Here is a 57,326-nt window from a genome sequence, read left to right on the forward strand (position 1 = left end):
TGATCTTGCCGTTGCCGCGCACCGGGCCGTCCAGACGCTGCAGGTTGCAGTTGATGACGAAGATCAGGTTGTCGAGCTTCTCGCGCGCGGCCAGGCCGATGGCGCCCAGCGATTCGACCTCGTCCATTTCACCGTCGCCGCAGAACACCCAGACCTTGCGGTTCTCGGTGTTGGCGATGCCGCGGGCATGCAGGTACTTGAGGAAGCGCGCCTGGTAGATCGCCATCAGCGGGCCCAGGCCCATCGAGACGGTGGGGAACTGCCAGAACTCGGGCATCAGCTTCGGGTGCGGATAGCTCGACAGGCCCTTGCCGTCGACTTCCTGGCGGAAGTTGAGCAGTTGCTCCTCGGTCAGGCGGCCTTCGAGGTAGGCGCGTGCATAGATGCCGGGCGAAACGTGTCCCTGGATGTAGAGGCAGTCGCCGCCGTGGTTTTCGCTCTCGGCGTGCCAGAAGTGGTTGAAGCCGGCGCCGAACATGTTGGCCAGCGAGGCGAAGGAGCCGATGTGCCCCCCCAGATCGCCGCCTTCGGCGGGATGGTGGCGGTTGGCCTTCACGACCATCGCCATCGCGTTCCAGCGCATGTAGGCGCGCAGCCGCTCTTCGATCTCAAGATTGCCGGGGCAGCGTTCTTCCTGGTCGGTCTCGATCGTATTCACGTAGGCGGTGTTGGCCGAGAACGGTTTGTCGATGCTGTTCTGGCGTGCATGTTCGAGCAGTTGCTCGAGAAGGAAGTGCGCACGCTCGGGGCCTTCGCTTTCGATGACGGCCGACAGGGCGTCCATCCATTCGCGGGTTTCCTGTGCGTCCGGGTCGTTCGCGGCCGAGCCGTACAGGTTCTCGGGATTTGCCGACATGCTTGTCTCCTTTTGAGGGGGGTTGTGGCTGTAATTTAGTGCCGTATCCGGCAGCGCGCGGGAGTTTCGCACAGAAATATCCAAATTTCAAATAGTGCGTGATGATTTCTTATTATGAAATACATGGATGCTGTCAGAGGTGAAGGTGGCCTCGTTCGAAGTCATGTCACTGCACACAACCACGGTCCGCAGCGGGCCCTTCCCCTAAACTCGCGCGATGCCCTTTTCCTCTCCGATCGCGGTCGCGCGCAGCGCTGTCAACGCGTCGCCGCTGTCCTGGTGGCGGCGCTGGTGGCGCCGGCAGACGCCGGTGCTGCAGGATGCGGTCGCGATGCTGGCGCCGCTGGCGGCGGTGCTGCTTTTTCTTGCAGCCATCGTCGCGGCCTTCTGGTATCTGCGCGCAGAAGAGGTGGAGCGCGAGCAGGAGTCGGTCAAGCGCGATGTGGAGTACGCGCAGCAACGCGTGCGCCTGCGGCTTCTGGAGCGGCAGGAGCAGCTGATGCGCCTGGCGCGCGATGCCTCCAACCGCGAGATCGACGCCACCGAATTCGCGAGCCGCTCGGAGTCGCTCGTGAGCCAGTTTCCCGAGCTTCAGGCGATCAGCTGGATCGACGACCGCCGCCGCTTCAAGGCGGGCTACGCCGCGCCCAGCGTCCATCCGGCACAACAGCATGCCGTGGGCGACGTGCTGCGGCCGGGCGACATCGAGAGCAATTACGCGCTGGCGCGCGAGCTGCGCCAGCCTGTGTTCTCGCAACCGGTGGCCGGCGGCGACCCGCCGTCGATGCTTCAGCTGCACATCCCCTTCTTCGACCAGGGCCTGTTCGCGGGCATGGTGCTGGGCGAGTTTTCGATCGATGGCCTGCTGCGCTACGGCATGCCCTCCGAGGTGTCGGCGCGCTACGCGGTGTCGCTGCTGGATGCCAAGGGCGGTCTGATCGCCGGCAACACGGTTGCCAGCCCGCGCGAGGCCGAGACCCGCCTCCTGCCTTGGTCCGAACAGACCAACGAATACGAAGTCCCGGTCTCGCCGGTGGGCAACGCACTGGTGCTGCGCGCGCAGGCCTACCGCACCTCGCAGGGCGTGGTCGGCAACGGCCTCTTCTGGCTGGTGGGCGCGCTCAGCGTGCTCACGAGCTGGATGCTGATCGGCACCTGGCGCCACACGCGGCGCCGGCTTCAGGCCCAGCAGGCGCTGGTGGCGGAAACCAACTTCCGGCGCGCGATGGAGAACTCCATGCTCACCGGCATGCGCGTGCTCGATCTCGAGGGCCGCATCACCTACGTCAACGCGGCCTTCTGCCAGATGACAGGCTGGGACGAGAGCGAGCTCGTGGGCCAGACGCCGCCCTTCCCCTACTGGCTGGAATCCGATCGCGAGATCATGAACGAGCGGCTCGAGGAAGAGTTGCATGGCCGTGCGCTCCCGGGCGGCTTCCAGGTGCGCGTCAAGCGCAAAAACGGCAGCGTGTTCAACGCCCGCCTCTACGTGTCGCCGCTGATCGATGCGCGCGGCCATCAGACCGGCTGGATGACCTCGATGACCGACATCACCGAGCCCACCCGCATCCGCGAGCAGCTCTCGGCCTCCTACGAGCGCTTCACCACGGTGCTCGAGGCGCTGGACGCCTCGGTGTCGGTGGCGCCGCTCGGCAGCGAGGAACTGCTGTTCGCCAACAAGTTGTACCGGCTCTGGTTCGGCTCCGACACCGTGGGGCACCTGGGCATGGTGGCGCAGGCCGGCGTACCGGCCTCGCACGCGCACGACGACGCACTCGACGACGTCGATCCTTTCGCCGGCCTGCCGATCGACCAGCTGACCGCCGCGCAGCCTGCCAACAACGAGATCTTCGTGCCCGAGCTCGGCAAGTGGCTCGAGGTGCGTTCGCGCTACCTGACCTGGGTCGACGGCCGGCTCGCGCAACTGGTGATCGCCACCGACATCACGCCGCGGCGCGATGCCGAAGACCTGTCGGCCGCGCAGGCCGACCGCGCGCAGGCCGCCAGCCGGCTGATCACCATGGGCGAGATGGCGTCCAGCGTCGCGCACGAGCTCAACCAGCCGCTGACCGCGATCACCAACTACTGCAACGGGATGATGTCGCGCATCCGCGGACAGCAGATCGATTCCGAGGCCCTGCTCGCGGCGCTCGACAAGACCTCCAAGCAGGCGCAGCGCGCGGGCCAGATCATCCAGCGCATCCGCTCCTTCGTGAAACGCAGCGAGCCGAACCGCACGCCGGCCGAGGTCTCGACCATGGTGAGCGAAGCGGTCGAGCTCGCCGGCATCGAGCTCCGCCGCCGCAACGTGCGCCTCAACCACTATGTGGCCGCGCGCCTTCCGGTGGTGCGGGTCGATCCGATCCTGATCGAGCAGGTGATGGTCAACCTGCTGAAGAACGCGGCCGAGTCGATCGACCTGGCCGACCGGCCGCTCGCGCGTCGCAGCGTCGAGCTGCGCGTGCTGCCCAAGGTCATCGACGGCCAGAACGCGGTCGAGTTCTCGGTGCAGGACACCGGCATGGGCCTCGCGCCGGAAGTGATGGATCGGCTCTACGAAGCCTTCTTCTCGACCAAGCCCGAAGGCATGGGCATCGGGCTCAACCTCTGCCGCACCATCGTCGAGTCGCACCGCGGCCGGATGAAGGCGGAGAACATCTACAATGGCCCGGATGTCGTCGGATGCCGTTTCTCCTTCTGGATTCCGGTGTTGGACGCTATTGATTCCGTAGCAAGCAACGAGGCGAAGGTACCTGCATGAGTTTGATTCCCAAGAAGGGCACGGTCTATGTCGTCGATGACGACGAGGCAGTCCGCGATTCGTTGCAATGGCTGCTCGAAGGCAAGGACTACCGGGTTCGCTGCTTCGATTCGGCCGAATCCTTCTTGTCCCGCTACGACCCGCGCGAGGTCGCCTGCCTGATCGTCGACATCCGCATGGGCGGCATGTCGGGCATCGAACTTCAAGACCGCCTGATCGAGCGCCGCTCGCCGCTGCCGATCGTCGTCATCACCGGCCACGGCGACGTGCCGATGGCAGTCGACAGCATGAAGAAAGGCGCCATGGATTTCATCCAGAAGCCCTTCAACGACGATGCGCTCGTAGCGCTGGTCGAACGCATGCTCGAACACGCGCGCGGCGCCTTCGCGCAGCACCAGCAATCGGCCAGCCGCGACGCACTGCTTTCCAAGCTCACCGGCCGCGAGGCGCAGGTGCTCGAGCGCATCGTAGCCGGCCGGCTCAACAAGCAGATCGCCGACGACCTCGGCATCAGCATCAAGACGGTGGAAGCGCACCGCGCCAACATCATGGAAAAGCTCAACGCCAACACGGTGGCCGACCTGCTCAAGATCGCCTTGGGACAGGCGGCGCCCGGCAAGGCAGCCTAGCGGCTATCGTCCCGATAGCGATACCGATCTTCGACGCCTGCGCAAGCGGGCGTTTTTACTTGGAAAATCCAAAACCGATGACAGCTCAACTGATCGACGGCAACGCCCTCTCCCGAACGCTGCGCGCCGAAGTGGCGACGCGGGCCGCGGCGCTCAAGGCCCGCGGCGTCGCGCCCGGGCTGGCCGTGGTCCTGGTCGGGGAGAACCCCGCCAGCCAGGTCTACGTGCGCAACAAGGTCAAGGCCTGTGAAGACAACGGATTGCATTCGGTGCTCGAGAAGTACCCGGCCGAGCTGAGCGAGGCCGAGCTGCTGGCGAGGGTCGAGGCGCTCAACAAGGATCCGGCGATCCACGGCATCCTGGTGCAGCTGCCGCTGCCGGCGCACATCGACGCGCAGAAGGTCATCGAGGCCATCGCCCCCGCCAAGGACGTCGACGGCTTCCACGTCGCAAGCGCCGGTGCGCTCATGACGGGCATGCCCGGCTTCTGGCCTTGCACGCCCTACGGCTGCATGAAGATGTTCGAGTCCATCGGCTATGAACTGCGCGGCAAGCACGCCGTCGTCATCGGCCGCAGCAACATCGTCGGCAAGCCCATGGCGCTGATGCTGCTCGCGAAGAACGCGACCGTCACCATCTGCCACAGCGCCACGCAGGACCTCGGCGCCATCACGCGCCAAGCCGACGTGGTGGTCGCGGCCGTCGGCAAGCGCAATGTGCTCACGGCCGACATGGTCAAGCCCGGCGCCGTGGTGATCGATGTCGGGATGAACCGCAACGACGAAGGCAAGCTCTGCGGCGACGTGGATTTCGCCGGCGTGCGCGAGGTGGCCGGCTGGATCACGCCGGTGCCCGGCGGCGTCGGCCCGATGACCATCACGATGCTGCTCGTCAACACGATCGAGGCGGCCGAACGCGCCGCCGAGGCCACTTGAACTCGAGCCCCCTGCCCGCCATCTGAACAAGACCATGACCAATCCGCTCCTCGACTTCAACGACCTCCCGCTGTTCGACCGGATCAGGCCCGAGCATGTCGCGCCCGCCGTCGATGTGCTGCTCGCCGACGCCGAGGCCGCATTGCAGGCAGCGACCACGCCCGAATTCCCGGCCGACTGGACCGCGATCGCCAAGGTGCTCGACGTCGCCTCGGAGCGTTTCAGCCGCGCCTGGGGCGCCGCGGGCCATCTCAACGCGGTCGCCGACACGCCGGAGCTGCGCGCCGCCTACAACGAAGCGATGCCCCGCGTCACCGCCTTCTGGACCCGCCTCGGCTCCGACGAGCGGCTCTATGCCAAATACAAGGCGATCGATCCGGCGACCCTGAATCCCGAGCAGCGCCAGGCGCACCTCTACGCCGTGCGCAACTTCGTGCTCGGCGGCGCCGAATTGCAGGGCGAGGCGAAGAAGCGCTTTGCGGAAATCCAGGAACGCCAGGCCGAGCTGAGCCAGAAGTTCAGCGAGAACGCGCTCGACGCGACCGATGCGTTCGCGTACTACACCCAACTCGGCGAACTCGAGGGCCTGCCGGAAGACGTGGTCAGCGCGGCGCGCGCGGCGGCCGAAGCCGAGGGCAAGGAAGGCTACAAGCTCACGCTGAAGATGCCCTCCTACCTGCCGGTCATGCAGTTCGCCAGGAGCAGCGCCCTGCGCGAGAAGCTCTATCGCGCCTACGTCACGCGCGCCAGCGAATTCGGTGACCCCGCCTTCGACAACACCGAACTGATCCGCGAGATCCTCGCGCTGCGCCAGGAGGAAGCGAAGCTCCTGGGCTATCCCAACTTCGGCGAGCTTTCCATCGTGCCCAAGATGGCGGAATCGGCCGGACAGGTCATCAAGTTCCTGCGCGATCTCGCGGCCAAGGCCAAACCCTACGGCGAGCGCGACCTGGCCGACCTGCGCGTGTTCGCGGCGCAGCAACTCGGCATCGTCGACCCGCAACCCTGGGACTGGAGCTACATCGGCGAGAAGCTCAAGGAAGCGCGCTACGCCTTCAGCGAGCAGGAGGTCAAGCAGTACTTCACCGCGCCGAAGGTCATGGCCGGCCTGTTCAAGATCGTCGAGACGCTGTTCGAGGTGTCGATCCATCGCGACAGTGCGCCCGTGTGGCATCCGAGCGTCCAGGTCTACCGCATCGAACGCGCGGGGCAGAAGGTCGGCCAGTTCTATCTCGATCCGGCGGCCCGTGCCGCCAAGCGCGGCGGCGCCTGGATGGATGATGTGCGCGCCCGCTGGCTCAGGCCCGACACCGGCGCGCTGCAGACGCCGGTCGCGCAACTGGTCTGCAACTTCGCCGAGGGCGTCGACGGCAAGCCGCCGCTGCTTACGCACGACGACGTGACGACGCTGTTCCACGAGTTCGGCCACGGGCTGCACCACATGCTCACGCAGGTCAACGAGCGCGACGTCTCGGGCATCAGCGGGGTCGAGTGGGACGCCGTCGAGCTGCCGAGCCAGTTCATGGAGAACTTCTGCTGGGAGTGGGATGTTCTGGCGCACATGACCTCGCACGTCGACACCGGCGAACCGCTGCCGCGCGCGCTGTTCGACAAGATGACCGCGGCCAAGAACTTCCAGAGCGGCCTGCAGACGCTGCGCCAGATCGAGTTCTCGCTGTTCGACATGCTGCTGCACACTGAATACGACGCCGCCGGCGCCCAGCCGGGCGACGTGATGGCGCTGCTCGGCAAGGTGCGCGACGAGGTCGCGGTGATGCCTTCGCCACCCTTCAGCCGCACGCCCAACACCTTCAGCCACATCTTCTCGGGCGGCTACGCGGCCGGCTACTACAGCTACAAGTGGGCCGAGGTGCTGAGCGCCGACGCCTACGCGGCCTTCGAGGAAACCGCCGGCGCCAATGGAGAGCCGAGCATCGAGACCGGCCGCAAATACCGCCAGGCCATCCTCGAGGCCGGCGGCAGCCGCAGCGCGATGGAGTCCTTCAAGGCCTTCCGGGGCCGCGAGCCGCAGCTCGATGCGCTGCTGCGACACCAGGGAATGACCGAGGCGCAGCCGGCCTGAGATGGCGCGGCGCCCGCGCGGCCTGAGATACTCCGCTCCATCGGATCACGAAAGTCATCGATGAAGCTCAACGCACATCTCTCAGGCCTCGCCCTGCTGCTCGCCGCCGGCGCCGCCCTGGCGCAGCCGGTCTACCGCCATGTCGACAAGAACGGCAAGGTCACCTTCTCGGACCAGCCGCCTGCCGCCAATGCGCAACCCGCGACGCCGCGCGGCGGCAGCGCGGCGGGTGCCAGCGCCGGCCTGCCCTACGAGCTGCGGCAGGTTGCGCAACGGTACCCGGTCACGCTCTACACCAGCGACGAGTGCGGGCCCTGCGGCGCGGGCCGCTCGCTGCTGGTGACACGCGGAATCCCCTTCGACGAACGGACCATCAAGAGCAACGAGGACGTGGAGGCGCTGCAGCGCTTGAGCGGCCAGGCCTCGCTGCCGCTGCTGTCCATCGGCACGCAGCAGCTCAAGGGTTTTTCGGATGCCGAGTGGTCGCAGTATCTCGACGCGGCCGGCTATCCCAAGAGCGCCCAGTTGCCGGCGAGCTACCGCAATCCGCCGGCGCAGCCCCTTGTGGCTGCCCAGCCAGCGCCTGCGGCGCAGCCCCAGCGTGCTGCGCCTGCGCCATCTACCCCGCCGCCGCCTGCTGCGACCGGCCCGACACCGAGCAATCCGGCCGGCATCAAGTTCTGAATCAATAGCCCCCACGCTCCGTCGCTTCGCGTACTCGTTGCCCCCCGAGGGGGCCGCAGGCCGCCTTGGGGCGGCCCGGCGCCGGCCTGACCCTCGCTCAGTCGAAGCGAAGCGTCTGCACGCCGGACGGCGTGCCCAGCAGACACACGTTGGCCCGTTGGTGGGCGAAAACCCCCACGGTGACCACGCCGGGCCATTGATTCACTTCGCTCTCGAAGCCCAGGGGGTCGGTGATCCGGAGGCCCGTCACGTCGATGATGTGCTGGCCGTTGTCGGTGACCAGCGCCACGCCGTCCTTCTCGCGCACCTGGGCCATGCCGCCGAGCCGCGCGAACTGCCGTATCACGCGCTGCGCCGCCATCGGGATCACCTCGACCGGCAGCGGGAATGCGCCGAGCGTGTTCACGCGCTTGGAAGAATCTGCAATGCAGACGAAGCGCCTGGACTGGGCGGCGACGATCTTTTCGCGCGTGAGCGCGGCGCCACCGCCCTTGATCATGTAGCCGCGGCCGTCGATCTCGTCGGCGCCGTCGATGTACACAGCCAGTTCCTCGACCTCGTTGCTGTCGAACACCGGGATGCCCAGCGCATGCAGGCGTTCGGTCGACGCCACCGAGCTGGACACCGCGCCGCGGATGTCGCCCTTGATCGTCGCCAGCGCGTCGATGAACTTGTTCACCGTCGAGCCGGTGCCGACGCCGACGATCTCTCCCTTCACCACGTGGGCGAGCGCGGCGCGGCCGACCTGCGCCTTGAGTTCGTCCTGGGTCAGGGCCGATGCGGGAGCGGGGGAAGTCATCGGAGAGAATCCTTGGGGCTACGAAGTCCAGAATTATCCGATGTCCCTGCTGCTCCCCTCCTCTCTTTACGGTCTTGCCCGACCTTTCCTCTTCGGCTTCGATCCCGAGCACGCCCATGAGCTGACGCTCGACGCGCTCGCGCGCACGCAGAACACGCCGCTGGCCTGCGTCTATGCGGCGCCCCGCATCGAGGACCGGCGCACGCTCGCCGGCCTCTCGTTCCCGAACCGGGTCGGGCTCGCTGCCGGACTCGACAAGAACGCCCGCTGCATCGATGCCTTTGCCGCCATGGGCTTCGGCTTCGTCGAAGTCGGCACGGTCACGCCGAAGGCGCAGCCGGGCAATCCGAAGCCGCGCATGTTCCGCCTGCCGCAGCGTGACGCGCTGATCAACCGGCTCGGCTTCAACAACGAAGGGCTCGAGGCCTTCCTGGCCAACGTGCAGCGCGCGCGCTTTCGCCGCAACGGCTCCAAGCGGCCGATGCTGCTGGGGCTCAACATCGGCAAGAACGCCGCGACGCCGATCGAGCGTGCAGTCGACGACTACCTTGTCTGCCTCGACGGCGTCTACCCGCATGCCGACTACGTGACGATCAACATCTCCAGCCCCAACACCGCCAATCTGCGTTCGCTCCAGAGCGACGAGGCGCTCGATGCGCTGCTCGGGGCGGTGGCGGACAAGCGCGCTGCGCTCGCCGCACGGCATGGCAAGCGGGTTCCGCTGTTCGTGAAGATCGCACCGGATCTCGACGAGGCCCAGGTTCGGGTGATCGCGGCCACGCTGCGCCGCCACGGCATGGACGGCGTGGTCGCCACCAACACCACGCTGGCGCGTGACGCGGTGACGGGCCTGCCGCATGCGAACGAAGCCGGCGGCCTCTCGGGTGCGCCGGTCAGGGAAGCGAGCAATCGCGTGATCCGCCAGCTGCGATCGGCACTGGGCAGTGATTTTCCGATCATCGGCGTCGGCGGCATCCTGAGCGCCGCCGATGCCGAGGCCAAGATCGCCGCCGGCGCCGATCTCGTGCAGATCTACACCGGGCTGATCTACCGGGGCCCGGCGCTGGTGCGCCAGGCAGCTCAGGCACTGCGCAAGCGCAGCGCCTGAGCGTCTTCCCGGATGATCAGCGCATCCGCCACAGCACCGGCACGACGATGGCCGCCCAGCGCAGCAGGCGGCGCGGACCGAGCACCGCCACGGCCGCCGCGGTCACGACGCCGGTCGCCACCGGATGCTCGCGCGCGATCCGCAGCGCTGCGGCGCCGGGGGACTCGTCATCAGGCGGCGCGTCGGCCTTCTTCGACGACGCGCCCTGCAGCGTCGCGATGCGCTCGCGCTGGCGCGCGATGCGCTCGAGCAGTTCTTCGCGGCTCTGGGGCCTGGGCTCACGCGGTGGCGCTTCGGCCTCGTCGCCGAGACCGAAGCGGTCTTGAACCCATTCCCAATCGCGCTCGAACTCGTGGCGTGCGGGGCCGAAGGCTTCCGAGGTCTTGCGCAAGGTGCTCATCAACGCCACGGCCGCAACCAGCCAGAGCGCGATCCATATCGCCGCCACTGCCCAGGCGGCCGCAACGCGGTTCGGCGTCTCCCAGAAATGCACGACCACCGCCACCGACAGCAAGGCGACGGCGACCGTCGTGAGCCCGATCACCGCGATCACCAGGACCAGCATCAGCTGCAGGCGCTGCTTTTCTTCTTCCCATGCCAGCTGCAGCAGCTGGACACGGTCTTCGGCTGCCAGGGCGCCTTCGCTGGCTGCGATGCGCAGCCGGCGAAGGCGCGAGTCCAGCCCGAACAGGGACAACAGCCTCATGCGAGGCCCCCGAGGACCTCGCGCCGGCCGAATCGGCGAGGCTCAGCGGCGACCAAGCAGCAAACCCACCAGCACACCCACCGCCAAGGCGGCACCGGCGATTTGCCACGGCTCGTCATGGGCGTAGGCATTGGCGGAGTTGGCCGCTTCACGCGCCTTCTTGGCGGCGAGCTTGCTCTTCTCGGCCGCGAGCTCGCGTGCGATCGCCAGTTTGCTGTCGATGCGCTGGCGCAGGGCCTTGATGTGCGGCAAGGTGTCGAGGTCCTTGCTGGCGAGCACACCGCGAACGTCGCTGGCGATGTCTTCGGCCACGGCGTTGGCAGCCGCTTCGAGATTTGAGGATGCAGTCATTGAAATCTTCCCTCAGTGGATTGCACCGGCACCGTGCCGGCGGCTTCACGCCGGCAAGCGGCGTGGCGTTCCATGGTACATGGCCGCGCGGGTCTACGGCAGCAATGCGGCCACATGCCGGCCGATCGCGAGGCTGCTGGTGAGCCCCGGCGACTCGATGCCGAACAGATTGACCAGCCCCGGAACGCCGTGCGTGGCCGGGCCCTCGATCAGAAAATCGCGCGCCGCCTCGCCCGGGCCGGACACCTTCGGCCGGATGCCGGCGTACCCGGGGATGAGCGCGCCGTCCGGCAACGCCGGCCAGTACTTGCGCACCTCGGCATAGAAGCCGTCGCCGCGCTTCGGATCGACCACCAGGTCGTCGGGTGAATCGACCCACTGCACGTCGGGGCCGAACTTGGCCTGGCCGCCCAGATCGAGCGTCAAGTGCACGCCCAGGCCTGCCGCTTCGGGCACCGGGTAGATCAAACGACTGAAAGGCGCGCGGCCCGCCAGCGTGAAGTAGCTGCCCTTGGCGAAATGGGCCGACGGCACTGCGCTCGCAGGCAAACCGTCGAAGCGCCGTGCGAGTGCGGGCGCGGCGAGACCGGCCGCGTTCACGACGCTGTTGCAACGCAGGGCGGTGCCGTCCTGGGCCACCAAGACGACGACGCCGTGCGCGCACTCTGCGCGCACGACCGCTGACTTGAGGGCGAGGACGCCGCCCGCATGCTCGAGATCGCCCTGCAGGCTCAGCATCAGCGCATGGCTGTCGACGATGCCGGTGCTCGGCGAATGCAGAGCGGCCAGGCATTCGAGCTGCGGCTCCATCGCGCGCGCCTGCTCCCGCGTGAGCAGCACGAGATCGTCGACGTCATTGGCCCGCGCCTTGGCGGCGATCGCGTCCAATTGCGCGACCTGCGTCGGCGCCGTGGCCACGATCAGCTTGCCGCAGCGCCGGTGCGGCAGGCCGCGCTCGGCCGCGTAGTCGTAGAGCAACTGCTTGCCTTCGACGCACAGACGCGCCTTGAGCGAACCCTCGGGGTAGTAGATGCCCGCGTGGATCACCTCGCTGTTGCGGGAGCTGGTGCCGGTGCCGATGGCGCCTTCGGCCTCGAGCACGACCACCTCGCGGCCTTTGAGCGCAAGCGCTCGGGCAACGGCCAGGCCCACGACACCGGCGCCGATGACAGCGCAATCGAATTCATCCATCCGGCGAGCTTAGCGGGCCCGCGCCCGCCAGGTTCACTCCGGCTGGGCGGGGAACGGGTTTTCGGGATCCGAAGGACCGCCCGGCGGGGTGGCGGGACCTTCGTCCGGCTCGACCGGAAGCTCCGGCACGTCAGGCGGATCGGAGGTGATGGGCGTCGGAAGATCGGGACTCGTGGCCATGGTCGCTTCTCCTTTCCCTAGCGTTCTACGCGCTTTGCGGCGCGCGACAAGCAGCGCACTGCCGCAGTTGGCGTCGGCACCAGCCGACACAACAAACAGGATAAGGAAAAAGGAAATTGGTGGGCGGTGGAGGCTTCGAACCTCCGACCCCAGCAGTGTGAATGCTGTGCTCTACCCCTGAGCTAACCGCCCCTCGACGCCATCGGCGTCGAATCAAATGATGTCCGACGCTCGGTGCGCCAGATGGATTTTCGTGCCGTGTGGCGCGAAGCCCGCAATTATGCCACAGCGTTTCCGTCGATTTGCCGGAAAAGCGTTTGGCCTTTGCTGGATTTGTCGAGCTGCAGCAGCAGTTCTTCGTGGGCGGCGAGTTCGTGCTCGGTCGCCACCAGCACGGGCAGTTCGATGCTGCGCAGATCGATCATCACCACCGTGCCCGTGGTCGGCTCGTTCGATGCGACGTCGATCAGGAGCGCATCCTGGCCGCGCGTCAGGTTGATGTAGACGTCGGCCAGCAACTGCGCATCCAGCTTGGCGCCGTGGAAGGTGCGGTTCGAGCGGTCGACGCCGAAGCGGTCGCACAGCGCGTCCAGCGAATTGCGCTTGCCAGGGTAGACCGCCTTCGCCATCGCCAGCGTATCGGTGACTTCGCCGACGAAACTGCGCAGCGGCGACAGGCCGGCAAGCTCGAATTCCTTGTTGAGGAAGCCGACGTCGAAGGCCGCGTTGTGGATGATCAGCTCGGCATCGCGCAAGTACTCGACGATGTCGTTCGCGAGCGTGACGAACTTCGGCTTGTCGCGCAGGAAATCGGTCGTCAGTCCGTGGACCTTGAGCGCGTCTTCGTGGCTCTCGCGCTCCGGATTGAAATAGATGTGCAGGTCGTTGCCGGTGAGCTTGCGATTGAACAGCTCGACGCAGCCGAGCTCGATGACGCGGTCGCCGTTCTCTGCCGAAAGTCCTGTGGTTTCGGTGTCCAGGACGATCTGGCGCGTCATCAGTGGTTTTCCTTGGCGTGGTTGATCGAATATTTCGGAATCTCGACCGTCAGATCGGTCTGCCCCAGTATCGCCTGACAGCTCAGCCGTGACTGCGGCTCGAGTCCCCAGGCGCGGTCGAGCAGGTCTTCCTCGCCCTCTTCCGCCTCGTTCAACGATTCGAGCCCCTTGCGCACCACGACGTGGCAGGTGGTGCAGGCGCAGCTCATCTCGCAGGCGTGTTCGATATGGATGTGGTTCTCGAGCAGCGCCTCGCAGATCGAGGTGCCGGCCGGCGCGCTGATCTCGGCGCCCTGCGGGCAATACTCGGAATGAGGAAGGATCTTGATCGTGGGCATTGAGGGTTCTAGAGAGATTCGATCTGGCGGCCCGAGAGCGCACGCGCGATGCCCGCATTCATTCGCTCGGCGGCAAAGGCTTCGGTGCCATCCGCCAATGCCTTGGTCGCGGCTTCGACGACCGCTGCGTCGTTGGCTGTTCGCGCCTCGCGCAGCGCGGCCATCAGCGCCTCGATCGCCCCGCGCTCCTCGGCGCTCAGGAGCTCGCCATCGGCATTCAGCGCGCTCTGCGTGGCCAGCAGCATGCGATCGGCATCCACGCGCGCCTCGACCAGCGCACGCGCCTGCATATCCTGCTCCGCGGTCGAGAAGCTTTCCTGCAGCATGGACGCGATCTGGTCGTCGGAAAGGCCGTAGGACGGCTTCACCGTGACGCTCGCTTCCACGCCGCTGCCTTGCTCCTTCGCGCTCACGCTGAGCAGCCCATCGGCATCGACTGTGAAGGTGACGCGGATGCGTGCGGCGCCCGCAGCCATCGGCGGAATCCCGCGCAGCTCGAAACGCGCGAGGCTGCGGCAATCGGCGACCAGGTCGCGCTCGCCCTGCACCACGTGCAGTGCCAATGCGGTCTGGCCGTCCTGGTAGGTCGTGAAGTCCTGCGCCATGGCCGTCGGGATGGTCTGGTTGCGTGGCACGATGCGCTCGACCAAGCCGCCCATGGTCTCGATGCCGAGCGAGAGTGGAATCACGTCGAGCAGCAGCAGGTCGTCGGCGCCGCCGTTGCCGGCGAGCTGGTTGGCCTGGATCGCGGCGCCGAGCGCGACGACTTCGTCGGGGTTCAGGTTGATCAGCGGCTCGCGGCCGAAGAATGCGGCGACGGCATGCCGAATCTGCGGCATGCGCGTGGCACCGCCGACCAGCACGATGCCCTGCAGCTCGCCCGGCTGGAGCCGGGCATCGCGCAGCGCCTTGCGCACGGCCGCGATGGTGCGTGCGGTGAGGCTGGCGGTGGCGGCCTCGAACTGCTCGCGCCGGATTTCGACGCGCAGCGGGGTGTCTGCCACGTCCGCCGCGAAAGTGGCGGATTCGGCAGCCGTCAGCGCCTCCTTGGCGGCCCGCGCGGCCACCAGCAGCATGGCCTTGTCGACGTCGCTTTGCGCCTCGAGACCGGCTTGCGCCAGCACGAGATCGGCGAGCGCATGGTCGTAGTCGTCGCCGCCGAGCGCCGAGTCGCCGCCGGTGGCGATGACTTCGAACACGCCCTGCGTGAGCCTCAGGATCGAGATGTCGAAGGTGCCGCCGCCGAGGTCGTAGACCGCGTAGACGCCCTCGCTCGCGTTGTCCAGGCCGTAGGCGATCGCGGCCGCCGTCGGTTCGCTGATCAGGCGCAGCACGTTGAGCCCGGCAAGCTGGGCCGCATCCTTGGTGGCTTGGCGCTGGCCTTCGTCGAAGTACGCGGGCACGGTGATCACGGCCCCGTAGAGCTCGTCGTCGAAGGTGTCCTCGGCCCGATAGCGCAAGGTCGCGAGGATTTCGGCGCTCACCTCGACCGGCGACTTCTCGCCGGCCGCGGTCTGCACCTTGGCCATACCCGCATCGCCGCTCAGGCGGTAGGCCATGGCATCGCGGTTGACGATGTCCTGCACGCCGCGCCCCATCAGCCGCTTGACCGAGGTGATGACGTTGGCCGGGTCGACGGCACGCGCGGCCAGCGCATCGAAGCCGATCTGGCGGCGATCCTTGTCGAGGTAGCGCACGGCCGACGGCAGCACCACGCGGCCTTCGGCGTCGGGCAGGCATTCGGCCACGCCGCTGCGCACCGCCGCCACCAGCGAATGCGTGGTGCCGAGGTCGATGCCGACCGCGATGCGGCGCTGGTGCGGATCCGGCGCCTGGCCGGGTTCTGAAATCTGGAGCAATGGCATCAGGCCTCCCGCCGGGCCGCCCCGAGGGGGGCCTGCGCCCCCTCGGGGGGCAGCGAATACACGAAGTGATGAACGTGGGGGCAATTCATCCCGCTATTGTCCCCACTGCTCGGACTTGGCTTCGATGTCCTGTGCAAAGCGCTCTATGAACATGAGGGCTCTCACCTGGCGCGCCGCGCCGGGGTAATCGCCTTTCTCGTCGATCAGCCAGTCGAGCGAGGACAGCGCACGAGCGCGGCCAACCTCGACCTCCGCGCGCAGCTTGTCGAGCGCGGCGGCGTCGCGCGCGTCATCGAGCTCCTCCCGCCATTCCATCTGCTGATGGAGGAAATCCGGGGGCATCGCCGTGTTTTTCTCGGCATCGATGGGGGAGCCGTTCAGCGCGCACAAATAGCTCGCCCGCTTGATCGGGTCCTTGAGCCGCTGATAGGCCTCATTGATGCGCACCGACCACTGCATCGCGACACGCTGTGCCGCAGCGCCCTGGGCCGCAAAGCGATCGGGGTGCGCCTCGCGCTGCAGTTCCTTCCAGCGCGCGTCCAGCGCGGCACGGTCCTGCGCAAAGCGGGCAGGCACGGCGAAAAGTTCGAAGTCGGTGTCGTTCAGGTTCATGGCGATAAAAAGCCGCCAGCACATGACATGGTGGCGGCTCGGGCGCGAAGCCGATCGGAAATCAGATGCGGAAGCTTTCGCCGCAGCCGCAGCGGTCGCGTTCGTTCGGGTTGTTGAACTTGAAGCCCTCGTTGAGGCCTTCCCGCACGAAATCCAGCTGCGTGCCGTCGATGTACGCCAAGCTCTTGGGGTCGACCAGCACTTTCACGCCATGGTCTTCGAACACGACATCTTCGGGCGCCAGTTCGTCCACGTACTCGAGCTTGTAGGCCAGGCCCGAGCAGCCCGTGGTCTTGACGCCCAGCCGCACGCCCACGCCCTTGCCCCGCTTCCCGAGGTAGCGGGTGACGTGGCGCGCGGCCGATTCGGTGAGGGTCACAGCCATGTCAGTGAGCAGCTTCCGTGCTTGCCACGGTAGCGCCGTGCTTGGCCTTGTAGTCGCTGACGGCCGCCTTGATCGCGTCTTCCGCGAGGATCGAGCAGTGGATCTTGACCGGCGGCAGCGCCAGTTCTTCGGCGATCTGCGCATTCTTCAGCGCGGCCGCTTGGTCGAGGGTCTTGCCCTTGACCCATTCGGTCACGAGGGAAGAGGACGCGATCGCCGAGCCGCAACCATAGGTCTTGAAGCGCGCGTCTTCGATCACACCGGTTTCCGGGTTGACCTTGATCTGCAGCTTCATGACGTCGCCGCACGCCGGTGCGCCGACCATGCCCGTGCCCACCGAGTCGTCGCCCTTTTCGAAGGAGCCGACGTTGCGGGGGTTTTCATAGTGGTCGATGACCTTGGATGAATATGCCATGGGTGTACCTCTCAGTCTTTGTTCAATGCGCCGACCACTGGATCGTGCTGATGTCGATGCCGTCCTGGAACATTTCCCACAGGGGGCTCAGCTCGCGGAGCTTGGCGACGTTGTGCTTGATGGTGGAGATCGCGTAGTCGATTTCTTCCGCGGTCGTGAAGCGGCCGATCGTCATGCGCAGGCTGCTGTGCGCGAGCTCGTCGCTACGGCCGAGCGCGCGCAGCACATAGCTGGGCTCCAGGCTGGCCGAGGTGCAGGCCGAACCGCTCGACACCGCCAGGCCCTTGATGCCCATGATCAGCGACTCGCCCTCGACATAGTTGAAGCTCATGTTGAGGTTGTGCGGCACGCGGTGTTCGAGGTCGCCGTTGATGAAGACCTGCTCGACGTCCTTCAGGCCGTTGAGCAGGCGCTGCTGCAAGGCACGCGCCTTGACAATGTCTTCCTTCATCTCGAGCTTGGCAAGGCGGAAAGCCTCGCCCATGCCGACGATCTGGTGGGTGGGCAGAGTGCCCGAGCGCATGCCGCGCTCATGGCCGCCGCCGTGCATCTGGGCTTCCAGCCGCACGCGCGGCTTGCGACGCACGTACAGCGCGCCGATGCCCTTGGGGCCGTAGGTCTTGTGCGAAGCCAGGCTCATGAGGTCGATCGGCAGGTTCTTGACGTCGATCTCGACCTTGCCGGTGGCCTGCGCCGCATCGACGTGGAAGATCACGCCCTTTTCGCGGCAGATGTTGCCGAGCGTCACCACGTCCTGGATCACGCCGATCTCGTTGTTCACGAACATCACGCTCGCGAGGACGGTGTCGGGGCGAATCGCGGCCTTGAAGACCTCGAGATCGAGCAGGCCGTTTTCCTGCACGTCCAGGTAGCTCACTTCGAAGCCCTGGCGCTCGAGTTCACGCATGGTGTCGAGCACGGCCTTGTGCTCGGTCTTGACCGTGATCAGGTGCTTGCCCTTGCCCTTGTAGAACTGCGCCGCGCCCTTGAGCGCGAGGTTGTTCGACTCGGTGGCGCCCGAAGTCCAGACGATTTCGCGCGGGTCGGCGCCGATCAGGTCGGCCACGTCGGCACGCGCCTTCTCGACGACCTCCTCCGCTTCCCAGCCCCAGGCGTGGCTGCGCGATGCCGGGTTGCCGAAGTGCTCTCGCAACCAGGGAATCATCGCGTCGACGACGCGCGGATCGACCGGCGTCGTCGCGCCGTAGTCGAGATAGATCGGGAAATGAGGAGTGACGTCCATGGCTGGCTCAGGCTGGCGGGGGTTTATCTTTGTCGAAACGGGGTCAAAGCGGATCGAGCGGCGCCGCGAGGCGCCCCCGATCACGACTTGGCGAAGACGTTGCCCAGTGCGAACACCGAATTCGGGGCGTTGACCCGGATCGGCTTGACCACCGGCTGGCTCGAAATCGCGCGCTTGACCGCCGGCTTGTTCTCGATCTGCACGCCCTTGGCGAGCTGGTCGTCCACCAGCTTCTGCAGTGTGACGGAATCGAGGAACTCGACCATGCGCTGGTTCAGCGATGCCCACAGCTCATGGGTCATGCAACGGCCGGCTTCACCCAGGCAGTTTTCCTTGCCGCCGCATTGCGTGGCATCGATGGGTTCATCGACGGAAACAATGATGTCGGCCACGGTGATATCCGCTGCCTTGCGGCCGAGCGAATAGCCGCCGCCGGGGCCGCGGGTCGACTCGACCAACTCGTGACGGCGCAGCTTGCCGAACAGCTGTTCGAGGTACGAAAGGGAAATCTGCTGCCGCTGGCTGATCGCGGCCAGCGTGACCGGACCGGTGTTCTGGCGCAGCGCCAGATCGATCATGGCTGTGACCGCAAAACGGCCTTTGGTAGTGAGACGCATCGCAAGCTCCTTTGAGTGCTTACCGTTGAAATGACACCGCGGCTGTTGTGGGCTTCGGTGACGCCGTCTCCGCCCTTCCCGACCCACTTTCCGCTGGTGATCCAGTCGGTAGGAGCCGGTTCTTCATCGCGAAGTTCGTTTGCTTGAGTAATTCGCTCAAGTATAGCAGAAGGCCCTTCGGCTTGCTCGGGTAAACCCGATTGAAAGCTCCAAATGACGATCAGGAGCCCGCCTCGCCCGCGGACGGTATTGTGATGTTGTCCCTGCCGGGCGCGCCGAAAGCCTGCTCGCGCAACAACGCCAGTTGGTCGCGCACCCGGGCGGCCTTCTCGAACTCGAGGTTGCGCGCATGTTCCAGCATGAGCTTTTCCAGCCGCTTGATCTCGCGCGCGACATCCTTTTCGGACATGTCCTCGACCTTCGCGCGCTCGAGATCGCGCTTGGCGGCTTCCTTGGTCGATTTTTCGCTGTAGACGCCGTCGATCAGGTCGCGCACCTGTTTCACGATGCTGCGCGGCGTGATGCCGTGGGCCTCGTTGTGGGCGATCTGCCGCGCGCGCCGCCGCTCGGTCTCGCCGATGGCTTTGGTCATCGAGTCGGTCATTCGGTCGGCATACAGGATGGCCTTGCCGTTCAGATTGCGCGCCGCCCGGCCGATGGTCTGGATCAGCGAACGCTCGGCGCGAAGAAAACCTTCCTTGTCGGCATCGAGGATCGCCACCAGCGACACCTCGGGAATATCGAGGCCTTCGCGCAGCAAGTTGATGCCGACCAGCACGTCGAAGGCCCCGAGCCGCAGATCGCGCAGGATCTCGACGCGCTCTACCGTGTCGACATCGCTGTGCAGGTAGCGCACCTTGACGCCGTTGTCGCTCAGGTAGTCGGTCAACTGCTCGGCCATGCGCTTGGTGAGCGTGGTGATCAGCACGCGCTCGTTCTTGTCGACGCGCAGCCGGATTTCCTGCAGCACGTCGTCCACCTGGTGGGTAGCGGGGCGGACCTCGACTTCCGGGTCGATCAGCCCGGTCGGCCGCACCAGCTGCTCGACCACGTTGCCGGCGTTGTCCTTTTCGTATTGCGCAGGCGTAGCGGAGACGAAGATGCACTGCCGCATGCGCGTTTCGAACTCGTCGAACTTGAGCGGCCGATTGTCGAGCGCCGACGGCAGCCGGAAGCCGTATTCGACCAGCGTGGTCTTGCGCGCGCGGTCGCCGTTGTACATGCCGCCCAGCTGGCCGATCATCTGGTGGCTCTCGTCGAGGAACATCAGCGCGTCCTTCGGCAGGTAGTCGGTCAGCGTCGCGGGCGGTTCGCCCGGCGCGGCGCCCGAGAGATGGCGGGTGTAGTTCTCGATGCCTTTGCAGTGGCCGATCTCGGCCAGCATTTCGAGATCGAAGCGCGTGCGCTGCTCCAGCCGCTGCGCCTCGACCAGCTTGCCCTGGCTCACGAACTCCTTGAGCCGGCCGTCGAGCTCGATCTTGATGGTCTCGACCGCGCTCAGCACCTTGTCGCGCGGCGTCACGTAGTGGCTCGAGGGGTACACCGTGAAGCGCGGGATCTTCTGCCGGATGCGCCCCGTGAGCGGATCGAAGAGCTGCAGCGTCTCGATCTCGTCGTCGAACAGCTCGATGCGGATCGCCAGCTCGCTGTGCTCGGCCGGAAACACGTCGATCGTGTCGCCGCGCACGCGGAAGGTGCCGCGCGAAAAATCCTGCTCGTTGCGCGTGTACTGCATGCGAATCAGCCGGCCGATCACGTCGCGCTGGCCGATCTTGTCGCCGGTGCGCATGATGAAGCGCATCTGCGTGTAGTCCTCGGGCGTGCCGATGCCGTAAATCGCGCTCACCGTGGCCACGATGACGGTGTCGCGCCGCTCCAGCACGCTCTTGGTCGCCGACAACCGCATCTGCTCGATGTGCTCGTTGATCGAGCTGTCTTTCTCGATGAACAGGTCGCGCTGCGGCACGTAGGCCTCGGGCTGGTAGTAGTCGTAGTAGCTCACGAAGTACTCGACCGCGTTCTTCGGAAAGAATTCGCGGAACTCGCTGTAAAGCTGCGCGGCCAGCGTCTTGTTGGGCGCGAACACGATGGCCGGCCGGCCCAGCCGCGCGATCACGTTGGCCATGGTGAAGGTCTTGCCCGAGCCGGTGACGCCGAGCAGGGTCTGGAACACCTCTCCGTCCTGCACGCCCTCGACCAGGCCGGCAATCGCGTTCGGCTGATCGCCTGCAGGCGGATAAGGCTGGTAGAGCTCGAACGGCGAACCGGGGAACTTGATGAATTCGCCCTGCTTTGCAGGACCGACGTGGTCGGCGTGTTGCGGCTCGGGAATGGCTTCAGTGATTTCTGGCATGGCGTGGACCCTGGGAGTTGGTGGCGCGGCCGGTAAAATTCAAGGCAACCGGAAAGCTTAAACGCTGATCCGGTGTTCCGTGCATCGATCACCCCCCAAAGGACTTTTCCATGTCAATGTTCACCGCCGTCGAGATGGCGCCGCGCGACCCGATCCTGGGCCTCAACGAGCAATTCGCCGCCGACAGCAACCCCAACAAGGTCAATCTCGGCGTCGGCGTCTACTACGACGACAACGGCAAGCTGCCGCTCTTGCAGTGCGTACAGGCGGTCGAACAGAGCATGACCAAGACGCCCACCGCGCGCGGCTATCTGCCGATCGACGGCATCGCGGCCTATGACAACGCCGTGAAGGGCCTGGTGTTCGGCGCCGACAGCGAGCCCGTGAAGTCCGGCCGCGTCGCGACCATCCAGGGCATCGGCGGAACCGGTGGCCTCAAGGTCGGCGCCGACTTCCTCAAGAAGCTCAACCCCGACGCCAAGGTGCTGATCAGCGACCCGAGCTGGGAAAACCACCGCGCCCTGTTCACCAACGCCGGCTTCCCGGTCGAAAGCTATCCCTACTACGACGCTGCCAAGCGCGGCATCGACTTCGAGGGCATGCTGGCCGCGTTGAACGCCGCCCCGGCCGGCACCATCGTCGTGCTGCACGCCTGCTGCCACAACCCGACCGGCTACGACATCACGTCGGCCCAGTGGGACCAAGTCGTCGCGGCCGTCAAGTCAAAGAAGCTTGTGGCCTTCCTCGACATGGCCTATCAGGGCTTCGGCTACGGCATCCAGGAGGACGGCGCGGCCATCGGCAAGTTCGTCGCTGCCGGCCTGGACTTCTTCGTCTCGACCTCCTTCTCCAAGAGCTTCAGCCTCTACGGCGAACGCGTCGGCGCCCTCTCGGTGCTGTGCGAAAGCAAGGAAGAAGCCGCGCGCGTGCTGAGCCAGCTCAAGGTCGCGATCCGCACCAACTACAGCAACCCGCCGACGCACGGGGGCGCCGTGGTCGCAACCGTGCTCGGCACGCCCGAACTGCGCGCGCTGTGGGAACAAGAGCTCGGCGAGATGCGCGTGCGCATCAAGGCGATGCGCCAGAAGCTGGTCGACGGCCTCAAGGCCGCCGGCGTCAAGGAAGACATGAGCTTCATCACCACGCAGATCGGCATGTTCAGCTACTCGGGCCTCAGCAAGGACCAGATGGTGCGCCTGCGCGAAGAGTTCGGCGTCTACGGCACCGACACCGGCCGCATGTGCGTGGCCGCGCTCAACAGCAAGAACATCGACCACGTCTGCCAGAGCATCGCCAAGGTCATCTGATACAAATTGGCCAGACCAATTGGGTGTTTGTGCCTAGCACATTTGGTCTGCGCCGCTGATATATTGCATCGCAACATCCCATAACGCGCAGACCTCATGCTCTATCAACTCTACGAAGCACAACGCTCCCTGATGGAGCCGTTCGCCGACTTCGCGCAGGCTGCCTCCAAGCTCTACGGTCAAGGCGCCGTCTTCGGCCAAACACCGCTGGCGCAGCGCATGGCGGCCGGGTACGACCTCCTCTACCGCCTGGGCAAGGACTATGAGAAACCGGAGTTCGACATCAAGACTGTCAAGGTCGACGGCGATGATGTGGTGATCCAGGAAGTCGTCGAGATCGAGAAGCCCTTCTGCCAGCTGCGGCGCTTCAAGCGTTTCACCGACGAGCCGCACACCCTGCAGACGCTCAAGAGCCAGCCCGTGGTGCTGATCGTGGCGCCCTTGTCGGGCCACTACGCAACGCTTTTGCGCGACACCGTGCGCACCATGCTGCAGGATCACAAGGTCTACGTCACCGACTGGGTCAATGCGCGCCTCGTCCCGTTGTCCGAAGGCGAGTTCCACCTCGACGACTACATCAACTATGTTCAGGAGTTCATCCGCCACCTGCAGGCCGAGTACGGACACTGCCACGTGATCAGCGTCTGCCAGCCCACGGTGCCGGTGCTGGCTGCGGTGTCGCTGATGGCCAGCCGCGGCGAGAAGATTCCGCTGTCGCTGACCATGATGGGCGGTCCCATCGATGCCCGCAAGTCGCCCACCGCCGTCAACAACCTGGCGATGAACAAGAGCTACGAGTGGTTCGAGAACAACGTGATCTATCGGGTGCCGGAGGGCTTTCCGGGCGTCGGCCGCCGCGTGTACCCGGGCTTTCTGCAGCACACCGGTTTCGTCGCAATGAATCCGGATCGCCATGCAAGCAGCCACTACGACTACTTCAAGGACCTGATCAAGGGCGACGACGCGAGCGCCGAGGCACACCGCAAGTTCTATGACGAGTACAACGCCGTGCTCGACATGGATGCGGACTACTACCTCGACACCATTCGCACCGTGTTCCAGGACTTCGAGCTTGTCAACGGCACCTGGGAAGTGAAGAGCCCCGAAGGCGTGCTCGAGCGCGTACGTCCGCAGGACATCCATTCGACCGGCCTGCTGACGATCGAGGGCGAGTTGGACGACATCTCGGGCTCCGGCCAGACCCGCGCCGCGCACGAACTGTGCACCGGCGTCAGCGCCGCCCATCAGCAGCACTACGAAGTCAAGGGCGCCGGCCACTACGGCATCTTCAGCGGTCGCCGCTGGCGCGAACGGGTCTACCCCGAGGTGAAGGCCTTCATCGCCGCGCACGACCAGCCGCAAAAGCGCGCCGAGCGCTCCAGCGTGACGGCCGAAGACACGGTCAAGGCCGCTGCGGCGGCCAAGCGCCCTGCCGTGGCGCGCAAGTCCGCCCCTGCGCGGCGGACGCGCGGCGCTGCGCGTTGACGATCCAGGGCCGTGTACGCGCTGGCTGCACGCATCCTCGACGCACTGCCCCAAACGCAGTGCACGCGCTGCGGCTATCCCGATTGCGCCGGGTACGCACAAGCCATTGCAGAAGGCAGTGCCGGCATCCACCAATGCCCGCCGGGCGGCGCCGAAGGCGTGGCGCGCCTGTCGCAGCTCACCGGCCAGCCGGTGCGGCCGATCGACCCGCAATTCGGCGCCGAAGGCCCACGCGCCCTGGCCGTGATCGACGAGGCCTGGTGCATCGGCTGCACGCTGTGCCTCGACGCCTGCCCGACCGACGCGATCCTCGGCATCCACAAGCGCATGCACACCGTGATCGAAACACACTGCACGGGCTGCGAACTCTGCATTCCGGCCTGCCCGGTCGACTGCATTTCGCTCGAAGTGGCGACGCCGGGCAAGAGCGGCTGGCAAGCCTGGTCGCAGGCCCAAGCCGATCAGGCACGCAAGCGCTATGAGGCGCACGGCAAGCGGCGCGAGAAGCACGACGAACCTCGGGTCGCCAAGGCGCCCGAAGCTGCGCCGGACCGCAAACGTGCCGTGATCGAAGCCGCCCTGGCACGCGCGCGCGCTGCGGCCGCTTCGCGTGCCGACGGCAAGAAAACCTGATCCTCGGCGCCCTGCTGCCCTGCATGGGCGCTTGAGCGCTCAGCCTGCCGCCAGGGCCGAGAAAGCCGCTACCACTTCCGGCGGCGCCTGCACGAGTTCGATCAGCACGCCTTCGCCCGCGATCGGGAACTCCTCGTTGCCCTTGGGGTGCAGAAAACAGATGTCGAAACCGGCCGCGCCCTTGCGGATGCCGCCCGGCGCGAAGCGCACGCCCTGGGCGCCGAGCCATCCGACGGCGGCAGGCAGATCGTCGATCCACAGGCCCACGTGATTGAGCGGCGTGGTATGGACGGCCGGCTTCTTCTCGGGATCGAGCGGCTGCATCAGGTCGACCTCGACCTTGAAAGGTCCGCTGCCGATCACGCAGATGTCCTCGTCGACGTTCTCGCGCTCGCTCTTGAAGGTGCCGGTCACTTCGAGGCCGAGCATTTCGACCCAGAGCTTCTTCAGGCGCGTCTTGTCGGGCCCGCCGATCGCGATCTGCTGGACGCCGAGCACCTTGAAAGGACGGTTCATGCACATGCTCCTTGTTCGCTGGTCCGCCGCGCCTCGAGCCCCAGCTTGCGCAGCAGTTGCACGTCGGCTTCCACGTCCGGGTTGCCGGTCACCAGCAGCTTGTCGCCATAGAAGATCGAGTTGGCGCCGGCCAGGAAGCACAGCGCCTGCACCGCTTCGCCCAACTGCTGCCGGCCGGCAGACAGCCGCACACGCGCCTTGGGCATCGTGATACGCGCCACGGCGATCATGCGCACGAAGTCCAATGGGTCGATCGGGTCGGCATCGGCCAGCGGCGTGCCCGGCACGCGCACCAGGCTGTTGATGGGCACGGACTCCGGATAAGGATCGAGATTGGCCAGCTGCGCGATCAGGCCCGCGCGGTGCACCGGCGTCTCGCCCATGCCGACGATGCCCCCGCAGCACACGCTGATGCCGGCGGCGCGCACGTGGGCCAGCGTGTCGAGCCGGTCCTGATAGGTGCGCGTGTCGACGATGTCGCCGTAATACTCGGGCGCGGTGTCGAGGTTGTGGTTGTAGTAGTCCAGGCCCGCGGCCTTGAGCTGCTTCGCATGCTGCGGCTCGAGCATGCCCAGCGTGGCGCAGGTCTGCAGGCCCAGGCCCTTGACTGCTTCCACCAGCACCGCCACCTTCTCGACGTCGCGGTCCTTGGGCGCGCGCCAGGCCGCACCCATGCAGAAGCGCGTGGCGCCGGCGTCCTTGGCCGCCTGAGCAGCGCGCACGACCTCCTCGACTTCCATCAGCTTCTGCGCCTTCACGCCGGTGTCGAATTCGGCGGACTGCGGACAGTAGCCGCAGTTCTCGGGGCAGCCGCCGGTCTTGACCGACAGCAGTGTGGCCAGCTCGATGTCGCCCTCGGGGAAGTGCGCACGATGCACGGTCTGGGCTTCGAACAGCAGGTCGTTGAAGGGCTTGTCGAGCAAGGCCTGCACGGCCTCGACCGGCCAGGGACCGCGCGGCGCCGCCGGCTTGGCGGCCGGCCGATGCAGGGTAACGGCTTTAGCAGCCGGAAGCAGATCGTTGACACCCATCATGCAAACTCCAGGATCACTTGATCGACCGCGAGCGATTCGCCCTTGGCGGCCGAGATGCTGCCGACCACGCCATCCTGCGTGGCGAAGAGCACGTTTTCCATCTTCATTGCCTCGATCACCGCAAGCTTCTCGCCGGCCTGCACCTGCTGGCCCGGCTGCACCGAGACCTCGACCAAAAGGCCCGGCATCGGCGACATCAGGAACTTGCTGAGGTCCGGCGGCGCCTTGTAGGGCATGAGCTTCGACAAGCGCGACCCCAGCGGCGAGAGCACGATCGCTTCGATCTGTGTGCCGTTGTGCGAAACGCGCAGCGCCAGCGGATTCTTGCCGGCACCCCGCTCGACCTGCGCGGTAAAGGCGCGGCCGTTCACCGTGCCCTCGACACGGACGCTGCCGAGCGGCGCATGGCTGTCGATCTTGTAGCTGTGGGCACCCACCACGACCGCGCTGGAACCCGTCTGCCCGTGGAAGTCGTTGACCGTGACGGGCGTGTGCACATGCTGCCCCTTCGCATCGAGCACGACCGCCACGAACTGCTCGCCCACTTTCACACTGTGCCCCTCGAGCTGCCCGCTGATGCCCGAGGCGCGCGCGCGGTAGCGCCGGTGCATGTAGGCTGCCAGCGCGACCAGGAAATCCGGATCGTCGTGCGGCACGTCCTCGGCATGGAAACCCTTGCCGTAGTGCTCGGCGATGAAGCCGGTGTTGAATTCGCCGCTCACGAACTTGGGATGCGCGAGCAGCGCGGCCTGGAACGGGATGTTGCTGCCGATGCCGCGGATCACGAAGCCGTTGAGCGCCTCGCGCATCAGCGCGATCGCATGGTTGCGGTCGCGCCCGTGCACGATCAGCTTGGCGATCATCGAGTCGTAGAACATCGGGATCTCGCCGCCGTCGTAGACGCCGGTGTCGACCCGCACGCCGCCGTAGGCGCTCGAAGCCGGGCGCTCCGCGGCGAACAGCGTCTCCTTCGGCGGCTGGAAGCGCACCAGCCGTCCGGTCGACGGCAGGAAATTGCGGAACGGATCTTCGGCGTTGATGCGGCACTCGATGGCCCAGCCGTTGCGCTGTACCTCTTCCTGCGCCAGCGGCAGCTTCTCGCCCGCGGCCACGCGGATCATGAGCTCGACCAGGTCCAGCCCGGTGATCGCCTCCGTCACCGGATGCTCCACCTGCAGCCGCGTGTTCATCTCGAGGAAGTAGAAGCTCTGGTCCTTGCCGACCACGAACTCCACCGTGCCTGCGCTCTGGTAGTTCACCGCCTTGGCGAGTGCCACCGCCTGCTCGCCCATGGCCTTGCGCGTGGCCTCGCTGATGAAAGGCGACGGCGCCTCTTCGATCACCTTCTGGTGGCGCCGCTGGATCGAGCACTCGCGCTCGTTGAGGTAGATCACGTTGCCGTGCGCGTCGCCGAGCACCTGGATCTCGATGTGGCGCGGCTCCTCGACGAACTTTTCGATGAACACGCGGTCGTCGCCGAAGCTGTTGCGCGCCTCGTTGCGGCAGGAGGTGAAGCCCTCGAAGGCGTCCTTGTCGTTGAAGGCCACGCGCAGGCCCTTGCCGCCGCCGCCGGCCGAGGCCTTGATCATCACCGGATAGCCGACCCCGCGCGCGATCTCCACCGCGCGCTCGGCCGTTTCGATCGCGTCGTTCCAACCCGGGATGGTGTTGACCTTGGCCTCGTTCGCAAGCTTCTTCGAGGCGATCTTGTCGCCCATGGCCGCGATCGAGTAGTGCTTGGGGCCGATGAAGACGATGCCCTCTTCCTCGACCTTCTTCGCGAAGCCTTCGTTCTCGGACAGGAAGCCGTAGCCCGGGTGCACGGCTTGGGCGCCGGTCTTCTTGCAGGCGGCGATGATGCGCTCGGCCTGCAGGTAGCTCTCGCGGCTCGGCGAGGCGCCGATGTGCACGGCCTCGTCGGCCAGCTCGACATGGCGCGCGTCCTTGTCGGCATCGGAATACACCGCGACCGTGAGGATGCCCATCTTCTTCGCGGTCTTGATAACGCGGCAAGCGATCTCGCCGCGATTCGCAATCAGGATTTTCTTGAACATGTTGTTGTCTCCGGCTCAGAGCGGGATGTTTCCGTGCTTGCGCCACGGGTTGTCGAGCTTCTTCTCGCGCAACATCACCAGGCTGCGGCAGATGCGCTTGCGCGTTTCGCTCGGCAGGATCACATCGTCGATGTAGCCGCGCGTGCCCGCCACGTAGGGATTGGCGAAGCGCGCCTTGTATTCGGCCTCGCGCGCGGCCAGCTTCTCGGGATCGTTCTTGTCCTCGCGGAAGATGATCTCCACCGCGCCCTTGGCGCCCATCACCGCGATCTCGGCACGCGGCCAGGCGAGATTGACGTCGCCGCGCAAATGCTTGGAGGCCATCACGTCGTAGGCGCCGCCGTAGGCCTTGCGCGTGATCACCGTGATCTTCGGCACCGTGCACTCGGCATAGGCGTAGAGCAGCTTCGCGCCGTGCTTGATGATGCCGCCGTACTCCTGGCTGGTGCCGGGCATGAAGCCGGGCACATCGACAAAGGTGACGACCGGGATGTTGAAGGCATCGCAGAAGCGCACGAAGCGTGCAGCCTTGATCGAGGACTTGATGTCCAGGCAACCGGCCAGCACCAGCGGCTGGTTGGCGACGACGCCGACGCTCTGCCCCTCCATGCGCGCGAAGCCGATCACGATGTTCTTCGCGTAGTCGGGCTGCAGCTCGAAGAACTCGCCGTCGTCGACCACCTTCACGATCAGCTCCTTCATGTCGTAGGGCTTGTTCGGGTTGTCGGGCACCAGGGTGTCGAGCGACAGGTCGGCGCGATCGGCCGGGTCGCCGCTCGGGCGCACCGGCGCCTTCTCGCGGTTGTTGAGCGGCAGGTAGTTGTAGAGCCGGCGCAGCATCATCAGCGCCTCGACGTCGTTCTCGAAAGCCATGTCGGCCACGCCGCTCTTGGTGGTGTGCGTGGTGGCGCCACCGAGCTCCTCGGCCGTCACGTCCTCGTGGGTCACGGTCTTCACCACGTCGGGGCCCGTGACGAACATGTAGGAGCTGTCGCGCACCATGAAGATGAAGTCGGTCATGGCCGGCGAATACACCGCGCCGCCCGCGCACGGGCCCATGATCATGCTGATCTGCGGCACCACGCCGGAAGCCATCACGTTGCGCTGGAACACCTCGGCATAGCCGCCGAGCGAGGCCACGCCTTCCTGGATGCGGGCGCCGCCCGAGTCGTTGAGGCCGATGACCGGTGCGCCGACCTTCATCGCCTGGTCCATCACCTTGCAGATCTTCTCGGCATGCGCTTCGCTGAGCGCGCCGCCGAAGACGGTGAAGTCCTGGCTGAAGACGAAGACCAGGCGGCCGTTGATCATGCCGTAGCCGGTGACCACGCCGTCGCCGGGGATCTTGTTGTCGGCCATGCCGAAGTCGCTGGAGCGGTGCTCGACGAACATGTCCCACTCTTCGAAGGTGTTGTCGTCGAGCAGGAGTTCGATGCGTTCGCGCGCCGTCAGCTTGCCCTTGGCATGCTGGGCATCGATGCGCTTCTGGCCACCGCCGAGCCGCGCCTGCGCGCGCCGTTTTTCGAGGTGTTCGAGGATTTCTTTCATGTCGTCCTGTCGGAAGTGTTGAACTGCGCCCGCCCCGCCTGGGCTGCGAGCAGATTGCGTGCGGCGGTCGAGGCCGGCAGCGTGCCGGCCGCCACCTGGGCGCTGGCCTGCGGCAGCAGCTCGCGCACCTGCGGATGCTGGCGAAAAGCCTGCTTGAGCCCTGCGTCGATGCGTTCCCACATCCACGCGAGCGCCTGTTTTTCGCGGCGCGTGGCAAGCTTGCCGTTGGCGGTTTGCAGCGCCTTGAACTGCAGCACCGCGGCCCAGAAGGCGTCGATGCCGGTGCCCAGCAGCGCGCTCAGCTGGATCACCTTGGGCAGCCAGAAGCGCACTTCCGCTTCCGGCGAACCGGGCGCCGCATGGGCCGCGTGCATGTGCTGCGCGTGCGCCGGATTGCCGTGATGGCCGAAGAGCCGCAGCGCCGAAGTGATCTGGGCCTGCGCGCGCGTCGCCGCATCCTTGTCGATGTCGGCCTTGTTGATGACGACCAGGTCGGCCAGCTCCATCACGCCCTTCTTGATCGCCTGCAGGTCGTCGCCGGCATTTGGCAGTTGCAGCAGCACAAACATGTCGGTCATGCCGGAGACCGCGGTCTCGCTCTGGCCGACACCCACGGTTTCGACGATCACGATGTCGTAGCCCGCGGCTTCGCACACCAGCATCGCCTCGCGCGTCTTCTCGGCCACTCCGCCCAGCGTGCCGCTCGAGGGGCTGGGCCGGATGTAGGCGCGTTCATGGACCGACAGCTTCTCCATGCGCGTCTTGTCCCCGAGGATCGAGCCGCCCGACACCGTGGACGAAGGGTCGATCGTGAGCACCGCGACGCGATGGCCCTGCCCGATCAGATGGAGGCCCAGCGTCTCGATGAAGGTCGACTTGCCGACACCGGGCACGCCGGAGATGCCGAGCCGGAAGGACTTGCCGGTGTGCGGCAGCAACGCCGTGAGCAGTTCGTCGGCTTGGGTGCGGTGATCGGGGCGCGTGGATTCGAGCAGCGTGATGGCCTTGGCGATGGCGCGGCGTTGCTGCGGGCCGTCCGCTGCAACCAGTGCTTCGGCTGTGACCGGAGTTCGAACCGGCATGCTCAGGCGGCAACCGCCGCGCGAATCTGTTCCAGGACGTCCTTGGCGCTGGCCGGAATCGGCGTGCCCGGACCGTAGATGCCCTTGACGCCTGCCTCGTACAGAAAGTCGTAGTCCTGCCGCGGAATCACGCCGCCGACGAAGACGATGATGTCGTCGGCGCCCTGCTTCTTCAGCTCCTGGATGATCGCCGGTACCAGCGTCTTGTGGCCCGCCGCGAGGGTGCTCACACCCACCGCATGCACATCGTTCTCGATCGCCTGGCGCGCACACTCCTCGGGGGTCTGAAACAGCGGCCCCATGTCGACGTCGAAGCCGAGGTCGGCGAAGGCGGTGGCGACGACCTTCGCGCCGCGGTCGTGGCCGTCCTGGCCGAGCTTGGAGATCATCACGCGCGGGCGCCGGCCCTGCTCTTCGGCGAAGGCCGCAATCTCGTGCTGCAGCGCCTCCCAGCCTTCGGCCGAGTCGTAGGCGGCGGCATAGACGCCAGTCACCTTCTGCGTGTCGGCGCGGTGCCGGCCGTAGACCTTTTCGAGCGCGTCGCTGATCTCGCCGACCGTGGCGCGCAGGCGCACCGCCTGGACGCTCAGGTCGAGCAGATTTTCCTTGCCGCTTTCTGCAGCCGCCGTGAGCGCATCGAGCGCCGCTTGCACCGCAGCGCCGTCGCGCTTCTCGCGGATCGCCTTGAGCCTGGCGATCTGGCCGTCGCGCACCTTGACGTTGTCGATCTGAAGAATGTCGTGCGTGTCCTCGGACTCGAGCTTGTACTTGTTGACGCCGACGATCACGTCCCGGCCCGAATCGATGCGCGCCTGCTTGTCGGCTGCGGCCGCCTCGATCTTGAGCTTGGCCCAACCGCTGTCCACCGCCTTGGTCATGCCGCCCATGGCCTCGACCTCCTCGATGATCGCCCAGGCGGCGTCGGCCATGTCCTGCGTGAGTTTCTCCATCATGTAGCTGCCGGCCCACGGGTCGATCACGTTCGTGATGTGCGTCTCTTCCTGGATGATGAGTTGCGTGTTGCGCGCGATGCGCGCGCTGAACTCGGTCGGCAGCGCGATGGCTTCGTCGAGCGCGTTGGTGTGCAGGCTCTGCGTGCCGCCGAACACCGCCGCCATCGCCTCGATGGTGGTGCGCACCACGTTGTTGTACGGGTCCTGCTCGGTCAGGCTCCAGCCCGATGTCTGGCAATGGGTGCGCAGCATCAGGCTCTTGGGGTTCTTGGGGTTGAACTCCTTCATGATCCGGCACCACAGCAGGCGCGCCGCGCGCATCTTGGCCACCTCGAGGTAGAAGTTCATGCCGATGGCCCAGAAGAAGCTCAGGCGCCCGGCGAAGCCGTCGACGTCCAGGCCCTTGGCCAGCGCGGTCTTCACGTACTCCTTGCCGTCGGCCAGCGTGAAGGCGAGCTCGAGCGCCTGGTTGGCGCCGGCCTCCTGCATGTGATAGCCGCTGATCGAGATCGAGTTGAACTTCGGCATCTTCTGGGCCGTGTACTCGATGATGTCCCCGATGATGCGCATCGAAGGCTCGGGCGGAAAGATGTAGGTGTTGCGGACCATGAACTCCTTGAGGATGTCGTTCTGGATGGTCCCCGAGAGCTGGTCCTGCGCGACCCCCTGTTCCTCGGCCGCGACGATGTAGCCCGCGAGCACCGGCAGCACCGCTCCGTTCATGGTCATCGAGACGCTGACCTTGTCGAGCGGGATCTGGTCGAACAGGATCTTCATGTCCTCCACGCTGTCGATCGCCACGCCGGCCTTGCCGACGTCGCCGGTCACGCGCGGATGGTCGCTGTCGTAGCCGCGGTGCGTGGCGAGGTCGAAGGCCACGCTCACGCCCTGCCCGCCCGCGGCCAGCGCCTTGCGATAGAAGGCGTTCGACTCCTCGGCGGTCGAGAAGCCCGCGTACTGCCGGATGGTCCACGGGCGCACCGCGTACATGGTGGCTTGCGGTCCGCGCAGGTAGGGCTCGAAGCCCGGCAGCGTGTCGGTGTACTTCAGGCCCTGCAGGTCGGCGGCGGTGTACAGCGGCTTGACGGTGATGCCGTCGGGCGTGATCCAGTTCAGCGCCGACAGGTCTCCGCCCGGAGCAGACTTGGCAGCGGCTTGGGTCCAGGCTTCGAGGGTCGCGGTTTTGAAGTTCGGTTCGGATTTGCTCATGGGCGCCGCTTTGCAAGGTCGTGCAAGTGTCGAGGAGTGTCCACGCAGGGGCGAGACAGTTCAAGGCGAGTCTAACCCATCTGTAATTATTAATTCAGAGTCCGTACTTGCGGTACATTCCGTACATGTCCGCCCTCACCCTGACCCCGCGTGCCCTCTATGAAGAGGTGGCGGAGCTGCTGCGCCAGCGCATCTTCAACCGCGAGCTCGAGCCCGGCAGCTGGATCGACGAACTCAAGCTGGCGGAGGAATACGGCATCAGCCGCACGCCGCTGCGCGAGGCGCTGAAGGTGCTGGCGGCGGAGGGCCTGGTCACGATGAAAGTGCGGCGCGGCGCCTATGTGACCGAGGTGTCCGAGAAAGACCTGGCCGACGTCTATCACCTGCTGAGCCTGCTCGAAAGCGATGCCGCCGGCGTGGTGGCTGAACACGTTTCCGAGGCGCAGCTGGCCGAGCTGGAAGCGCTGCACGCCGAGCTCGAAGCCGCTGCCGCCCCCGGCAAGGTGGACCGCGCCCACTTCTTCGCGGTCAACGAGCGCTTCCATATGCGGCTCTTGGCCATCGCCGACAACCGCTGGCGCGACCAGATGGTGGCCGACCTGCGCAAGGTGATGAAGCTCAACCGGCACAACTCGCTGTTGAAGTCGGGCCGCATCGCCGAGTCGCTCAAGGAGCACCGCGCGATCATGGCCGCGATCCAGGCGCGCGATCCGGCTGCTGCCATGGCGCGCATGCAGCAGCACTTCAAGAACGGTTTGGAAGCCGCGACCTGAAGCCGCTCAGCAGCACCCTGCACCGCGGCAGGCGCTACGACATCGCCGCGAGCTGCGCCGCACCACCATCGAGGACGTGCCCGAAGCGCGGCTGATGGCGGCCTGATCAGGCCGCCTGCGCCACAGGCTCGTGCGCGAGCGCCATCACGTCGTGCGGCGCCAGCGCCTTGAGCCTGTGGTCGCTCCACACTTGACGCCAGCGGCGCGCCCCCGCGAGGCCGTTGCGCAGGCCCAGCATGTGGCGCGCGATGTTCGACCACGGCGTGCCGTGCTCGGCGGCCTCGCGCACCATGTAGTCGCACATCGCTAGCTCGACCTCTTCGCGCGTGAGCGTGGAAGGCGCTTCCTTGTAGAAGGCCGCGTCCCATTCGCTGAGCCACCAGGGGTTGTGATAGGCCTCGCGCCCGATCATGACGCCGTCGAGCAGGCGCAGGTGCGCATGCATCTGCGCGTTGTCGTCGAAGCCGCCGTTGATCGAAAAAACGAGCTCGGGGAAGTCGTGCTTCAGCCGGTGCACCAGCTCGTAGCGCAGCGGCGGCACCTCGCGGTTCTGCTTGGGCGACAGGCCCTTGAGCCAGGCGTTGCGCGCATGGACGATGAAGGTGCGGCAACCCGCTTCGCTCACCGCGCCGACGAAATCGCGCACGAACTCGTAGCTCTCGGTCTTGTCGATGCCAATGCGGTGCTTGACGGTGACCGGCACCTTCACCACGTCGACCATCGCCTTCACGCAGTCGGCCACCAGCTGCGGCTCGTTCATCAGGCAGGCGCCGAAAGCGCCGCGTTGCACGCGCTCGCTTGGGCAGCCGCAGTTGAGGTTGATCTCGTCGTAACCCCATTCCTCGCCGAGCTTGGCGCAATGCGCGAGCTCGGCCGGCTCGCTGCCGCCGAGTTGCAGCGCGACCGGATGTTCCTCGGCGTTGAAACGAAGATGCCGCGGCACGTCGCCGTGCACCAGCGCGCCCGTGGTCACCATCTCGGTGTAGAGCAAGGCGCGGCGCGTCAGCAGCCGGTGAAGGTAGCGGCAGTGGCGGTCGGTCCAATCCATCATCGGTGCGACCGAGATGATCTTCTCTTTGTGATTCAACAACTTAGATGCGCTTGAAAGGCTGAGGCCCGTAGTTTCTCACGCGGTCGGCGCTCCGAATTCCCATTCCATATCGAGCGATCGGCTCCAAGATTTCTCCTAAATGTGAATGATAATGATTGCTATTTGTACTACTGAGATAGAAATTGTTGAACGTCAGACTCACACCCATTGCCACAGCCAAAACCCACCGGTCGCCAAAATCGGCCTCTGCACCCCCTTTCAAGCGCTCGACGCTGAGTCTGCACACCGGCGCAACGCTGCTCGTTCTATGGGCCGCCGCCCAGGGCGGCCGCGCCGAGGCGCAAGAGGCCACGAGCGAACAAAAAGCGCTGCCGGTCGTGACCGTGACCGCGTCGCAGGACGACACGTCCCAGCACCTCGATACGAAGGTAAGCAGCGGCGCCCTCGGCGCGCGGACGCAACTTGAAACGCCCTTCTCCACCACTGTGGTCAGGAACCATGACCTGGCGGAACGCCAGGTATCGAAGCTGGGCGACGTGTTCGCCCTCGACGCCTCGGTCTCCGACAACAGCGGCGCCTACAGCAGTTGGGCCAGCTACATCACGGTCCGGGGCCTGCCGCTGGATTGGCAGAACGCCTATCGGATCGACGGCAAGCCCTTCCTCAGCTATGCCATCACCCTGCCCTACGAGCACTTCGAGCAGATCGAATTGCTCAAGGGCTCGTCCGGCTTCATGTACGGCTTCGGATCGCCGGGCGGCATCGTGAACTACGTGTCCAAGAGGCCGACCGATCGGCCGGTGAGGAGCATCGAGGTCGGCTACAAGTCCGACAGCGTGTGGAGCGAGCACGTCGACCTCGGCGGGCGCTTCGGCGCCGACGACCGCTTCGGCTACCGGCTCAACGCCACGCACGAGGAAGGCAAGACCTTCAACGACGGCGGCATCCGCCGCGATTCCGTGTCGCTGGCGCTCGACGCCAGGCTGACGCGCGACCTGAGCTGGAATTTCGACGCGCTGTACCAGAAGCGGAACTCCACGGACCAGACCCCGTCGATCTTCACCGGCAGCTATGTCGGGGCACAGCTGCCCACCGCAATCCGAGGCGACAACCAGCGCCTCGTGGGGCCCGGACAGCACCTCGACACCGATCTGAAGCTCTACTCGACCGGGCTCCAGTACAAGCTGTCACCCGATTGGACGCTGAGCACCAGCTACAGCCACAGCACGGCCACACGCAGTCGCAACGAGGGCATCGCCTACCTGCTGGATCCGAGCGGCAACTACAACGACTTCCGCTCCGACAGCAGCGAGGGCCATCGCTTCGACCAATGGCAGGCGATGGCGCAAGGCGTGTTGCGCACGGGTGCCATCGAACACCAGCTGACCCTGGGCGCGTCCTGGCAAAAGCAGACCAACGACTACAGCAGCAACAGCGTCTACCAGCAGATCGGCACCGGCAACCTCTACACGCAGAACGCCAACAGCTATGCCAGCGTGACCGACTTCTCGATCTACCGCGACAGCGACATCACGCAGCGCGCGATCTTCGCCAGCGACACCGTGAAGCTGTCGGACCAGTGGTCCGCGCTGCTTGGCCTGCGCAGCACCAACTACGAGCAGAACAGCTACAGCATCGCCGGCGCCAGGTCTTCGCAATACACCAAGAGCGGCGTGGTGACGCCCACGCTGGCGCTGATGTTCAAGCCGGCGCCTGACACGACGCTCTATACCAGCTATGTCGAATCCCTCGAGCAAGGCGCTTCGGTGGGCATCACCTATGCCAACTACCGTGACCTCCTGAATCCGCTCAAGAGCAAGCAGTACGAACTGGGCATCAAGACCCAGCGCGAACGCTGGAGCGCCACGGCCGCCCTGTTCCGCATCGAACGCGGAGCCGAATACGCGAACAGCCAGAACGTCCTGGTGCAGGACGGGCAGTCCATCTACCAAGGCCTCGAACTGGGCGCCTCCACCCGCCTGGGATCGCAATGGCAGCTCGGCGGCAACCTGATGTTCCTCGACACCTCCTACCAGCGCGGCAGCGACGTTGTCGGCAACCGCGTGGCGGGTGCGCCGAACTTCGTGGCGACGGCGCAGCTGTCCTATGCGGTGCCGCAGGTGCCGGGTCTCAAGCTGTCGGCAGACGCGAAGTACACGGGCGGCACCATGCTCAACGCCTCGAACCAGCTGAAACTCGCCGGCTACACGGTCGCGAACATCGGCGCGAGCTACACGACACGCATCGGCGGCCACGACACGACCTTCCGCGTGGCGGTCAACAACCTGACCAACAAGCGCTACTGGGAATACCAGTATGCGAACTACATCAAGCCCGGTGACCCGCGCACCCTCAGCTTGAGCGCCAAGCTGGATTTCTAGGCGTAGTGGCGGGGCGCTCAGCCGATGCCCCGCACCGACCCCGTCAGCGACCGCGCGCATTGCAGCAGCGTCGGGCCGAGCTTGCGCACGGCGTCATCCATCGTCCAGCGGCTCGTGGGCGCCACCACATGCACGGCCGCCACGGGCCGGCCGTTGCTGCCCAGCACGGGCGCCGCCACGGTCATGTCGCCGAGGAAGAGCTCCTCGCTGTTGGTGGCGAAACCCTGCAGCCTCGCCTGGCGCAGCGCCTCCAGGATGTCCTCGACCGCGGTGCGGGTGTGGACCGTGTGGGCCACGCGATCCGAGGCCTCGATCAGCGCCAGCGCCTCGCTCTCCGGAAGCGCGCTCAGGTAGGCGCGTCCGGAGGCCGTGCAGTACATCGGGATCCGACTGCCGATCGGCATGTGGACGGGCACGAACTGCGCGCTGACGAAGCGGGCGACGTAGACCATGTCGAGCCCGTCCGGCTCCGTGAGGTTGGAGGTTTCCGTGGTGACCTTGGTCAGCTCCGACAGGAAGGGGTTGGCCAGGTCGATCAGCGGATCGGCCGCCAGGTAGTTGAAGCCTATTTCCATCACGCGCGGCGTGAGCTGGTAGCGCCGCGTCTGGGGATGCTTTCGCACATAGCCCAGCCGCTCCAGCGTGAAGACCATGCGCTGCGCCGAGCTCTTGTTGATGTCCGTGGCTGTGGCCACTTCCGCCAGCGTCATGGTGCGCCGCTGTGCACTGAAGGCGCGCAGGACGGCCAGCCCTTTTTCCAGCGACTGGTTGAAAAGCAGGCTGCTGCTGTCGTCGGGGGCGGATTTCAGTGGGGCGTCCATCGCAGAAGAGTATAGCGACCTCACTCGAAAGAATCGAATATCGATTCAATTGATTCGACTAGTGGTTTTCATCAATTGATATGAGGTTCTTAAGAATCGAATATTGGCACGCATGTTGCATCGCATAAAGGCCGGGCTGTTCCGGCCCGCCCATTTGCATCTTCCTCAAGGAGTCCACATGAATCGCTTCGTTCGCCGCTTTCATCGCTTTGCCGCAGGTCTGTTCGCTGCAGGTGTCGTTTCGCTCGCCTGCGCCCAGGGCGCCTCGCCGACCTACAACGTGGGCGCCACGGCCACCGGCGTGCCCTTCACCTTCCTGGACGTAAAGACCAACACCATCCAGGGGATGATGGTGGACACCGTCACCGCCGTCGGCAAGGCGGGCGGCTTCGGGGTCAACGTGCAGCAGACGGTGTTCTCGGCGCTCATTCCCTCGCTCACCTCGAACAAGATCGACATCGTCTCGGCGGCCATGCTGAAGACGGCCGCGCGCCAGCAGGTGGTGGACTTCAGCGATCCGGTCTATTCCTATGGCGAAGGCCTGATCGTCAAGAGCGAGGACACGCGGGCCTATACCTCGCTGGACGAGCTCAAGGGCGAGGTGGTCGGCGCGCAGGTCGGCACGGTCTTCATCGACATGCTCACCAAGAAGGGCATCTTCAAGGAGGTGCGCAGCTACGACTCGGTGGCCGACATGACGCGCGATCTCGCGCTGGGGCGCATCAAGGCGGGCCTGGGCGACCAGCCCATCATCGCCTACCAGCTGCGGCAGAACACCTTCACCGGCGTGAAGCTGGTGGACAGCTACAAGCCGGTCAACGTCGGCGACGTGTGCCTGGTGGTGCGCAAGGGCGACACCGAGACGCTGGCCCGGATCAACAAGGCCATCGCGGCGATCAAGGCTGACGGCACCTTGCAGAAGATCGTGCAGAAGTGGGGCATCTAGTGCCCGCGTCCTTCCTCCAGCACGCCCGCGACTTCCTCCCGATCCTGCTGCAGGGCGCGGTCGTCACGGTGCAGGTGACCGTCCTCTCCTTCCTGCTCAGCAGCGTGCTCGGCCTGGCGCTGGCGCTGATGAAACTGTCGCCGGTGCGCGCCCTGTCCTGGACGGGAACGGCGGTGATCAACCTGATCCGCGGCCTGCCGATCATCGTGCAGCTCTTCTACATCTACTTCGTGCTGCCCGAGTTCGGCGTGCAGCTCACGGCCTTCCAGGCCGGCGTGATCGGGCTGGGCATCGCCTACTCGGCCTACCAGGCCGAGAACTTCCGCGGCGGCATCGAGGCCGTCGACGCGGGCCAGCGCGAGGCCGCGCAGGCCATGGGCATGCGCTCCGCGATGATCATGCGCCGCGTGATCCTGCCGCAGGCCTTTCGCATCGCGCTGCCGCCCTACGGCAACACGCTGGTCATGATGCTCAAGGACTCCTCGCTGGTCTCCACCATCACCGTGGCCGAGATGACGCGCGCCGGCCAGCTGATCGCGTCCTCGACCTTCCAGAACATGACGGTCTACACGCTGGTCGCCCTGCTCTACCTGATCATGAGCCTGCCGCTGGTCTACGGCCTTCGCCGGCTGGAGCGCCGTCTCGGCGCCGGGAGGAAAGCATGATCCGCGTCACCGAACTGGAGAAGCGCTTCGGCCAGCACCGCGTGCTGCAGGGCGTCAGCCTGCACGTCGATGCCGGCGAAGTGGTGTGCCTGATCGGCCCCTCGGGCTCGGGCAAGTCCACGGTGCTTCGCTGCATCAACGGGCTGGAGTCGTACGAAGGCGGAGAGGTGCGCGCCTTCGGCGAACGCGTCGACCGCGGCAGCAAGAACATCCACCAATTGCGCAGCCGCATGGGCATGGTGTTCCAGCGCTTCAACCTGTTCCCGCACCGCACGGTGCTGCAGAACGTGATGGAAGGCCCGGTCTACGTGCTGCGCGAAAACCCCGCGCAGGCGCGCAACGAGGCGATGGCGCTCCTGGCCAAGGTCGGGCTGGCCGAGAAGGCGCAGGCCTACCCGGCCCAGCTCTCGGGCGGCCAGCAGCAGCGCGTGGCGATCGCCCGCGCGCTGGCGATGAAGCCCGAAGCCATGCTGTTCGACGAGCCCACCTCGGCGCTCGATCCGGAACTGGTCGGCGACGTGCTCGCCGTGATGCGCGCGCTCGCGGGCGAAGGCATGACGATGATCGTGGTCACGCACGAGATGGGCTTCGCGCGCGAGGTGGCCGACCGCGTCTGCTTCCTGCACAGCGGCAGCATCGTCGAGGAAGGCCCGGCGGCGCAGGTGCTGGGCGCGCCGCGGCAGCCGCGCACGCAGGACTTCCTGCGGCGCGTGCTGCACCCGTCGGCCGCACCCGCGGAGGTTTTGCAGTGACGGACAACCGGTTCGCATCGCGCCAGCAGCTTCCACCTTCGCTCTGGGCCGCCACCGCGCCAGCCGCGCCGCCGACGCCGCGGCTCGCGGAATCGCACAAGACCGACGTGCTCATCGTCGGCGGCGGCTTCACCGGCCTGTCGACGGCGCTGCACTTGGCCGAGGCCGGCGCGCAGGTTTGCGTGCTCGAAAGCCATGAGCCGGGCTGGGGCGCCTCCGGGCGCAACGGCGGGCAGGTCAACCCGACGCTCAAACACGATCCCGACGACCTGGTGCGTCTGTATGGCGTCGAGCGCGCGGAGCCCTTGATCGACGCCGTGTCGCGATCGGCCGACCTCGTGTTCGAGCTGATCGCACGTCACGGCATCGACTGCCAGCCGGTGCGCAGCGGCTGGGTGCAGGCCGCGTACTCGAAGCGGGAGGTGGCCGGCCTGCACGCCCGTGCCGCGCAGTGGTCACGGCGCGGCGTGGCAACGGAGCTGCTGGACCGCGCCGGCGTCGCCGCCCGCCTCGGCACCGAAGCCTTTGCCGGCGGCTGGCTCGACGGACGCGCCGGGGGCATCCAGCCGCTGGCCTATACGCGCGGCCTGGTGCGCGCCGCCCAAAGTCTGGGCGCGGCGGTGCACGGCGAAACGCAGGTGACGGGGCTCGAGCGCCGCGGCGCGCTCTGGCATGCGAGCACGTCGACGGGCGCCACCGTCACAGCCGACCAGGTGGTGCTGGCGACCAACGGCTACACGGGCGCGCTGTGGCCCGGCCTCGCGCGCACCATCCTGGCCGCGAACAGCTTCATCGTCGCCACGCAGCCGATCGAAGGTGCGGCCGCCGACAAGATCCTCCCGCGCGGCGAAACGGCATCGACCTCGCAGCGCCTGCTGCTCTACTTCCGCAAGGATGCGCAGGGGCGACTCCTGATGGGCGGGCGCGGCCACTTCGCCGATCCGCGCGGGCCGCAGGATTTCGCGCACCTGGAGCGCTCGCTCGAGCTGCTCTTTCCCCAGCTGGGGCCGCTGCGCTACGAGTACCGCTGGGCCGGCCGCATCGCGGTCACGCGCGACTTCATGCCGCACGTGCACACGCCGGCGCCGGGCGTCACGATGGCGCTCGGCTACAGCGGGCGCGGCATTGCGCTGGCGACCAGCATGGGCCGGCATCTGGCCGCGCGCCTGACCGGCGACAGCAGCAGCTTCCCCTACCCGGTGACGCCGATGCAGGCCATACCGCTGCACGGCCTCCAGCGCTTCTACGTGGCGGCAGGCGTCGCCTGGTACAGCCTGCTGGACCGGCTCTCCTAGGGCGCGTGCGCCGCCGCGAGGCAGGCCTGGAAGGCCAGCACCGCGCGCGAAGGCTTGGGCGAGCGCCGCAGCACGCTGACGAAGCGGCAGCTGTAGTTGAAACGCGCCGGCAGCACGGCCTTCATGAGGCCGCGCTGCTCGAAGGCCTGCGCATAGTGATCGGGCAGGAAGCCGAGAAAGCGCCCCGAGAGAATCAAGGTCGCGATCGCCTCCTGGTCGAAGCCGGTGGCCTTGCGCGTGAGCTTCGCGCGATGGCTGAGCTGCATGTTGGGCGAGTGGTAGCCGAGCCCGGCGAAGTGATGCTCGCGCAGCCGCGCCCAGTTCAGCTTCGCGTGGCTGCTGTCGAAGAGCGGATGCCCCGCGCCACAGTACAGCAGCATGGTCTCGTCGAACAGATCCGCGTAGACCAGGCTCTTCGACGTACGGTGCGCCGGAATGATGCCGATCTGGAACTTGCCCTCCAGCACGCCCTGCTCGATGGCGTTGATGGACCCCACGTGCACGCTCAGGCTCACCTCGGGCGCGAGCTGCGTGAAGCGGGCGATGGCCTCGCTGATGCGCGCCTGCGGGTTGCTCGCCGTCTTGTCGAACAGCGCCACCTCGAGTTGCCCGCCCATGCGGTTGTGGATGTCGTCGATGCTGCCGCGGAAGGCGTCGACCGAGGCCAAGAGGCGCAGGGTCTCGTCGTAGACGCGCTGGCCCTCGGCGGTGAGCGAGAAGCCGGCCCGCCCGCGCCGGCACAGCACCAGGCCGAGCCGGGTTTCGAGATCCTTCACATGCCGGCTCACGGTGGAGGTGCCGATGTTGAGCTCCAGCTCGGCGGCCGCCATGCCGCCACACTCGACCACGCTCTTGAACACCTTGAGCAGGCGCAGGTCCATGTCGCTCAGCTGGCCGAGCACGGCGCGATTCCTGGCGACGCTTTCGCGCGGCGGTTTTACTTGCATGGATCGTCAAGTGAAGATTGATATTGCGCCATTCTCCACACTGAAGGCCGTGCGAACAATCGACGCATTCCCATCACCTCCGGAAGCGCCCATGAGCACCGCATCGACCGCCCTCGAATCGAACCCTGCCCTGCGCACCGACGCCGCCTGGCTCGACGCGCACTGGATGCCCTATACCGGCAACCGCAACTTCAAGGCCGACCCGCGCATGATCGTGGAGGCCAAGGGCGCCTATTTCACCGACGGCGACGGCCGCAAGATCTTCGACGGCCTCTCGGGCCTGTGGTGTTCGGGCCTGGGCCACGGCCGCCCCGAGATCACCGAGGCCGTGAGCCGCCAGATCGCCAAGCTCGACTACGCGCCGGCCTTCCAGCATGGCCACCCGCTCTCCTTCGAACTCGCCAACAAGCTCAAGGAACTCACGCCCGCCGGGCTCGACTACGTGTTCTTCACCGGCTCGGGTTCCGAGGCCGCGGACACCTCGCTCAAGATGGCGCGCGCCTACTGGCGCACCAAGGGCCTCGCCGGCAAGACGCGGCTGATCGGCCGCGAGAAGGGCTACCACGGCGTCAACTTCGGCGGCATCTCGGTCGGCGGCATCGGTGCCAACCGCAAGCTCTTCGGCCAGGGCGTGGAGGCGGATCATCTGCCGCACACGCAGCTCGCATCCAACGCCTTCTCGCGCGGCATGCCCGAACACGGCGCCGAACTGGCCGAGCGCCTGCTCGATCTGATCGCGCTGCACGATGCATCGAACATCGCGGCCGTGATCGTCGAGCCCTTCGCGGGCTCGGCCGGCGTGGTGATCCCGCCGCGCGGCTACCTGCAGCGGCTGCGCGAGATCTGCACCGCCCACAACATCCTCTTGATCTTCGACGAGGTCATCACCGGCTTCGGCCGCTGCGGCGCGCTCACCGGCGCGGATGCCTTCGGCGTGGTGCCGGACATCATGAACGTGGCCAAGCAGGTCACCAACGGCGCACAGCCACTGGGCGCGGTGATTGCGAGCAAGGAGATCTACGACACCTTCATGGCGGCCGGCGGCCCCGACTACATGCTCGAGTTCCCGCACGGCTACACCTACTCGGCGCATCCGGTCGCCTGCGCCGCCGGCATCGCCGCGCTCGACGTGCTGCAGAAGGAAGACATGCCCGGCCGCGCGAAGGCGCTGGCGCCGCATTTCGAGAACGCCGTGCACAGCCTCAAGGGCAGCAAGCACGTGGCCGACATCCGCAACTTCGGGTTGGCTGCCGGCCTCACGATCGCCCCCCTGCCCGGCGAGCCGGCACGCCGCCCCTACGAGATCGCGATGAACTGCTGGAAGAAGGGCTTCTACGTGCGCTACGGCGGCGACACCATCCAGCTCGCGCCGCCCTTCATCGCCGAGAAGGCCGAGATCGACCGCCTCGTCAATGCACTGGGCGACGCGCTCGCGGAGACCGCCTGATCCGGCCGCGCGCTTCGCTCAAGGCAGCACCACGGTGCTTTGAGCCCGCGCGATTCTCCGGTCCGCGTCGCGCTGCAACAGGAAGCGCTGGGCCACCAGGCTGTTGGCCGCGCCGGTCACCGCGGTCACGAAGCCGGCCTGGTTGCCATAGAGCGATTCGATCGATGGCCGCGTGTCGCCGGCCGCGATGCGCGCCGCTTCGGTCTTGTGGAAGGGGATGAAGCTGCCCGACAGGTTCACCAGATCGACGATGCCCGGCGTGGCCACGTAGTTGAACTCGAGGCTGGTGCCCAGCGGCGCCTGCACGTCGACGTTGCGGATGCCGGCCTTGGTGAGGCCGGTGCCCGGATCGACCTGCGGTACCAGGATCGCGTAGTCCTTGCCCATGTATGAGGGTGGAACCACCGTCGGGATGCCGGACTCGTCCTGCGGCCTGTACTGCGGGCCGTAGTCGAGCAGCGGAAAGCCGTTGTAGCGCGCCAGATAGTTGAAGGCCGGAATCGCCGTCGGCGCGCCGCCGCCCGCGAGCGGCCAGGTGGCGCCCGCGATGGTCGGGAACACCAGCTGGTCGGGCCGCACCAGCGTGCCGTCGGCGAGCTTCGGCACCTGGCTCGCGGGCGGGGCGAGATTCTTGACGACCCAATCCTCCAAGTCGACGAACAAGGCGCGGAAGGTATCGGCATGGTCCGTCATCGACCCGATCGGATACACCGCCGAGGTCGGACTGAAATTGATTCCGGTCGCCAGGCTTCCCGTGCCGCTGCCGTGCTGCGTGCTCGCGTAGTAGTAGATGCGCGCATTCGCTGGTTGGACGAGGTCCGAGGCACCCAGGGCATCGGTCAACACCGGCGAGCCTTGCAATTGCCAGAACTCCGTGCCCGACAGGCCGAGGAAGAATTTCGGACAGGTGGCGGTCTCGGTGCAGCGCTTCATCACGCCGCCCGTGCGGCCCGAGATCGCGTCGGCGTAGTCGGCCGCCAGTCCGCGCGGCGCGGTCTGGCCGAAGGCACGGTGATCGGTGCGCAAGCCTCCGCCGCCGCCCGGCACCGCGAAACGCGTGTTGATGTTGGTCTGGCGCGCCGCAACATGGGCGTAGATGCCCTCGAAGACCTGCCCGCCGTCGAGCCGCTGATTGAAACCCAGGTGCAGGAAGGTCTTCATCGCATTGCCCGATTGCGAGGTGCCCTGCCCGATCGCATGGCGGATCTTGCCGGCGATCGGATTCGGGGTGCCGGCCGAATCGGCTTGCTGGCTCCTGAAGAAGGCGATCGTGTCGCGCAGCGCCGCGAGGCCGACACCCATCACCTTGGGATCCTTCGCGACGTACTGGAGCTCGTAAAGCGTGTTCGGCTGAAAGCCGCCCTTCAGACAGATGCGCGCGGGATCCGCCGTGCCCGGGAACGGGTTGTCCGTGGCGTTGCAGCTCGCGAACTTCCAGTCCGCGGCGGGGATCGCAATGCGCGGGTCGGTCTCGTTCACGCGGCGCGTCAGCAGATAGCCGGGCTGCGTGTTGTCGAGGCTCGCGGGCGCATACGGAATCATCGTGCCGTTGAAGACGCCGCCCGGCAGGCTGAGCGAAGGCGCGGCGGCCGAGGTCAGCAGCTCGGTGGCGTACGGCCCCGTGATCGACGAACCGTCCTTGTTCTTCGCGACCGGCACCGTGACCGTCAAGCGCTGCGGTGAGCTCTTCGGAACGTCGCCTTGCCAGGCCGAGAACATCCACACGTAGCCGCGCTCGAAGAACACCGCATCGCTGGGATTCGCCGCGAGATTCGGCATCGTCAGGATGTTGCCGCGGTTCGGCGCGTCGTAGCGCAGCACGCCGCTGGCCTTGCTCATGTCCTTCGGCTTGAGCATCACGAAATCGGCGCTGTACTCGACCATGCCGCGCGCATTGACCGGCGCGAGATCGAGGTCCTGGATCACGGCATTCTTCGGGTCCTTCGGATCGACTTCGCCGCTGATCGTGCCGGTCAGCTGTTCGTAGGCGCCGACGCTGCCGAAGCTGCCCGGCATGTCGGTGGTGGCGCTGATCGTCAGCTTCATCTGCGCCGCCGCGGGTGCGGACGCAGGGGGCGCAACGACGCCGCCACCACCACCGCCGCCGCCACCGCAGGCCAGCGTCATCAGTGCCGCAAGCGCGGCTGCGCACAGGACGCGGCAGCGTCCATTGATTCTCATCTGCATTTTTGTCTCCTCGGCTGCCTCTTCGGACAGCGACGCTTACTCGGCCTCGATGCCCGCCGCCTTGACGATGCGCCCCCACTTCTGCGATTCGCCGTGCTGGAACTTCGCGAGCTCCTCGGGCGAGGTGGTGAACACTTCGGTACCGCTCGGCTCGTAGAACGCGGTCTTCGCAGCCTCGCTCTTCGCCGCCTTGACCAGCAGTTCGTTGAGCCGCTTGACCACCGCCGGCGGCGTCTTCGCGGGCGCATAGGCCGCGAACCAGTAGCCCATCTCGTAGCCCTTGACGCCGGATTCCGCGATGGTCGGCACCTCCGGTGCCAGCGGCGAGCGCTGGGCGCCCGAGACGCCGAGCGCGCGCAGCTTGCCGGCCTTGACCTGCGGCAGGCCGGTCGCGGTGTCGGTGATCATCATGTCGATCTGGCCGCCCAAGAGGTCGGTCACCGCGAGCGGGTTGCTCTTGTAGGGCACATGCAGCAGCTTGATGCCGGCCAACTGCTGCAGCAGTTCGCCGGCCATGCGGCTCGAGGAGCTGCCGCTGCCGAAGCTCAGCTTGCCGGGCTCCTTCTTCGCGAGCGCGACGAACTCGGCCACCGTCTTGGCCGGCGAGTTCGGATTCACCACCATGATCTGGCCGCCCTTGCCCAAAGCGGCGATCGGGCTGAAGTCCTTCACCGGGTCGTAGGGCAGCTTCTTGAACAGGTGCTCATTGGCGGCGTGCGTGGTGTTGGTGGTGATCAGCACCGTGTAGCCGTCGGGCGGCGCTTTCGCAACCTGCTGCGAGGCGATGAAGCCGCTGGCGCCGGCCTTGTTGTCGATCACCACCGGTTGCTTGGTTTCCGCCGTCACGCCATTGCCGAGCGCACGCGCGATCTGGTCGGTCGCGCTGCCTGCGGCAAAAGGCACGACGAAGCTGATGGGCTTGTCGGGGTAGGTCTGCGCCGCTGCGGCGCCGGCGCCCAGCAGCGCGGCGAAGGCCAGCGCGAGGGGTCGAATGCGAATCATGGTGATGTCTCCTGGATGAATGAATAAGCGAAGCGAAAGATCAGGCATCGGCCGGGCCGATCAGCAGATGCGCCAGCGAGGCAGGCACCTCGATGGACATGTCCAGCAACAGGAAGGACAGCGCCTTGCCGTGCGCATCGAGGTTCAGCGCATCGTTGACGCCGCCGTCCAGCACATCGTCGAGCACGAAGTTCATCGCGTGCAGCTTCGGCAGCAGGAAGCGCTGCACGCGGCTCGGTTGCCGGTGGCCGAACTGCGTGGCCACGGCCTCGGGCGTGAGCTGTGCCACCAGCAAGGGATAGAACTCCGGATGCCAGACGATCACGCTGATGTTGGAGCGGTTGCCCTTGTCGCCGGTGCGGCCGTGGGCGGCGCGGAAGAGCGCGACCTTGCGCACCTGTGTCATGCCGCCTCCACGATCTCGAAGCGCACCGGGACCTGCTCCCGCGGCAACAGGCAGGAGCGCGTGTTGAGCCGCGGCGTGAGCGCCGTGCGCACGCCGCCGCCGCCGGCCGGGCCGCAGGTGTAGAGCGCCATCACCTCGCGTGTGAGCCGCTCGGCCTCGCCGCGCTCCTCGTGCGTCGCGGCCACGCGCAGCCGCACGTCGCGCGCGCCGCTCTCGGGCATCGCGTCCAGCATGCGGCCGGCGTCGTCCGCGAAGATGCTGATCGCGCCGATCAGGTCGACCCGCAGCGCGAGGCTCGCGAGCCGCTTGCGCAGGATGTCGGCGGCCAGCCGTGCCCGCGCCTCGGCACGCGCGCCGGCGTAGGAGATCTCGCCTTCGGCCAGCCAACCGCCTTCGTAGCAGACGTTGACCTTGTAGTCGGCGGGCCGCGCATGGCCGCGCACGCCGGAGAGCGCGACGCGCTCGGGCCCGGCGGCGCTGACCTCGGCGTCGCCGATGTCGGCCACCACGTCGGGCGTCAGGTAGGCAGCCGGGTCGTGCACCTCGTACAGCAGCTGCTCCTTGACCGTGGCCTCGCTGAGCAGCCCGCCCGTGGCATCGGCCTTGCCGATGATGCAGAGGCCGTCTGCGTCGATCTCGGCGATCGGAAAACCGATCGCCTCCAGGCCCGGCACCTCCTTGTAGCCCGGATCGGCAAAGTAGCCGCCGCAGACCTGCGCGCCGCATTCGAGCAGATGGCCGGCCATGGTGGCGCGTGCGAGCCGGTCCCAGTCGTCGGAACGCCAGCCGAAGTGCGACATGGCCGGCCCCACCGTCAGCGACGGATCGGCAACGCGCCCGCACACCACGATCTGCGCGCCGGCATCGAGCGCGGCGGCGATCGGCTCGGCGCCGATGTAGGCGTTGGCGCTGACCAGGCGCATCCGGTCCATCTCGGTACCCAGCTGTTCGCGCAGCAGCGCGCGCTGCGCGGGCGCCGACAGATCGTCGCCTTCCACCACCGCAATGCGCGGCGCGTCGACGCCGAGCTCGCGCGCCATGCGGGCGATGTGGCGGGCGGCGGCGCGCGGGTTCGCAGCACCGAAGTTGCTGACGATGCGGATGCCGTGCGCCAGGCAGCGTGCAAGCACCGGACGCAGCATCGCGTCGAGCAGCGGCTCGTAGCCCGCTTCGGGATCGGCGCGCCGGCGCAGCTGCGCCAGCGCGAGCGTCCGCTCGGCCAGGGTTTCGAAGATCAGGAAAGCGCGCTGCTCCGAGGGGCCGTGCTGCATGCGCGCGATCAGTGTGTCCACCACCGGTCCGGCGGCATCGGTGCGGTCGCCCGAAAAGCCGGCCGCACAGCCGACCAGCAAGGGGGAAGCGGGCAAGTTGCTCATGTCTCCGATCTCGTCATGCGGTGAATGTAGGTTTTAGGGCCTCATCCGTACAATCGAAAGTTTGGATGGATTCATTCACCATTCGAATCAATGGCATCCCCAGACCTTTCCACCCGCCAGCTGCGCGCCTTTCTCGCGCTGGCCGATCTGCGCCACTTCACGCGGGCTGCAGAGGCCTGCCATCTCTCCCAGCCGGCCTTCAGCACCTTGGTCCGCGCGCTCGAGGAATCGGTGGGCACGCGCCTGTTCGACCGCAACACGCGCAGCGTGCAGCTCACGCCCGAGGGCCGGCTGTTCGAACCTTCTGCGCGCCGCCTGCTCGCCGACATGGGCCGTGCGCTCGCCGACCTGGGCGACCACGTGGAGCGGCGCAAGGGGCGCGTGCATGTCGCGGCGCTGCCCTCGCTCGCGGCCGGCTGGCTGCCGGCGCTGTTCGCGGAGTTCCGCCAGACCTGGCCGGGAATCGAGCTCGCATTGAGCGATCAGCTGTCCGATGCCTGTATCGACCTGGTGCGCGGCGGCCAGGCCGATTTCGCGCTGGCGTCGGGCAGCACGCGCGTCGCGGATGCGGCCGAGCTGCGCATGCGCGTGCTGTGCACCGATCGCTTTCACCTCGTGTGCCGAGCCGACCACCCGCTGGCTTCCGAGCCGCGGCTCACGCTGCGCAAGCTGGCGCCCTGGCCCTTCATCCACATGACGCGCAACAGCAGCGTGCGGCAGGCGCTCGAAGCCGCGCTGCATCCGCTGGCCATGAACACCGTGCTCGAGGTCGAGCAGCTCGCCACCGTGATGGGCATGGTCGAGGCCGGGCTCGGCATCAGCGTCGTCCCGACGCTCACGCTCTACCAGTTCCGGCGCGAGACGATCGCCACCCGGCCGCTTCCGATGCCCCAGCTCACGCGCCGGATCTACCTCGTGCAACGCCGCGAGGGCAGCTTGTCCGCGGCTGCACGGGCGCTGCACGACATGGTGGTGGCGCGACTGGGGTCGCTGTCGGTCTAGCAAGGCGATCTCTTTCTACAACGGCCTACGCAAATGCCAGGCAGAAGGCGCTAGGTTTGGTTCATGGACCCCTGGCAACCGAACTTCAGCTGGATCACCGAGCTGCTCGCCGTCGGCGGCAGCTTCCCCTACGACTGCGCGGAGCGGCTCGCGCGCGAGCATCGCATCCAGGCCGTGATCGACCTGCGCGGCGAAGCGATCCCCGATCCGCACGCGCTGCGCCGGCACGGCATCGCGCTGCTGCACCTGCCCACCGAGGACATGTGCGGCGTACGGATGGCAGATGTCGAGCACGGCATCCGCTTCGCGAACGAGTTTCTCGACGCGGGGCAGCGCGTGCTCGTCCATTGCGAGTACGGCATCGGCCGCTCCGCCACGCTGGCGCTGTGCCTGCTGGTGCACCGCGGCTATGCGCCGCTCGAGGCGCTCGAACTGATGAAGAGACAGCGCCCCGTCGTGGCGCCCTCGCCGCCGCAGTTCGCATGCTGGTCGGCGTGGCTCGACGACTATCGCTTCTCCCGCGAAGACGTCGACTGGCGCTTGCCGAGCTTCGACGATTTCAAGACCCTGGCCTACGGCCATCGGCCACGCTGACAGGCAAAAAAGGGCCCGCACGAAGCGGGCCGAATGATTGCAGTCAGCAATCCCCCAGAGAACCTGGGTCGCAGTGTCGGCGCAAACGGCCCGGGTACCGCGTGAAGGATTCGGCAAAAAATGCGAGCATCGATGGCGGCGGGCCGGATCGTCCGCGCACCTGAGAATTTTTCCTCGCTCAGGCAATCCTCAAGGCAGGCGCCGCACGGCTTTTCTGCGCACCGTCCAGCGCAGCGGCCAGGCTCTCCCGGTACGCGCGGATGCTCTCGTCCTTGATGTGGCCGTAACCGCGGATCTTTTCCGCCAGGCCGGCAATGCGCGCCGCCTCGGCCAGCCGATCGGGACCCAAGCCCTCGAGCAGGCGCTCCACCAGCTGGCGGTACTCGGCGATCAGCTGCCGCTCCTGCCTGCGTTCCGCCGTGTAGCCGAAGGCATCGAAAGGCGTGCCGCGCAGCCAGCGCAGCGCACCGAGTCCCTTGAACATCGCCAGCATCCACTGCCCGTAGGCGCGCTTCATCGGCAGGCCCTGCGCATTCCGCTTCGCGAACCAGGTCGGCGCGAGATTGAACTGGAGCCGGAAATCGCCTTCGAACTGCGCGCGCAGCTCGGCCAGGAACTCGGGGCGCGTGTACAGGCGCGCCACCTCGTACTCGTCCTTGTAGGCCATGAGCTTGAAGAGGTTGCGGGCCACGGCTTCCGTCAAGCGCAACCGCCGGCCCTCCGGCACGACCGCGCGCTCGCCAGCCTCGACGCGCCGCACGAAATCCAGGTAGCGCTTCGCGTACGACAGGCTCTGGTAGTCCTCGAGAAAACGCACGCGGGTCTCGATGATCTTCTCGAGGCCTTGCGGCCGCGTCAGCTGCACCACCGTGCCCTCGCGGCCCGACAGCTTGGCCTTCCAGGCCGGATCGTGCGCGGCCAGGCGCCCGGCGGCAAAGGCCTTCTTGTTGGCCTCGACCGCGACACCGTTGAGCTCGATGGCCCGCGTCAGCGCACCGAGCCCGACCGGCACACCGCCCCGTTGCCAGGCAAAGCCGAGCAGTAGCATGTTGGCGCCGATCGCGTCGCCCAGCAGGGCCTTGGCAGCGTCGTGCGCATCGATGGCCTGGACCTGGGCCTCGCCGGCGGCGGCCCGGAACTTCTGCAACAGCGCATCGTGGCGGAAAGGCAGGTCCGGCGAACGCGTGAACTCCGCCAAGGTCTGCAAGTGCGAGTTGACGACGAGCTGCGTGCCGCCCTCCTTCACCGTGCCCAGCACGTCGGGCAACGCACCCACCACCATGTCGGCCACGATCAGCGTGCGTGCGCGCTGCGGCTGAACGCGCACCGCATGCAGGAGCGAAGGCCGGCCGGCGATGCGGATGTGGCTCACGACCGAGCCGCCCTTCTGCGCCAGCGCGGTGAAGTCCAGCACCGACGCGCCCTTGCCTTCCAGGTGCGCCGCCATCGCGACCAGCGCGCCGATGGTGATCACGCCCGTGCCGCCGACGCCCGCGACCAGCATGTCGAAGGGCCTGTCGACCTTCGGCAGCGCGGGCAGCGGCAGCGCCCCGGCCAGCGCATGCAGATCCGGCGCGGGCGACAGGGCCGTGCTGCTCTTGCGCACCTCGCCGCCCAGCACGGTCACGAAGCTCGGGCAGAAGCCTTCGGCGCAGGAATAGTCCTTGTTGCAGCTCGATTGCTCGATCTGCCGCTTGCGCCCGAACTCGGTTTCGAGCGGCGCGACCGAGAAGCAGTTGGACTGCACGCCGCAATCGCCGCAGCCCTCGCACACGGCGGCGTTGATGAACATGCGCTTGGCCGGATCGGGGTAGGTCTTCTTCTTGCGCCGGCGCCGCTTCTCCGCCGCGCAGGTCTGGTCGTAGACCAGCACCGTGACGCCGGCGATCTCGCGCAGCTCGCGCTGGACCGCGTCCATGTCGCGCCGGTGGTGCACCTGCACCCCTTCTTCCAGCCGCACGCCGCGGTAGACCTCCGGGTCATCGGTGACCACCACGACCCGCTTCGCGCCTTCGCTCGCGACCTGCGTGCAGATCTGCGCGACGGAGATGCTGCCGTCGACCGGCTGGCCGCCGGTCATCGCGACCGCGTCGTTGAACAGGATCTTGTAGGTGATGTTCGCGCCGCTCGCGATCGCCTGGCGCAGCGCCAGGTAGCCCGAGTGGAAATACGTGCCCTCGCCCATGTTCTGGAAGATGTGCGGCATCGCGGTGAAGGGCGCATGGCCCAGCCAGTCGGCGCCCTCGCCACCCATCTGCGTCAAGCCGCCGGTGCTGCGGTCCATCCAGCTCGCCATGTAGTGGCAGCCCACGCCGGCGAGGGCCTTGCTTCCTTCCGGCACCTTGGTCGACGAGCTGTGCGGGCAGCCCGAGCAGAAGTAAGGCAGCCGGCGCATGCCGTCCGACTCGTTCGACAGCAAGGCGGGCTTCGCGAACAGGCCGGCGTCGATGCGCTCGGCGAGCGGGTCTCCGATCGATGCGAGCCAGGCGCGCAAGGCCGAGGCGATCGATGCGGGGCCCAGCTGGCCCACCCACGTCAGTAGCGGCCCGCCGGCCAGATCGTGCTTGCCGCAGACCGTGGGCCGCTGTTCCTGGTTGAACACCAGCTCCTTCAGCTGCTGCTCGACCACCGAGGCCTTCTCCTCGATGACCAGCACATGGCGCAGGCCGGCGCAGAAGTCCTGCGCGCGCTGCGATTCGAGCGGGAAGCAGAGGCCCGGCTTGTAGATGCGCAGGCCAATGCACTGCAATTCGGCTTCGTCGATGCCGCAACGCTGCAGCACTTCCATCAGGTCATGGAAGGACTTGCCGACCACCATGATGCCCGCCGTCGCCTCCGGCGCAGCGACCACCAGGCGATCGATGGAGTTCAGCCGCGCGAAGGCCTTCAGCGCCTCCAGCCTCGCGGCCAGGCGCACTTCGATGGCGAGCGTCAGGAAGTCGTCGCTGCGGTAGGCCCGCGCTTCGGCGGCCCCGGGCGCCTCATCGGGCGCGGTGAACTCGGGCAGCGACGCCACCTCGATCGAACGCCCGCTCTCCACCGTCTCGGAGATGGCCTTGAATGCGACCCAGAGGCCGGCGTGCCGCGATGCGGCCCAGCCCCACAGCCCGAAGGCGTCGTACTCGTCGACCGAGGCCGGGTGGACGATCGGCATGCCCCAGCCCATCAGCGAGAGCTCGCTCGCATTCGGGATCGAGGACGAGACCGCCGCATGATCGTCGCCGACCACCACCAGCACGCCGCCCTGGCGCGTCGTGCCCGCGGCATTGCCGTGGCGCAGCGCATCGCCGGCCCGATCCAATCCGGGGCCCTTGCCGTACCACATGCCGAAGACGCCGTCGAAGCTGCGCTCTGCATCGGCGCCCACCTGCTGGGTGCCCATCAGCGCCGTGGCGGCCAGGTCCTCGTTGATGGCGGGCAGGAAGCGGATATCGTGCGCCTCGAGATCGGCCTCCGCGCGCCAGAGTTCGACGTCCACGCCGGCGAGCGGCGAGCCGCGGTAGCCGCTCACGAAACCTGCCGTCTTCAGGCCGTGCACTTCGTCCCATTTGCGCTGCAGGAGCAAGAGCCGCACCAGCGCCTGCGTGCCGGTCAGGAACACGCGTCCCTGAAGCGCGCTGCGGTTGTCGGCGAGCCGGTAGTTCGTTGCCGGAACCGGCTCGGGGTCGCGTTTCATGTCGTCGTTCATCGTGCGCAAAAACAAATAGTAGTCTTGCCGCGCGTCACCGGCATGGCTTCGCCCAGGAGCCGTTTTTTTTGACTTGACATTCGCGACAAAGGCCCGAATTGACCGGATATCGCAAGCTGGCCCATCGGCCGCTACGATGTCCGTTCTGCCTGTGTCCCTCGAAGCCTTCCACCCCGCCGTCAGCGGCTGGTTCAGCCGCAGCTTCGCTGCGCCCACCGAGGCGCAGGCGGCGGCGTGGCCCGCGATCCGTGCGGGCCGCCATACGCTGGTCGCCGCGCCGACCGGATCGGGCAAGACCCTGACGGCCTTCCTCGCCGCGCTGGATGGACTGGTGCGCCAGGGCTTGAAGCCCGAGGGGCTCGCCGACGAAACCACAGTGGTCTACGTCTCGCCGCTGAAGGCGCTGTCCAACGACATCCACCTGAACCTGGAAGTGCCGCTGGCGGGCATCCGCGCCGAACTGGCCGCGCTGGGCCTGCCGGACGTCGACATCCGCAGCGCCGTGCGCACCGGCGATACGGCGCCCAGGGATCGCCAGCAGAACCTGCGCAAGCCGCCGCACATCCTGGTCACCACGCCGGAGTCGCTGTACGTGCTGCTCGGTTCGGCATCGGGCCGCAAGATGCTGTCGACCGTGCGCACGGCGATCGTCGACGAGATCCATGCGATCGCGGCCAGCAAGCGCGGCAGCCATCTGTCGCTGTCGCTCGAAAGGCTGCAATCGCTCTGCGAGAAGCCTCTGACGCGCATCGGTCTCTCCGCCACGCAGAAGCCCATCGACGAGGTCGCGCGCTTCCTGGTGGGTGCGGGCGCAGTCACCGATGGCGTTGCGGATTGCGAGATCGTCGACATCGGCTATGCCAAGGAACGCGATCTCGCGCTCGAGCTGCCGCCCGTGCCGCTCGGCGCGGTGATGTCGAACGAGCAGTGGGAGCAGGTCTATTCGCGCGTCGCCGAACTCGTGCACCTGCATCGCACCACGCTGGTCTTCGTCAACACCCGGCGCATGGCCGAACGTGCGGCGCGGCATCTGGGCGAGCGCCTCGGGAAGGAAGCGGTGGCGGCCCATCACGGCAGCCTCGCGAAGGAGGCGCGCCTCGACGCGGAGCAACGCCTCAAGCGCGGCGAACTGAAAGTGCTCGTGGCTACCGCCTCGCTGGAACTGGGCCTGGACATCGGCGATGTCGACCTGGTGTGCCAGCTGGGTTCGCCCCGATCGATCGCCACCTTCCTGCAGCGCGCCGGCCGCTCGGGCCATGCGGTGAGCGGCACGCCCAAGGCGCGCCTGTTCCCGCAGTCGCGCGACGAGCTGGTCGAATGCGCGGCCTTGCTCGATTGCATCCGCCGCGGCGAGCTCGATGCCTTGCACGTGCTGCCCGCGCCCCTCGATGTGCTGGCGCAGCAGATCGTGGCCGAGACCGCCAGCCGCGAATGGGACGAAGACGAGCTGTTCGCCCTGCTGCGCCGCGCCTGGCCCTATGCGCAGTTGAAGCGCGAGGACTACGCCGCCGTGGTGCGCATGCTGTCCGAAGGCTTCACCACCCGCAACGGACCGCGCGCCGGCTATGTGCACCGTGACGCGGTCCATCACCGCTTGCGCGAACGCAAGGGCGCGCGCCTGACCGCCCTCACCTCGGGCGGCACCATTCCCGAGACCGGCGACTACAGCGTGGTGCTCGAACCGCAGGCCCACAAGATCGGCACCGTGAACGAAGACTTCGCGGTCGAGAGCCTGGCCGGCGATGTGTTCCAGCTCGGCAACACCAGCTACCGCATCCTGCGCATCGAGCCGGGCCGCGTGCGCGTGGAAGATGCGCATGGTGCGGCGCCCAACATCCCGTTCTGGCTCGGCGAGGCGCCGGGCCGCAGCGACGAGCTCTCCTTCGGCGTCTCGCGGCTGCGCGACGAGGTCGGACAGCACATCGCCACGCAAGGCGCCGAGGCCGCGGTGCGCTGGCTGGCGCGCGGCGTGGGACTGCACGACGAAGCCGCACGCCAGATCGTCGACCACCTCGCGCGCACCGTGGCAGCGCTGGGCGCGGTGCCGACGCAGGACCGGATCGTGATCGAGCGCTTCTTCGACGAATCGGGCGGCATGCAGCTGGTGATCCATTCGCCGTATGGAAGCCGTCTCAACCGCGCGTGGGGCCTGGCCCTGCGCAAGCGCTTCTGCCGCAAGTTCAATTTCGAGCTGCAGGCCGCGGCCACCGAGGATGCGATCGTGCTCTCGCTGTCCACCAGCCACAGCTTTGCGCTGCCGGAGGTGGCCCGCTACCTGCACTCGGCCACGGCGCTGGACGTGCTGGTGCAGGCGCTGCTGGACGCGCCGCTGTTCGGTGTGCGCTGGCGCTGGAATGCAACCACCGCACTCGCCCTGCCGCGCTTCATCGGCGGCCGCAAGGTGGCGCCGCAGCTGCAGCGCATGAAGTCCGAAGACCTGCTGGCGTCCGTGTTCCCGGACCAGGTCGCCTGCGCTGAGAACCTCGCGGGCGAACGCGAGATCCCCGAGCACCCGCTGGTCGCGCAGACCCTGGACGACTGCCTGCACGAGGCCATGGACGCCGAGGGCTGGCTGCGCCTGCTGCGTCGCATCGAAGCGGGCGAAGTGAGCGTGCTCGCGTGCGATCTTCCCGCGCCCTCGCCGCTCGCCGCGGAAGTGCTGAACGCACGGCCCTATGCCTTTCTCGACGATGCGCCGCTGGAAGAGCGCCGCACCCAGGCCGTGCAGAGCCGCCGCTACACCGATCCGGAGAGCGCGGACGACATGGGCCGGCTGGACCCGGAGGCGATCGGCAGCGTGCGAGAGGAAGCCTGGCCCGGCCCCCGCAACCCCGACGAGATGCATGAAGCGCTCAGCGGGCTCGGCGTGGTCAACGACGAGGACGTGGCTCGCAATGCGAACTGGGAAACATGGCTCGAGGCGCTCGCCGGCGCCGGCCGCGCGACGCGCCTGTCGCTTGGCCTGTGGGTCGCGGCCGAGCGCCTGGCGCTGACCCAGGCGCTCTATCCCGGCGCCGCCATGCAGCCGCTCATCGAGGCCCCTGCCGAATATGCGCAGACCTC

Annotated in this window: 48 protein-coding genes and 1 tRNA gene (2 of these 49 running past the window's edge); 19 read left to right on the forward strand and 30 right to left on the reverse strand. The window is 66.9% G+C overall.

Annotated elements, in window-relative coordinates:
- Positions 1–856, reverse strand: the 5' end (the start) of a protein-coding gene (gene aceE, locus BLS74_RS16575) for a pyruvate dehydrogenase (acetyl-transferring), homodimeric type (RefSeq protein ID WP_093108144.1). Its footprint begins 1,871 nt before the window's first position; the window shows 856 of its 2,727 coding nt (coding positions 1–856); the start codon lies at positions 854–856; the stop codon falls past the left edge of the window.
- A 217-nt stretch (positions 857–1,073) separates the two neighbouring features.
- Here aceE and BLS74_RS16580 point away from each other — a divergent pair, with 217 nt between their 5' ends.
- The 5 genes from BLS74_RS16580 (at position 1,074) to BLS74_RS16600 (ending at position 7,948) form a co-directional block, all read left to right on the forward strand.
- A complete protein-coding gene (locus BLS74_RS16580) occupies positions 1,074–3,617 on the forward strand; it encodes a PAS domain S-box protein (protein ID WP_093108146.1) in 2,544 nt (847 codons plus the stop codon).
- Complete coding sequence (locus BLS74_RS16585) at positions 3,614–4,246, forward strand: response regulator transcription factor (protein WP_093108148.1); 633 nt, start codon at positions 3,614–3,616, stop codon at positions 4,244–4,246. Before BLS74_RS16580 ends, BLS74_RS16585 begins: the two co-directional genes overlap by 4 nt.
- 77 nt (positions 4,247–4,323) lie before the next feature.
- Positions 4,324–5,181, forward strand: a complete 858-nt coding sequence (folD, locus tag BLS74_RS16590; protein WP_093108150.1) for a bifunctional methylenetetrahydrofolate dehydrogenase/methenyltetrahydrofolate cyclohydrolase FolD — start codon at positions 4,324–4,326, stop codon at positions 5,179–5,181.
- A gap of 34 nt (positions 5,182–5,215) precedes the next feature.
- Positions 5,216–7,264: a M3 family metallopeptidase gene (locus tag BLS74_RS16595; protein ID WP_093108152.1), complete on the forward strand. Its 2,049-nt coding sequence runs from the start codon at positions 5,216–5,218 to the stop codon at positions 7,262–7,264.
- Between the two features lie 60 nt (positions 7,265–7,324).
- Entirely contained in the window at positions 7,325–7,948 is a 624-nt protein-coding gene (locus BLS74_RS16600) for a DUF4124 domain-containing protein (protein WP_093108154.1), read from the forward strand.
- A 97-nt stretch (positions 7,949–8,045) separates the two neighbouring features.
- Here BLS74_RS16600 and rpiA read toward each other — a convergent pair whose 3' ends face one another.
- Positions 8,046–8,747, reverse strand: coding sequence for a ribose-5-phosphate isomerase RpiA (rpiA, locus tag BLS74_RS16605; protein ID WP_093108156.1), 702 nt, complete (start codon positions 8,745–8,747; stop codon positions 8,046–8,048).
- A 40-nt stretch (positions 8,748–8,787) separates the two neighbouring features.
- Between rpiA and BLS74_RS16610 the strand changes: the two genes are divergently transcribed.
- Positions 8,788–9,855: a quinone-dependent dihydroorotate dehydrogenase gene (locus tag BLS74_RS16610; protein WP_093108158.1), complete on the forward strand. Its 1,068-nt coding sequence runs from the start codon at positions 8,788–8,790 to the stop codon at positions 9,853–9,855.
- Positions 9,856–9,871: 16 nt separating this feature from the next.
- On the opposite strand, the gene BLS74_RS16615 is transcribed toward BLS74_RS16610, so the two are convergent.
- From BLS74_RS16615 to uvrB, 14 genes are all read right to left on the reverse strand, one after another.
- Complete coding sequence (locus BLS74_RS16615) at positions 9,872–10,561, reverse strand: phage holin family protein (RefSeq protein WP_093108160.1); 690 nt, start codon at positions 10,559–10,561, stop codon at positions 9,872–9,874.
- Between the two features lie 42 nt (positions 10,562–10,603).
- Positions 10,604–10,912 (reverse strand): glycine zipper domain-containing protein, encoded by a 309-nt coding sequence (locus BLS74_RS16620; RefSeq protein WP_093108162.1) that lies wholly within the window; start codon positions 10,910–10,912, stop codon positions 10,604–10,606.
- A gap of 93 nt (positions 10,913–11,005) precedes the next feature.
- Complete coding sequence (locus BLS74_RS16625) at positions 11,006–12,103, reverse strand: NAD(P)/FAD-dependent oxidoreductase (protein WP_093108164.1); 1,098 nt, start codon at positions 12,101–12,103, stop codon at positions 11,006–11,008.
- A gap of 33 nt (positions 12,104–12,136) precedes the next feature.
- Positions 12,137–12,283: a stereocilin gene (locus BLS74_RS16630; RefSeq protein ID WP_093108166.1), complete on the reverse strand. Its 147-nt coding sequence runs from the start codon at positions 12,281–12,283 to the stop codon at positions 12,137–12,139.
- Positions 12,284–12,400: 117 nt separating this feature from the next.
- Positions 12,401–12,475 (reverse strand) — tRNA-Val (locus BLS74_RS16635).
- A gap of 86 nt (positions 12,476–12,561) precedes the next feature.
- Positions 12,562–13,281 (reverse strand): DNA polymerase III subunit epsilon, encoded by a 720-nt coding sequence (dnaQ, locus tag BLS74_RS16640; protein WP_093108168.1) that lies wholly within the window; start codon positions 13,279–13,281, stop codon positions 12,562–12,564.
- Positions 13,281–13,619, reverse strand: a complete 339-nt coding sequence (fdx, locus tag BLS74_RS16645; RefSeq protein WP_093108170.1) for an ISC system 2Fe-2S type ferredoxin — start codon at positions 13,617–13,619, stop codon at positions 13,281–13,283. Before fdx ends, dnaQ begins: the two co-directional genes overlap by 1 nt.
- An 8-nt stretch (positions 13,620–13,627) precedes the next feature.
- Entirely contained in the window at positions 13,628–15,484 is a 1,857-nt protein-coding gene (gene hscA, locus BLS74_RS16650) for a Fe-S protein assembly chaperone HscA (protein ID WP_093108172.1), read from the reverse strand.
- 93 nt (positions 15,485–15,577) lie between these two features.
- Complete coding sequence (gene hscB, locus BLS74_RS16655; RefSeq protein ID WP_093108174.1) at positions 15,578–16,096, reverse strand: Fe-S protein assembly co-chaperone HscB; 519 nt, start codon at positions 16,094–16,096, stop codon at positions 15,578–15,580.
- A gap of 61 nt (positions 16,097–16,157) precedes the next feature.
- The gene (iscA, locus tag BLS74_RS16660) at positions 16,158–16,481 is read right to left on the reverse strand and encodes an iron-sulfur cluster assembly protein IscA (RefSeq protein ID WP_093108176.1); all 324 of its coding nucleotides are present in this window, start codon (positions 16,479–16,481) and stop codon (positions 16,158–16,160) included.
- A 1-nt stretch (position 16,482) separates the two neighbouring features.
- Positions 16,483–16,896, reverse strand: coding sequence for a Fe-S cluster assembly scaffold IscU (gene iscU / locus BLS74_RS16665; protein ID WP_093108178.1), 414 nt, complete (start codon positions 16,894–16,896; stop codon positions 16,483–16,485).
- 22 nt (positions 16,897–16,918) lie between these two features.
- Entirely contained in the window at positions 16,919–18,139 is a 1,221-nt protein-coding gene (locus tag BLS74_RS16670; protein WP_093108180.1) for an IscS subfamily cysteine desulfurase, read from the reverse strand.
- 80 nt (positions 18,140–18,219) lie between these two features.
- On the reverse strand, positions 18,220–18,756 hold the full coding sequence (gene iscR / locus BLS74_RS16675) for a Fe-S cluster assembly transcriptional regulator IscR (protein WP_093108182.1): 537 nt from the start codon (positions 18,754–18,756) through the stop codon (positions 18,220–18,222).
- 220 nt (positions 18,757–18,976) lie between these two features.
- The gene (gene uvrB / locus BLS74_RS16680; RefSeq protein WP_093108184.1) at positions 18,977–21,109 is read right to left on the reverse strand and encodes an excinuclease ABC subunit UvrB; all 2,133 of its coding nucleotides are present in this window, start codon (positions 21,107–21,109) and stop codon (positions 18,977–18,979) included.
- Positions 21,110–21,219: 110 nt separating this feature from the next.
- Between uvrB and BLS74_RS16685 the strand changes: the two genes are divergently transcribed.
- The 3 genes from BLS74_RS16685 to BLS74_RS16695 all read left to right on the forward strand — a co-directional run bounded on the left by BLS74_RS16685 (position 21,220) and on the right by BLS74_RS16695 (position 24,534).
- A complete protein-coding gene (locus BLS74_RS16685; RefSeq protein WP_093108186.1) occupies positions 21,220–22,416 on the forward strand; it encodes an amino acid aminotransferase in 1,197 nt (398 codons plus the stop codon).
- 96 nt (positions 22,417–22,512) lie between these two features.
- On the forward strand, positions 22,513–23,901 hold the full coding sequence (gene phaZ / locus BLS74_RS16690) for a polyhydroxyalkanoate depolymerase (protein WP_093108188.1): 1,389 nt from the start codon (positions 22,513–22,515) through the stop codon (positions 23,899–23,901).
- Positions 23,902–23,913: 12 nt separating this feature from the next.
- On the forward strand, positions 23,914–24,534 hold the full coding sequence (locus tag BLS74_RS16695) for an RnfABCDGE type electron transport complex subunit B (RefSeq protein WP_093108190.1): 621 nt from the start codon (positions 23,914–23,916) through the stop codon (positions 24,532–24,534).
- Positions 24,535–24,573: 39 nt separating this feature from the next.
- On the opposite strand, the gene BLS74_RS16700 is transcribed toward BLS74_RS16695, so the two are convergent.
- The 6 genes from BLS74_RS16700 to scpA are packed head-to-tail and all read right to left on the reverse strand — an operon-like array spanning position 24,574 to position 32,930.
- Positions 24,574–25,050: a VOC family protein gene (locus BLS74_RS16700; protein WP_093108192.1), complete on the reverse strand. Its 477-nt coding sequence runs from the start codon at positions 25,048–25,050 to the stop codon at positions 24,574–24,576.
- Entirely contained in the window at positions 25,047–26,081 is a 1,035-nt protein-coding gene (bioB, locus tag BLS74_RS16705) for a biotin synthase BioB (protein WP_093108194.1), read from the reverse strand. The genes BLS74_RS16700 and bioB overlap by 4 nt, the downstream gene beginning before the upstream one ends.
- Complete coding sequence (locus BLS74_RS16710; RefSeq protein WP_093108196.1) at positions 26,081–28,138, reverse strand: acetyl-CoA carboxylase biotin carboxylase subunit; 2,058 nt, start codon at positions 28,136–28,138, stop codon at positions 26,081–26,083. The genes bioB and BLS74_RS16710 overlap by 1 nt, the downstream gene beginning before the upstream one ends.
- Positions 28,139–28,153: 15 nt before the next feature.
- Positions 28,154–29,686 (reverse strand): acyl-CoA carboxylase subunit beta, encoded by a 1,533-nt coding sequence (locus BLS74_RS16715; protein ID WP_093108198.1) that lies wholly within the window; start codon positions 29,684–29,686, stop codon positions 28,154–28,156.
- A complete protein-coding gene (meaB, locus tag BLS74_RS16720) occupies positions 29,683–30,768 on the reverse strand; it encodes a methylmalonyl Co-A mutase-associated GTPase MeaB (protein ID WP_093108200.1) in 1,086 nt (361 codons plus the stop codon). Before meaB ends, BLS74_RS16715 begins: the two co-directional genes overlap by 4 nt.
- 2 nt (positions 30,769–30,770) lie before the next feature.
- The gene (gene scpA, locus BLS74_RS16725) at positions 30,771–32,930 is read right to left on the reverse strand and encodes a methylmalonyl-CoA mutase (RefSeq protein ID WP_093108202.1); all 2,160 of its coding nucleotides are present in this window, start codon (positions 32,928–32,930) and stop codon (positions 30,771–30,773) included.
- Positions 32,931–33,055: 125 nt separating this feature from the next.
- On the opposite strand from scpA, the gene BLS74_RS16730 reads away from it, so the two are divergent.
- Positions 33,056–33,703, forward strand: a complete 648-nt coding sequence (locus tag BLS74_RS16730) for a GntR family transcriptional regulator (RefSeq protein WP_093108204.1) — start codon at positions 33,056–33,058, stop codon at positions 33,701–33,703.
- 106 nt (positions 33,704–33,809) lie between these two features.
- Here the strand turns inward: BLS74_RS16730 and dusA are convergent, their stop codons facing one another.
- Positions 33,810–34,793, reverse strand: coding sequence for a tRNA dihydrouridine(20/20a) synthase DusA (gene dusA, locus BLS74_RS16735; RefSeq protein ID WP_280142636.1), 984 nt, complete (start codon positions 34,791–34,793; stop codon positions 33,810–33,812).
- 257 nt (positions 34,794–35,050) lie between these two features.
- Here dusA and BLS74_RS16740 point away from each other — a divergent pair, with 257 nt between their 5' ends.
- Complete coding sequence (locus BLS74_RS16740) at positions 35,051–37,135, forward strand: TonB-dependent siderophore receptor (RefSeq protein ID WP_244503901.1); 2,085 nt, start codon at positions 35,051–35,053, stop codon at positions 37,133–37,135.
- 17 nt (positions 37,136–37,152) lie between these two features.
- Here BLS74_RS16740 and BLS74_RS16745 read toward each other — a convergent pair whose 3' ends face one another.
- On the reverse strand, positions 37,153–37,956 hold the full coding sequence (locus tag BLS74_RS16745; RefSeq protein WP_093108206.1) for an IclR family transcriptional regulator: 804 nt from the start codon (positions 37,954–37,956) through the stop codon (positions 37,153–37,155).
- Positions 37,957–38,134: 178 nt separating this feature from the next.
- Between BLS74_RS16745 and BLS74_RS16750 the strand changes: the two genes are divergently transcribed.
- The 4 genes from BLS74_RS16750 to BLS74_RS16765 are packed head-to-tail and all read left to right on the forward strand — an operon-like array spanning position 38,135 to position 41,614.
- Positions 38,135–38,902: an ABC transporter substrate-binding protein gene (locus tag BLS74_RS16750; RefSeq protein WP_093108208.1), complete on the forward strand. Its 768-nt coding sequence runs from the start codon at positions 38,135–38,137 to the stop codon at positions 38,900–38,902.
- Positions 38,902–39,567, forward strand: coding sequence for an ectoine/hydroxyectoine ABC transporter permease subunit EhuD (gene ehuD / locus BLS74_RS16755; protein ID WP_244503894.1), 666 nt, complete (start codon positions 38,902–38,904; stop codon positions 39,565–39,567). Before BLS74_RS16750 ends, ehuD begins: the two co-directional genes overlap by 1 nt.
- A complete protein-coding gene (locus BLS74_RS16760) occupies positions 39,564–40,319 on the forward strand; it encodes an amino acid ABC transporter ATP-binding protein (RefSeq protein WP_093108212.1) in 756 nt (251 codons plus the stop codon). Before ehuD ends, BLS74_RS16760 begins: the two co-directional genes overlap by 4 nt.
- A complete protein-coding gene (locus BLS74_RS16765) occupies positions 40,316–41,614 on the forward strand; it encodes an NAD(P)/FAD-dependent oxidoreductase (protein WP_093108214.1) in 1,299 nt (432 codons plus the stop codon). Before BLS74_RS16760 ends, BLS74_RS16765 begins: the two co-directional genes overlap by 4 nt.
- Here the strand turns inward: BLS74_RS16765 and BLS74_RS16770 are convergent.
- Positions 41,611–42,561 carry a LysR family transcriptional regulator gene (locus BLS74_RS16770; protein WP_093108216.1) on the reverse strand — a complete coding sequence of 317 codons (951 nt, stop codon included), beginning with the start codon at positions 42,559–42,561 and terminating at the stop codon, positions 41,611–41,613. The two genes, BLS74_RS16765 and BLS74_RS16770, sit on opposite strands and share 4 nt — an antisense overlap.
- Positions 42,562–42,652: 91 nt before the next feature.
- Here BLS74_RS16770 and BLS74_RS16775 point away from each other — a divergent pair, with 91 nt between their 5' ends.
- Entirely contained in the window at positions 42,653–44,008 is a 1,356-nt protein-coding gene (locus BLS74_RS16775) for an omega-aminotransferase AptA (RefSeq protein ID WP_093108218.1), read from the forward strand.
- Positions 44,009–44,026: 18 nt separating this feature from the next.
- Here BLS74_RS16775 and BLS74_RS16780 read toward each other — a convergent pair whose 3' ends face one another.
- The 4 genes from BLS74_RS16780 to BLS74_RS16795 are packed head-to-tail and all read right to left on the reverse strand — an operon-like array spanning position 44,027 to position 48,979.
- Entirely contained in the window at positions 44,027–46,195 is a 2,169-nt protein-coding gene (locus BLS74_RS16780; protein WP_244503895.1) for an alpha/beta hydrolase domain-containing protein, read from the reverse strand.
- Positions 46,196–46,231: 36 nt separating this feature from the next.
- A complete protein-coding gene (locus tag BLS74_RS16785; protein WP_093108220.1) occupies positions 46,232–47,197 on the reverse strand; it encodes a Bug family tripartite tricarboxylate transporter substrate binding protein in 966 nt (321 codons plus the stop codon).
- A gap of 40 nt (positions 47,198–47,237) precedes the next feature.
- On the reverse strand, positions 47,238–47,603 hold the full coding sequence (locus BLS74_RS16790) for an AtuA-related protein (protein WP_093108222.1): 366 nt from the start codon (positions 47,601–47,603) through the stop codon (positions 47,238–47,240).
- Positions 47,600–48,979: an acyclic terpene utilization AtuA family protein gene (locus tag BLS74_RS16795; protein WP_093108224.1), complete on the reverse strand. Its 1,380-nt coding sequence runs from the start codon at positions 48,977–48,979 to the stop codon at positions 47,600–47,602. Before BLS74_RS16795 ends, BLS74_RS16790 begins: the two co-directional genes overlap by 4 nt.
- 90 nt (positions 48,980–49,069) lie before the next feature.
- Between BLS74_RS16795 and BLS74_RS16800 the strand changes: the two genes are divergently transcribed.
- Positions 49,070–49,981 (forward strand): LysR family transcriptional regulator, encoded by a 912-nt coding sequence (locus BLS74_RS16800; protein ID WP_093108226.1) that lies wholly within the window; start codon positions 49,070–49,072, stop codon positions 49,979–49,981.
- 63 nt (positions 49,982–50,044) lie between these two features.
- Entirely contained in the window at positions 50,045–50,575 is a 531-nt protein-coding gene (locus BLS74_RS16805; protein ID WP_093108228.1) for a protein-tyrosine phosphatase family protein, read from the forward strand.
- 178 nt (positions 50,576–50,753) lie between these two features.
- On the opposite strand, the gene BLS74_RS16810 is transcribed toward BLS74_RS16805, so the two are convergent.
- On the reverse strand, positions 50,754–54,251 hold the full coding sequence (locus BLS74_RS16810) for an indolepyruvate ferredoxin oxidoreductase family protein (protein ID WP_093108290.1): 3,498 nt from the start codon (positions 54,249–54,251) through the stop codon (positions 50,754–50,756).
- A 148-nt stretch (positions 54,252–54,399) separates the two neighbouring features.
- Here BLS74_RS16810 and BLS74_RS16815 point away from each other — a divergent pair, with 148 nt between their 5' ends.
- Positions 54,400–57,326, forward strand: the 5' portion of a protein-coding gene (locus BLS74_RS16815) for a DEAD/DEAH box helicase (RefSeq protein WP_093108230.1). It continues 1,456 nt past the right edge of the window; only the first 2,927 of its 4,383 coding nucleotides appear in the window; it begins with the start codon at positions 54,400–54,402; its stop codon lies off the right edge, out of view.

The organism is Variovorax sp. CF079 (assembly GCF_900101545.1).
Taxonomy (GTDB): Bacteria; Pseudomonadota; Gammaproteobacteria; order Burkholderiales; family Burkholderiaceae_C; genus Variovorax.

Bases quoted from the DNA above. Each gene is read 5' to 3' on its own strand.
- BLS74_RS16580 (WP_093108146.1), top strand. From the start codon at position 1,074: ATGCCCTTTTCCTCTCCGATCGCGGTCGCGCGCAGCGCTGTCAACGCG.
- BLS74_RS16585 (WP_093108148.1), top strand. From the start codon at position 3,614: ATGAGTTTGATTCCCAAGAAGGGCACGGTCTATGTCGTCGATGACGAC.
- folD (WP_093108150.1), top strand. From the start codon at position 4,324: ATGACAGCTCAACTGATCGACGGCAACGCCCTCTCCCGAACGCTGCGC.
- BLS74_RS16595 (WP_093108152.1), top strand. From the start codon at position 5,216: ATGACCAATCCGCTCCTCGACTTCAACGACCTCCCGCTGTTCGACCGG.
- BLS74_RS16600 (WP_093108154.1), top strand. From the start codon at position 7,325: ATGAAGCTCAACGCACATCTCTCAGGCCTCGCCCTGCTGCTCGCCGCC.
- rpiA (WP_093108156.1), bottom strand. From the start codon at position 8,747: ATGACTTCCCCCGCTCCCGCATCGGCCCTGACCCAGGACGAACTCAAG.
- BLS74_RS16610 (WP_093108158.1), top strand. From the start codon at position 8,788: ATGTCCCTGCTGCTCCCCTCCTCTCTTTACGGTCTTGCCCGACCTTTC.
- BLS74_RS16615 (WP_093108160.1), bottom strand. From the start codon at position 10,561: ATGAGGCTGTTGTCCCTGTTCGGGCTGGACTCGCGCCTTCGCCGGCTG.
- BLS74_RS16620 (WP_093108162.1), bottom strand. From the start codon at position 10,912: ATGACTGCATCCTCAAATCTCGAAGCGGCTGCCAACGCCGTGGCCGAA.
- BLS74_RS16625 (WP_093108164.1), bottom strand. From the start codon at position 12,103: ATGGATGAATTCGATTGCGCTGTCATCGGCGCCGGTGTCGTGGGCCTG.
- BLS74_RS16630 (WP_093108166.1), bottom strand. From the start codon at position 12,283: ATGGCCACGAGTCCCGATCTTCCGACGCCCATCACCTCCGATCCGCCT.
- dnaQ (WP_093108168.1), bottom strand. From the start codon at position 13,281: ATGACGCGCCAGATCGTCCTGGACACCGAAACCACAGGACTTTCGGCA.
- fdx (WP_093108170.1), bottom strand. From the start codon at position 13,619: ATGCCCACGATCAAGATCCTTCCTCATTCCGAGTATTGCCCGCAGGGC.
- hscA (WP_093108172.1), bottom strand. From the start codon at position 15,484: ATGCCATTGCTCCAGATTTCAGAACCCGGCCAGGCGCCGGATCCGCAC.
- hscB (WP_093108174.1), bottom strand. From the start codon at position 16,096: ATGAACCTGAACGACACCGACTTCGAACTTTTCGCCGTGCCTGCCCGC.
- iscA (WP_093108176.1), bottom strand. From the start codon at position 16,481: ATGGCTGTGACCCTCACCGAATCGGCCGCGCGCCACGTCACCCGCTAC.
- iscU (WP_093108178.1), bottom strand. From the start codon at position 16,896: ATGGCATATTCATCCAAGGTCATCGACCACTATGAAAACCCCCGCAAC.
- BLS74_RS16670 (WP_093108180.1), bottom strand. From the start codon at position 18,139: ATGGACGTCACTCCTCATTTCCCGATCTATCTCGACTACGGCGCGACG.
- iscR (WP_093108182.1), bottom strand. From the start codon at position 18,756: ATGCGTCTCACTACCAAAGGCCGTTTTGCGGTCACAGCCATGATCGAT.
- uvrB (WP_093108184.1), bottom strand. From the start codon at position 21,109: ATGCCAGAAATCACTGAAGCCATTCCCGAGCCGCAACACGCCGACCAC.
- BLS74_RS16685 (WP_093108186.1), top strand. From the start codon at position 21,220: ATGTCAATGTTCACCGCCGTCGAGATGGCGCCGCGCGACCCGATCCTG.
- phaZ (WP_093108188.1), top strand. From the start codon at position 22,513: ATGCTCTATCAACTCTACGAAGCACAACGCTCCCTGATGGAGCCGTTC.
- BLS74_RS16700 (WP_093108192.1), bottom strand. From the start codon at position 25,050: ATGAACCGTCCTTTCAAGGTGCTCGGCGTCCAGCAGATCGCGATCGGC.
- bioB (WP_093108194.1), bottom strand. From the start codon at position 26,081: ATGGGTGTCAACGATCTGCTTCCGGCTGCTAAAGCCGTTACCCTGCAT.
- BLS74_RS16710 (WP_093108196.1), bottom strand. From the start codon at position 28,138: ATGTTCAAGAAAATCCTGATTGCGAATCGCGGCGAGATCGCTTGCCGC.
- BLS74_RS16715 (WP_093108198.1), bottom strand. From the start codon at position 29,686: ATGAAAGAAATCCTCGAACACCTCGAAAAACGGCGCGCGCAGGCGCGG.
- meaB (WP_093108200.1), bottom strand. From the start codon at position 30,768: ATGCCGGTTCGAACTCCGGTCACAGCCGAAGCACTGGTTGCAGCGGAC.
- scpA (WP_093108202.1), bottom strand. From the start codon at position 32,930: ATGAGCAAATCCGAACCGAACTTCAAAACCGCGACCCTCGAAGCCTGG.
- BLS74_RS16730 (WP_093108204.1), top strand. From the start codon at position 33,056: ATGTCCGCCCTCACCCTGACCCCGCGTGCCCTCTATGAAGAGGTGGCG.
- BLS74_RS16745 (WP_093108206.1), bottom strand. From the start codon at position 37,956: ATGGACGCCCCACTGAAATCCGCCCCCGACGACAGCAGCAGCCTGCTT.
- BLS74_RS16750 (WP_093108208.1), top strand. From the start codon at position 38,135: ATGAATCGCTTCGTTCGCCGCTTTCATCGCTTTGCCGCAGGTCTGTTC.
- BLS74_RS16760 (WP_093108212.1), top strand. From the start codon at position 39,564: ATGATCCGCGTCACCGAACTGGAGAAGCGCTTCGGCCAGCACCGCGTG.
- BLS74_RS16770 (WP_093108216.1), bottom strand. From the start codon at position 42,561: ATGCAAGTAAAACCGCCGCGCGAAAGCGTCGCCAGGAATCGCGCCGTG.
- BLS74_RS16775 (WP_093108218.1), top strand. From the start codon at position 42,653: ATGAGCACCGCATCGACCGCCCTCGAATCGAACCCTGCCCTGCGCACC.
- BLS74_RS16780 (WP_244503895.1), bottom strand. From the start codon at position 46,195: ATGCAGATGAGAATCAATGGACGCTGCCGCGTCCTGTGCGCAGCCGCG.
- BLS74_RS16785 (WP_093108220.1), bottom strand. From the start codon at position 47,197: ATGATTCGCATTCGACCCCTCGCGCTGGCCTTCGCCGCGCTGCTGGGC.
- BLS74_RS16790 (WP_093108222.1), bottom strand. From the start codon at position 47,603: ATGACACAGGTGCGCAAGGTCGCGCTCTTCCGCGCCGCCCACGGCCGC.
- BLS74_RS16795 (WP_093108224.1), bottom strand. From the start codon at position 48,979: ATGAGCAACTTGCCCGCTTCCCCCTTGCTGGTCGGCTGTGCGGCCGGC.
- BLS74_RS16800 (WP_093108226.1), top strand. From the start codon at position 49,070: ATGGCATCCCCAGACCTTTCCACCCGCCAGCTGCGCGCCTTTCTCGCG.
- BLS74_RS16805 (WP_093108228.1), top strand. From the start codon at position 50,045: ATGGACCCCTGGCAACCGAACTTCAGCTGGATCACCGAGCTGCTCGCC.
- BLS74_RS16810 (WP_093108290.1), bottom strand. From the start codon at position 54,251: ATGAAACGCGACCCCGAGCCGGTTCCGGCAACGAACTACCGGCTCGCC.